Source organism: Caballeronia udeis, assembly GCF_001544555.2.
Taxonomy (GTDB): domain Bacteria; phylum Pseudomonadota; class Gammaproteobacteria; order Burkholderiales; family Burkholderiaceae; genus Caballeronia; species Caballeronia udeis.
The window spans coordinates 54,818-110,897 of sequence record NZ_FCOK02000025.1 but is presented as its reverse complement, the minus strand read 5'-3'; the positions used below and the strand labels follow the sequence as shown (position 1 = coordinate 110,897).

The 56,080-nt window shown below is 59.1% G+C and carries 52 protein-coding genes, 1 tRNA gene and 2 pseudogenes (1 of these 55 only partly in view); 20 read left to right on the top strand and 35 right to left on the bottom strand.

The features are described 5' to 3' along the window. From tnpC to AWB69_RS19325, 4 genes and pseudogenes are all read left to right on the top strand, one after another. A partial coding sequence (gene tnpC, locus AWB69_RS19340) for an IS66 family transposase (RefSeq protein ID WP_156528902.1) occupies positions 1-636 on the top strand: 636 nt, incomplete at its 5' end. 12 nt (positions 637-648) lie between these two features. Next, positions 649-1,269 carry a plasmid pRiA4b ORF-3 family protein gene (locus AWB69_RS19335; RefSeq protein WP_062087597.1) on the top strand — a complete coding sequence of 207 codons (621 nt, stop codon included), beginning with the start codon at positions 649-651 and terminating at the stop codon, positions 1,267-1,269. Positions 1,270-1,300: 31 nt separating this feature from the next. After that, positions 1,301-1,867: pseudogene (locus tag AWB69_RS19330) on the top strand (DUF308 domain-containing protein); the annotation flags it as partial. A 28-nt stretch (positions 1,868-1,895) separates the two neighbouring features. Next, positions 1,896-2,468, top strand: coding sequence for a hypothetical protein (locus AWB69_RS19325; protein ID WP_062087595.1), 573 nt, complete (start codon positions 1,896-1,898; stop codon positions 2,466-2,468). A 382-nt stretch (positions 2,469-2,850) separates the two neighbouring features. Here the strand turns inward: AWB69_RS19325 and AWB69_RS19320 are convergent, their stop codons facing one another. Next, a complete protein-coding gene (locus AWB69_RS19320; protein WP_197500275.1) occupies positions 2,851-3,219 on the bottom strand; it encodes a helix-turn-helix domain-containing protein in 369 nt (122 codons plus the stop codon). A 150-nt stretch (positions 3,220-3,369) separates the two neighbouring features. On the opposite strand from AWB69_RS19320, the gene AWB69_RS19315 reads away from it, so the two are divergent. From AWB69_RS19315 to AWB69_RS50810, 4 genes and pseudogenes are all read left to right on the top strand, one after another. Further along, positions 3,370-3,978 (top strand): outer membrane beta-barrel protein, encoded by a 609-nt coding sequence (locus AWB69_RS19315; protein WP_197500274.1) that lies wholly within the window; start codon positions 3,370-3,372, stop codon positions 3,976-3,978. Positions 3,979-4,028: 50 nt separating this feature from the next. Beyond that, positions 4,029-4,460, top strand: coding sequence for a hypothetical protein (locus tag AWB69_RS19310; RefSeq protein WP_062087591.1), 432 nt, complete (start codon positions 4,029-4,031; stop codon positions 4,458-4,460). Positions 4,461-4,903: 443 nt separating this feature from the next. Continuing rightward, positions 4,904-5,107 carry a DUF2188 domain-containing protein gene (locus AWB69_RS45895; RefSeq protein WP_075643949.1) on the top strand — a complete coding sequence of 68 codons (204 nt, stop codon included), beginning with the start codon at positions 4,904-4,906 and terminating at the stop codon, positions 5,105-5,107. 107 nt (positions 5,108-5,214) lie between these two features. Then, positions 5,215-5,298 (top strand): annotated as a pseudogene (locus AWB69_RS50810) (SEC-C metal-binding domain-containing protein); the annotation flags it as partial. Positions 5,299-6,972: 1,674 nt separating this feature from the next. Here the strand turns inward: AWB69_RS50810 and AWB69_RS19300 are convergent. The 4 genes from AWB69_RS19300 to AWB69_RS19285 form a co-directional block, all read right to left on the bottom strand. Next, positions 6,973-8,340, bottom strand: coding sequence for a relaxase/mobilization nuclease domain-containing protein (locus tag AWB69_RS19300; RefSeq protein ID WP_062087587.1), 1,368 nt, complete (start codon positions 8,338-8,340; stop codon positions 6,973-6,975). Continuing rightward, positions 8,337-8,765 (bottom strand): plasmid mobilization protein, encoded by a 429-nt coding sequence (locus AWB69_RS19295; protein WP_063977856.1) that lies wholly within the window; start codon positions 8,763-8,765, stop codon positions 8,337-8,339. The genes AWB69_RS19300 and AWB69_RS19295 overlap by 4 nt, the downstream gene beginning before the upstream one ends. Before the next feature lie 279 nt (positions 8,766-9,044). Next, a complete protein-coding gene (locus AWB69_RS19290; RefSeq protein ID WP_156528901.1) occupies positions 9,045-9,836 on the bottom strand; it encodes a hypothetical protein in 792 nt (263 codons plus the stop codon). A 42-nt stretch (positions 9,837-9,878) separates the two neighbouring features. Next, a complete protein-coding gene (locus tag AWB69_RS19285) occupies positions 9,879-10,700 on the bottom strand; it encodes a hypothetical protein (RefSeq protein WP_062087584.1) in 822 nt (273 codons plus the stop codon). Between the two features lie 95 nt (positions 10,701-10,795). Here AWB69_RS19285 and AWB69_RS19280 point away from each other — a divergent pair, with 95 nt between their 5' ends. Then, the gene (locus tag AWB69_RS19280) at positions 10,796-12,145 is read left to right on the top strand and encodes an MT-A70 family methyltransferase (protein ID WP_063977855.1); all 1,350 of its coding nucleotides are present in this window, start codon (positions 10,796-10,798) and stop codon (positions 12,143-12,145) included. 307 nt (positions 12,146-12,452) lie between these two features. On the opposite strand, the gene AWB69_RS19275 is transcribed toward AWB69_RS19280, so the two are convergent. The 9 genes from AWB69_RS19275 to AWB69_RS19235 all read right to left on the bottom strand — a co-directional run bounded on the left by AWB69_RS19275 (position 12,453) and on the right by AWB69_RS19235 (position 20,356). After that, positions 12,453-13,424 carry a replication initiation protein gene (locus AWB69_RS19275; RefSeq protein WP_062087582.1) on the bottom strand — a complete coding sequence of 324 codons (972 nt, stop codon included), beginning with the start codon at positions 13,422-13,424 and terminating at the stop codon, positions 12,453-12,455. Between the two features lie 162 nt (positions 13,425-13,586). Next, positions 13,587-14,783, bottom strand: a complete 1,197-nt coding sequence (locus AWB69_RS19270) for a Shedu immune nuclease family protein (protein ID WP_062087575.1) — start codon at positions 14,781-14,783, stop codon at positions 13,587-13,589. A 38-nt stretch (positions 14,784-14,821) separates the two neighbouring features. After that, the gene (locus AWB69_RS19265; RefSeq protein WP_062087573.1) at positions 14,822-15,421 is read right to left on the bottom strand and encodes a hypothetical protein; all 600 of its coding nucleotides are present in this window, start codon (positions 15,419-15,421) and stop codon (positions 14,822-14,824) included. Positions 15,422-15,437: 16 nt separating this feature from the next. Beyond that, positions 15,438-16,397: a hypothetical protein gene (locus AWB69_RS19260; protein ID WP_062087571.1), complete on the bottom strand. Its 960-nt coding sequence runs from the start codon at positions 16,395-16,397 to the stop codon at positions 15,438-15,440. A gap of 102 nt (positions 16,398-16,499) precedes the next feature. Continuing rightward, positions 16,500-17,849, bottom strand: a complete 1,350-nt coding sequence (locus AWB69_RS19255) for a site-specific integrase (protein WP_062087569.1) — start codon at positions 17,847-17,849, stop codon at positions 16,500-16,502. A gap of 107 nt (positions 17,850-17,956) precedes the next feature. After that, positions 17,957-18,030 (bottom strand) — tRNA-Gly (locus AWB69_RS19250). Positions 18,031-18,104: 74 nt separating this feature from the next. Further along, positions 18,105-18,677 (bottom strand): YggT family protein, encoded by a 573-nt coding sequence (locus AWB69_RS19245; protein ID WP_062087567.1) that lies wholly within the window; start codon positions 18,675-18,677, stop codon positions 18,105-18,107. Positions 18,678-18,797: 120 nt separating this feature from the next. Further along, the gene (locus AWB69_RS19240) at positions 18,798-19,121 is read right to left on the bottom strand and encodes an EthD family reductase (protein WP_062087565.1); all 324 of its coding nucleotides are present in this window, start codon (positions 19,119-19,121) and stop codon (positions 18,798-18,800) included. Positions 19,122-19,438: 317 nt separating this feature from the next. Beyond that, on the bottom strand, positions 19,439-20,356 hold the full coding sequence (locus AWB69_RS19235) for a Rossmann-like and DUF2520 domain-containing protein (RefSeq protein ID WP_062087606.1): 918 nt from the start codon (positions 20,354-20,356) through the stop codon (positions 19,439-19,441). 219 nt (positions 20,357-20,575) lie between these two features. On the opposite strand from AWB69_RS19235, the gene AWB69_RS48740 reads away from it, so the two are divergent. From AWB69_RS48740 to AWB69_RS19225, 3 genes are all read left to right on the top strand, one after another. After that, complete coding sequence (locus tag AWB69_RS48740) at positions 20,576-20,737, top strand: hypothetical protein (RefSeq protein ID WP_165087753.1); 162 nt, start codon at positions 20,576-20,578, stop codon at positions 20,735-20,737. A gap of 383 nt (positions 20,738-21,120) precedes the next feature. Next, entirely contained in the window at positions 21,121-21,435 is a 315-nt protein-coding gene (locus AWB69_RS19230; RefSeq protein WP_062087563.1) for a hypothetical protein, read from the top strand. 235 nt (positions 21,436-21,670) lie between these two features. After that, a complete protein-coding gene (locus tag AWB69_RS19225; protein ID WP_062087561.1) occupies positions 21,671-22,636 on the top strand; it encodes a threo-3-hydroxy-L-aspartate ammonia-lyase in 966 nt (321 codons plus the stop codon). 10 nt (positions 22,637-22,646) lie between these two features. Here the strand turns inward: AWB69_RS19225 and AWB69_RS19220 are convergent, their stop codons facing one another. The 4 genes from AWB69_RS19220 to AWB69_RS47825 form a co-directional block, all read right to left on the bottom strand. After that, the gene (locus tag AWB69_RS19220; protein ID WP_062087559.1) at positions 22,647-23,324 is read right to left on the bottom strand and encodes a LysE family translocator; all 678 of its coding nucleotides are present in this window, start codon (positions 23,322-23,324) and stop codon (positions 22,647-22,649) included. Between the two features lie 111 nt (positions 23,325-23,435). Next, positions 23,436-24,458, bottom strand: coding sequence for an asparaginase (locus AWB69_RS19215; RefSeq protein WP_062087557.1), 1,023 nt, complete (start codon positions 24,456-24,458; stop codon positions 23,436-23,438). Then, on the bottom strand, positions 24,455-26,062 hold the full coding sequence (locus AWB69_RS19210; protein WP_062087555.1) for a UbiD family decarboxylase: 1,608 nt from the start codon (positions 26,060-26,062) through the stop codon (positions 24,455-24,457). Before AWB69_RS19210 ends, AWB69_RS19215 begins: the two co-directional genes overlap by 4 nt. A 345-nt stretch (positions 26,063-26,407) precedes the next feature. Next, the gene (locus AWB69_RS47825) at positions 26,408-26,695 is read right to left on the bottom strand and encodes a hypothetical protein (RefSeq protein ID WP_156528900.1); all 288 of its coding nucleotides are present in this window, start codon (positions 26,693-26,695) and stop codon (positions 26,408-26,410) included. A 34-nt stretch (positions 26,696-26,729) separates the two neighbouring features. Between AWB69_RS47825 and AWB69_RS19205 the strand changes: the two genes are divergently transcribed. Beyond that, positions 26,730-27,893: a lytic transglycosylase domain-containing protein gene (locus AWB69_RS19205; RefSeq protein ID WP_062087553.1), complete on the top strand. Its 1,164-nt coding sequence runs from the start codon at positions 26,730-26,732 to the stop codon at positions 27,891-27,893. A gap of 146 nt (positions 27,894-28,039) precedes the next feature. Here the strand turns inward: AWB69_RS19205 and AWB69_RS19200 are convergent, their stop codons facing one another. From AWB69_RS19200 to AWB69_RS19165, 8 genes are all read right to left on the bottom strand, one after another. After that, entirely contained in the window at positions 28,040-29,242 is a 1,203-nt protein-coding gene (locus AWB69_RS19200) for a pyridoxal phosphate-dependent aminotransferase (protein WP_062087551.1), read from the bottom strand. 20 nt (positions 29,243-29,262) lie between these two features. Then, the gene (nusB, locus tag AWB69_RS19195; protein WP_062087549.1) at positions 29,263-29,700 is read right to left on the bottom strand and encodes a transcription antitermination factor NusB; all 438 of its coding nucleotides are present in this window, start codon (positions 29,698-29,700) and stop codon (positions 29,263-29,265) included. Beyond that, positions 29,697-30,200 (bottom strand): 6,7-dimethyl-8-ribityllumazine synthase, encoded by a 504-nt coding sequence (gene ribH / locus AWB69_RS19190; protein WP_047896193.1) that lies wholly within the window; start codon positions 30,198-30,200, stop codon positions 29,697-29,699. The genes nusB and ribH overlap by 4 nt, the downstream gene beginning before the upstream one ends. A gap of 45 nt (positions 30,201-30,245) precedes the next feature. Next, positions 30,246-31,418, bottom strand: coding sequence for a bifunctional 3,4-dihydroxy-2-butanone-4-phosphate synthase/GTP cyclohydrolase II (gene ribBA, locus AWB69_RS19185; RefSeq protein ID WP_062087547.1), 1,173 nt, complete (start codon positions 31,416-31,418; stop codon positions 30,246-30,248). A gap of 134 nt (positions 31,419-31,552) precedes the next feature. After that, complete coding sequence (locus AWB69_RS19180; RefSeq protein ID WP_062087545.1) at positions 31,553-32,314, bottom strand: ATP-binding cassette domain-containing protein; 762 nt, start codon at positions 32,312-32,314, stop codon at positions 31,553-31,555. Continuing rightward, positions 32,311-33,285: an ABC transporter permease subunit gene (locus AWB69_RS19175; RefSeq protein WP_062087543.1), complete on the bottom strand. Its 975-nt coding sequence runs from the start codon at positions 33,283-33,285 to the stop codon at positions 32,311-32,313. The genes AWB69_RS19180 and AWB69_RS19175 overlap by 4 nt, the downstream gene beginning before the upstream one ends. Positions 33,286-33,375: 90 nt before the next feature. Further along, on the bottom strand, positions 33,376-34,356 hold the full coding sequence (locus tag AWB69_RS19170) for an ABC transporter substrate-binding protein (RefSeq protein ID WP_062087541.1): 981 nt from the start codon (positions 34,354-34,356) through the stop codon (positions 33,376-33,378). A 47-nt stretch (positions 34,357-34,403) separates the two neighbouring features. Then, positions 34,404-34,745 carry a hypothetical protein gene (locus AWB69_RS19165; protein WP_062087539.1) on the bottom strand — a complete coding sequence of 114 codons (342 nt, stop codon included), beginning with the start codon at positions 34,743-34,745 and terminating at the stop codon, positions 34,404-34,406. A 350-nt stretch (positions 34,746-35,095) separates the two neighbouring features. On the opposite strand from AWB69_RS19165, the gene AWB69_RS19160 reads away from it, so the two are divergent. Beyond that, on the top strand, positions 35,096-36,532 hold the full coding sequence (locus AWB69_RS19160) for a cytochrome c peroxidase (RefSeq protein ID WP_062087537.1): 1,437 nt from the start codon (positions 35,096-35,098) through the stop codon (positions 36,530-36,532). 98 nt (positions 36,533-36,630) lie between these two features. On the opposite strand, the gene AWB69_RS19155 is transcribed toward AWB69_RS19160, so the two are convergent. The 3 genes from AWB69_RS19155 to hemL are packed head-to-tail and all read right to left on the bottom strand — an operon-like array spanning position 36,631 to position 39,741. Further along, the gene (locus AWB69_RS19155) at positions 36,631-37,272 is read right to left on the bottom strand and encodes a riboflavin synthase (protein ID WP_062087535.1); all 642 of its coding nucleotides are present in this window, start codon (positions 37,270-37,272) and stop codon (positions 36,631-36,633) included. A gap of 38 nt (positions 37,273-37,310) precedes the next feature. Continuing rightward, positions 37,311-38,447 carry a bifunctional diaminohydroxyphosphoribosylaminopyrimidine deaminase/5-amino-6-(5-phosphoribosylamino)uracil reductase RibD gene (ribD, locus tag AWB69_RS19150; protein ID WP_062087533.1) on the bottom strand — a complete coding sequence of 379 codons (1,137 nt, stop codon included), beginning with the start codon at positions 38,445-38,447 and terminating at the stop codon, positions 37,311-37,313. A gap of 10 nt (positions 38,448-38,457) precedes the next feature. Continuing rightward, positions 38,458-39,741, bottom strand: a complete 1,284-nt coding sequence (hemL, locus tag AWB69_RS19145; RefSeq protein WP_062087531.1) for a glutamate-1-semialdehyde 2,1-aminomutase — start codon at positions 39,739-39,741, stop codon at positions 38,458-38,460. 402 nt (positions 39,742-40,143) lie between these two features. On the opposite strand from hemL, the gene AWB69_RS19135 reads away from it, so the two are divergent. After that, positions 40,144-41,367, top strand: a complete 1,224-nt coding sequence (locus AWB69_RS19135; protein ID WP_062087527.1) for a Bcr/CflA family multidrug efflux MFS transporter — start codon at positions 40,144-40,146, stop codon at positions 41,365-41,367. Positions 41,368-41,439: 72 nt separating this feature from the next. Here the strand turns inward: AWB69_RS19135 and AWB69_RS19130 are convergent, their stop codons facing one another. After that, positions 41,440-43,575: a prolyl oligopeptidase family serine peptidase gene (locus AWB69_RS19130; protein WP_062087525.1), complete on the bottom strand. Its 2,136-nt coding sequence runs from the start codon at positions 43,573-43,575 to the stop codon at positions 41,440-41,442. 912 nt (positions 43,576-44,487) lie between these two features. Here AWB69_RS19130 and AWB69_RS19120 point away from each other — a divergent pair. Both AWB69_RS19120 and AWB69_RS19115 read left to right on the top strand, forming a co-directional pair. Beyond that, positions 44,488-45,528 carry a hypothetical protein gene (locus AWB69_RS19120; RefSeq protein ID WP_062087521.1) on the top strand — a complete coding sequence of 347 codons (1,041 nt, stop codon included), beginning with the start codon at positions 44,488-44,490 and terminating at the stop codon, positions 45,526-45,528. Continuing rightward, the gene (locus AWB69_RS19115; RefSeq protein ID WP_075643947.1) at positions 45,480-45,863 is read left to right on the top strand and encodes an autotransporter outer membrane beta-barrel domain-containing protein; all 384 of its coding nucleotides are present in this window, start codon (positions 45,480-45,482) and stop codon (positions 45,861-45,863) included. The genes AWB69_RS19120 and AWB69_RS19115 overlap by 49 nt, the downstream gene beginning before the upstream one ends. A 69-nt stretch (positions 45,864-45,932) precedes the next feature. On the opposite strand, the gene AWB69_RS19110 is transcribed toward AWB69_RS19115, so the two are convergent. The 4 genes from AWB69_RS19110 to AWB69_RS19095 form a co-directional block, all read right to left on the bottom strand. Beyond that, positions 45,933-47,051, bottom strand: a complete 1,119-nt coding sequence (locus AWB69_RS19110) for an ABC transporter ATP-binding protein (RefSeq protein ID WP_062087517.1) — start codon at positions 47,049-47,051, stop codon at positions 45,933-45,935. A 114-nt stretch (positions 47,052-47,165) separates the two neighbouring features. Then, positions 47,166-48,023 carry a carbohydrate ABC transporter permease gene (locus tag AWB69_RS19105; protein WP_062087516.1) on the bottom strand — a complete coding sequence of 286 codons (858 nt, stop codon included), beginning with the start codon at positions 48,021-48,023 and terminating at the stop codon, positions 47,166-47,168. Continuing rightward, entirely contained in the window at positions 48,013-48,936 is a 924-nt protein-coding gene (locus tag AWB69_RS19100; protein WP_306427183.1) for a carbohydrate ABC transporter permease, read from the bottom strand. Before AWB69_RS19100 ends, AWB69_RS19105 begins: the two co-directional genes overlap by 11 nt. A 193-nt stretch (positions 48,937-49,129) precedes the next feature. Next, a complete protein-coding gene (locus AWB69_RS19095; RefSeq protein WP_062087514.1) occupies positions 49,130-50,383 on the bottom strand; it encodes an ABC transporter substrate-binding protein in 1,254 nt (417 codons plus the stop codon). Positions 50,384-50,913: 530 nt separating this feature from the next. Here AWB69_RS19095 and zwf point away from each other — a divergent pair. The 3 genes from zwf to AWB69_RS19080 all read left to right on the top strand — a co-directional run bounded on the left by zwf (position 50,914) and on the right by AWB69_RS19080 (position 55,185). Beyond that, positions 50,914-52,374, top strand: a complete 1,461-nt coding sequence (gene zwf / locus AWB69_RS19090) for a glucose-6-phosphate dehydrogenase (protein ID WP_062087510.1) — start codon at positions 50,914-50,916, stop codon at positions 52,372-52,374. A gap of 182 nt (positions 52,375-52,556) precedes the next feature. Further along, the gene (gene pgl / locus AWB69_RS19085; protein ID WP_062087508.1) at positions 52,557-53,279 is read left to right on the top strand and encodes a 6-phosphogluconolactonase; all 723 of its coding nucleotides are present in this window, start codon (positions 52,557-52,559) and stop codon (positions 53,277-53,279) included. Next, a complete protein-coding gene (locus AWB69_RS19080) occupies positions 53,257-55,185 on the top strand; it encodes a bifunctional transcriptional regulator/glucokinase (protein WP_062087506.1) in 1,929 nt (642 codons plus the stop codon). The genes pgl and AWB69_RS19080 overlap by 23 nt, the downstream gene beginning before the upstream one ends. A 311-nt stretch (positions 55,186-55,496) precedes the next feature. Here AWB69_RS19080 and AWB69_RS19075 read toward each other — a convergent pair whose 3' ends face one another. Next, positions 55,497-56,080: the 3' portion of a porin gene (locus tag AWB69_RS19075; protein WP_062087504.1), read on the bottom strand. 523 nt of this gene lie beyond the right edge of the window; the window shows 584 of its 1,107 coding nt (coding positions 524-1,107); its start codon lies off the right edge, out of view; it ends in the stop codon at positions 55,497-55,499.

The window sequence follows — 56,080 nt, the reverse complement described above, 5'->3', positions numbered from 1 at the left end:
CTGCAAGCGGATGCCTATAGCGGGTATTCCGCGCTATATCGCGCTGGCCAGATTATCGAAGCCGCTTGCTGGGCCCACGCTCGGCGTAAGTACTATGACTTGTTCGAGTTAGACCGCTCTCCGATCGCCGAGGAGGCGCTGCTCCGGATCAGAGCCCTGTACGCAATTGAGAGGGATATCCGCGGACAAATGCCCGCCGTGCGTCAATCGGTTCGCCTGACGCGTGCGATACCGCTTCTCATAAGCCTGAAGGTCTGGCTGGAACGAACGCTCTTGCAGGTATCGGTGAAGTCCGGCATAGCCAAGGCGATCAAGTACTCGTTGACACATTGGCAGGCGCTGACACGTTACTGCGAAGATGGGCGCATCGAAGTGGACAACAACACCGCAGAACGCTCAATTCGCCCTCTAGTTCTTGGACGCCGGAATTATCTGTTCGCAGGGTCCGACGGCGGCGGTGAGAGCGCTGCGATAATCTACAGCCTGATCGGAACGGCACGCCTAAACGATGTGGAGCCATTTGCGTATTTGCGTGCTGTCTTCGAACGGATCGCCGATCATCCCATCAACCGCGTCGACGAACTGCTGCCGTGGCGCCTGATGCCCGTTGAACAGGCCACACAGCTCGCAGCTTAACGGACCATCACGATGGCTCAAGCACGCAAATCAAGCAGTCGCAAACCCACGTTGCGAATGGTCAGCTCTCCAGAGTTCGTCTATCAGTTGCGGGTTGAACTACTGGGTCTCAGACCGGCGATTTGGCGGCAGATTCTCGTTCGCGGATCCGTTGAGCTTTCCAGGCTTCACGTCATCTTGCTCATGACCATGGGGTGGGACGGTGGCCACGTGCATGAGTACGTCATTGGAGACAAAAACTATGGGGAGGTCGATCCGCTCTTCCGACCCGATGTCCCCGACGATCCACCTGTGTTAGACGAAGCCAAGGCAACCCTCGCGGTGGTACTTGGTGACCGGAAATTGTTCACCTATATCTACGACTTTGGCGACAATTGGCAACATCGCGTCAAAGTCGAAAAAATCTTGCCACCTGATCCCGACTTACGCTCGCCGATCTGCTTGGCTGGCCGCAACGCCTGTCCGCCCGAAGACGTCGGTGGTGGACCCGGGTATATCGAATTCTTAGAAGCTATAGCCGACCCGTCTCATGAAGACCATGAGCAACTGCTCGAATGGTGTGGCGGCAGTTTCGATCCCGATGCTTTTGACCTCGCTGCCGTCAACGAACGACTAGCGGAATTTGAGTTCTGAACGGTCAGCGCGGCCTCTGCATGACGCTTACCCTGAAGGCGTCTATATAAGTCTTTATCCGGGCGTCGAAATCGACCGCTCGCCAGACGAGTTCGGCCGCATCCTTCGCGCGACAAGCGACAACGATGTTCCTGGCGTGTTCCAACCCGATTACGCGACTGAATCGAAGGCGTGGTGCCCGTCAACGGTTCGCGTACGAATCCGGAACTACGACCCCGCCAAGCTGCAGGCGTTCTGGGAGAGCTTCCGCCGGGATACCACGTACAACCTGACGCATCGGAATTGCTCAAGCACTGTGTCAAATGCGCTCGAGGCAGCAATTGAGGGCGCAGTCGGCCGGTTGCGCGGAAGCCGTGCCGGCTGGGGCAGTCTTTTGCGTGTGCTTGTCACGCCGGAATTGTGGGTCGCGGCCCAGATCAGGAAGCGCGCCGTTACGATGGCGTGGACACCCGGTCTGACGCTCGACTACGCGCGCGCACTGAGCATGCTGGCGGATCCACGACCTTTTGCGTGGTGGAAAGCGGCCCGGATCGCGGTCGGTAGACTGTTTCGCCAGCGCAAGACATGGCGCAAGCAGGATGCGGATGCGGCCCGCTGATGGCCGGTAGCAATTCCTGATCGACAATATGGACGTCTATACGCATGTTCGGATTATTGTGGGGGTGGTAATCAGTCTGGGACTGACCCATCTCCTGCGTGGTTCTGCTTATCTCATCCAACACCCGAAGAAGGAACAGATCTACTGGGTTCATCTTGGCTGGGTCGCGTTCATGTTCCTGTACGTGCTGCATTTCTGGTGGTGGGAGTTCTGGCTGCGCGAACTCAAGGACTGGAACTTCGCGGTCTATCTTTTTACGATTTTATATGCAGTGCTGATTTATCTGATGTGCTCGATTTTGTATCCTGAATCAATTGCCGACTACACCGGTTACGAGGACTATTTCTATTCACGGCGCCGCTGGTTTTTCGGGCTTCTCATCATGATTTTCACACTGGACCTGGAAGACACGTTCCTGAAGGGGCGCCAATACTACTTACACCTCGGTCCCGAATATCCGATCCGGGCCGCTGTCTTCATCGTGGGATGCGCGGTGGCGATCAGGACCAGAAACAGGCGTTACCACGAGGTTTTTGTCGTAGCGAGCGTGGTCTATCAATTGACTTACATTTTCAGGCTCTACGGCCACGAGTTTCTATAACGGACTCGCAATCGCCGCGTTGTTTGCGTAAGGGCGGTGAGCGTTTGGCTGAGTCAGGTGTTTTGCAGTGGCGATGTTAGCCATGCTTGATGAACTAGCCCGTGGACCAGATTGGTCCATCGGCGGGCGGATTTCAGTGGATCTTACTGGATGAGTGCCGAGGGGAAACCCTGTATCGACAACAGCTTATGGAACTCGACGGAGTTCCATGGAAGCTAAAACTGGAGCGGGCGATGGGAAACTGCTCCATCTCATAAAAAACCGCTTTTAAATCAATTCACTACCTAGTCATCCTGCACAAAAAACAAGCAGAAAAGTGTGGGTAAGAAGCGTGGGTATTCAACCCACGGCGAATTATAGCGGGAGCGTTGCCGTCGGTCGATCACACATCGGGCTTCTTCGCCTTTTGATGGTGGTCTACGTAGTTCCGGACAAACGAGAGGACGAATTCCCTATCGCGAGCGGAGAGCCCCTTCAACTGCTCACCGAAGGAAGGGCCTTCGGTGTTTGGAACGTCCACACCGTCCGAGAAAAGCGCCCAAGCGGGAACCTGTAGTGCGCTGCAAATCTTCTCAAGCTGCGCAAATGAGGGTGCGACTGTACCCCGCTCGTAACGCGAAACGGTCTCCACTTCAACGCTAAGCGTTTGCGCGAGCTGACTTTGTGTAACACCGAGTTCCTGTCGGCGCTTCTTCACGTTCCTGCCCAGGGTCGCTGACAGCGACCCTTTGAGGACTTCAGTTTTATTCATTGCCTTGACCATAGTGCCTCCATGGTCAGTGCAGAGCCTTTAATCAGACAGGGCGTATTACGTCTATATTGACTATATACGTCTATTGATGGGAAGATCGCTGCCGTCGTTGGTCGACTTGAACCAGAACTCAACGTCATGGGACTGAAAATGAAAAAACTGGCAATTTCCGCCGTGTTTTGCGCGACGATTTCGGGGGCGGCTTCGGCAGCTGATACGGGGTTCTACATGGGGGCGTCTGTGGGGCGTAGTCAGATTCATTCTGATGACTCGCAGATCACGCTCGGCCCGGATCTGCCGTACACGAAGGACTCCGGCGACCTCGGGTACAAGCTGTTCGCTGGCTATCAGGTGTTCCAGCACTTCGGTGTCGAGGCCGAAGCCCTAAATCTTGGCAAGCAGTCGATCAAGTTCCAGACGATTGACCGGACCAACGACATGACCATGCTCGGCTTCAATTTGTCGCTGGTCGGAAGCTACGATTTCGGCAACCTCCAGGTGTTTGCAAAGGCCGGCGCATCCATGCTGGCGAACCGCTCGCATGAATACGGCGCGGATTTTGTACGCATGGAAGGCACGCCTGACGCTGATAACACCGACTGGTCCGTGCGCCCATCATTCGGTCTGGGTGCCGCGTACAACTTCAACAAGCACTTCGCTATCCGGACCGAGTGGCAACACTTCAAAGCAGCGGCCGGCGAACACACCGTGGACATGACCTCCAACCTGTTCACGGTCGGCGCGCAATATAAGTTTTGACCATGCTAGCGGGACCACCTGTCCCGCCCGATATCTTTTGGGAAATCTTCATGAAGCAATACACCGGGCAACTGAAAACGTTGGGGGCTGGTTCGTCGTCGGTCGGGCGGGGGGACCGTTACACGTATATTGAAATCGGGGATCACCGTATCAAGAATGTCCGTGTCAGCGATGCATTGGGCGGAATCCTGCAAGAAGCCCTGCACAACAGCACGCCAATTTCGATTTGGATTGTGTCGTACTTTGGCAAGAAGATTATCGCTGGCGTGTCACGGGCAGACGGCACCGTCTTCCGGGCGAAAATGACGGGGATTCTCATGGGTTCGGTAGTCGCTGTTATTGCCTGCGGCTTCCTCTATGCCGGGTTCGCTGAGCATTCACCTTTCCATGCGGTGCTTGGCTTCGCCATCGGGTCTTGGGTTCTGTACTTCGCCAATGTGAACCGGCAGTTGTTCAGCATTCCCGCCAACGACGCGCTGTAGATCGGCTCTATCGTGCCGAACGGCTTATCCACGGTTTTCGAAGTGGCCAATGTATGGGCCATGAGCGAGGAAACGGTGGGTAAGCCGTTCTGATATATCCTCCCCAGTCATAACTGCGCTCACCTCGGACGCAGCATTGCCCACCGTTACGGTTGGCCTCATTCGTAGCACAGGCTTCTTGGACAGCCGAATGAATAATGCGGTGATTGCGCTCTCTGATCGGCTGCGTCCGGCCAATATCAGAAGTTTAAGAACGACAGCGCATATCCATCCTAGAGCTATCCACTACGTAGGAGCGGTGCTCTGCATAGCTGAGCTTTGGGAGAATTGGCGGGCGTCGCGATTTTCTACCCAGACACTAGATCCGGTGGTAGTCTTTCGTCTGAAGTACTATTTCTAGTGCTTAGCCTCTGGCGGGCATATGCCAGATTCCGAGAGGCCCTATGAGCAATAACCTCTACGTGGAACGGCGCCCCGATGGCTCCTATGCGGTGACAAAGCCGGGAGCCCAACGTGCCAGCGCCGTCGAACCCACGCAACAGCAGGCGATAGAGCGTGCCCGCCAAATCAACCCCGATGCGGCAATACACGTCGAGCGTGTGCGCAATACTTCCGGCGGTAACCCTGATAAATGGCGCAAGCCATAAGTCTTTGTAGATCTCAATGCGTTGACCGCCACTATCGAAGTGCCGGTACGTGTCCGATCTGCACGGGCGCATTTGATGGCACGGTGAATAATGCCTGAGATGCAAGGGGAACACGTTTGGCGAAAGTTGGCCGCAACGACCCGTGTCCCTGTGGCAGCGGGATGAAATACAAGAAGTGTCATGGCGCCCTTGGGGACACGGAGCGTCTTGCCAAAGTCACGGCCGCGATACCGACCTTGAACGCGCGTCATATGGCGCGCGAACATCAACGTAAACAGCAACAAGGGCTCGGCCGACCAATCATTGCGGCGACACTGGATAGCGGCCACCAGGTGGTCGCAGTCAAGAATCGCATCTTGTACTCCTGTAAGTGGAAAACGTTCCATGACTTCCTCATCGACTATCTGAAAGACGCGATAGGCACGGAGTGGGGTAATGCCGAGCTTAAGAAACCCTTGGACCAGCGGCATCCCATCCTTATCTGGTATCAGAAGCTCTGCGAGCAGCAGAGAATATCTATTACGGAGCCTGGACAGGTTGTAAGTGCGAAGATGACAGGAGCAGCTTCTGCTTACATGAATCTCGCTTACGACTTGTACGCGCTTGAACACAACGCCGAACTTCGAGCTAAGCTGATAGCTCGACTGCACAACAACGAGCACTTCGCCGGTGCTCGCTATGAATTGCAGGTTGCTGCCATGCTGGTTCGCGCTGGATTCACGCTCGAATTTGAAGATGAGGACGATCGCAACACATCGCACTGTGAATTCACGGCAACCAACACGCGCACAGGAAAGAAGTTTTCGGTTGAAGCGAAAAGAGCGCAGAGCGGCCGGATCACTCGGCAACTTGTGCGCGCGCTTAACAAGGCGGCGAACCAAACCCGTATCGTCTTCATCGACCTGAACGCTCCAGACGAGGGCGTCGACGACCAGCCTCCAGCATTCGTCAAGCGTGCGTTCGATCTTTTGAGGAGGTTCGAAGTACTTGATCCTCAAGCGCAGCGTCTTCCGTCTGCCTACGTCGTTCTCACTAATTCACCTTGGGAACACCACCTCGATGAGACACGGGGACGCAGCGTCGTCTTGGCAGACGGCTTCCATATCGACGAGTTCAAGCTCGATCATGAGTTTTCGACGTTGCGCGCGGCCGTAGACGGTCGACAAGCGCATATCGAGATGCACAATTTACTTAAGTCAATACGAGCCCACTCGGAAATCCCTTCAACTTTCGATGGTGCGAATCCTGAACTCGCATTCGCAGGCACCAAGGATCAGCTGTTGATAGGTAATAGATACATCATTCCAGATGCAGATGGCAACCACGTCCCGGGCACACTCGTTTCAGCGGTTGTCGTGGAAAATGAGAAGGTCGCAATGTGCATTGCTCATACCGACAACGGCAAATCGATCACATTCCGAGCGACACTTTCGGATGCCGAACTCGCCGCTTGGAACAAGCATCCGGAGACCTTTTTCGGCGACGTTTCTTTAAACCACAAGGCGGATACGCCGGTCGACTTCTATGACTTCGTTCTGGCTAGCTACTCCCAGACATCGAAAGAGAAATTGTTGGAATTCTTGGTCGGCTCACCTGACATTCAAGAACTAGAGAAGTTAAGTCAGCCGGAGCTGGCCCGCGTCTACTGCGAGCGCATCGCTGTGAACGTCTTCGCGAAGACAGGCCCCAAACCCGTACCCCTACTGCATACAAAGTGGCGACCTAAATCGCCACGTTGACGCCACTCGTCTAACTTACGCCGACTGTCCGCTGTGCAGCAAGGTGACCATGGCCGTTGATGGGCCGCCTAGGTCGAACCCGGACTATTGATCATTGTGATCATGCCGCCACCATGGCCAACATGCTTATACCTGTTTCTTACTACCCACCTTGTTCAACTGCCGAATCTTGGTTTGAGCAAGCTGGATTTCGAGTCGCCGCTTTTGTGCCATGAGTCGAATCAACCGAAGCTCCGCGCGGCTACGCTCTTCAGGGGTCTTCGCGTGGTTGACGTCTGCTGTCGCGCCGTTGACATCGGATTGAATGTCCCCAAGCGCGCCTTCTATTTCATGAATGAGTTCCATGTCCGCATGTGTTCGGTCCTCATCTGCCTGATATGTAGCACGCTCGCGTATGCCTTGCATGCTCTTCAATACATTGGCCTTCGAGCGAACCGCTGTAGGTATCGGACAGCTGGCGCGAATTAGACCAGCCACCTGCATGGCTTCCCTGACGATCTGTTTTATCGTAGCAATTTCTGGTTTCATATCGGTCTCCTTGTGTGATGTTGTTATTGGTTTGTATTTCGTGCGGCGAACTGGTCGCGGACCGCTGGGCCGTAGCCTTCTCGGCGATAGATACGCCTGCACGTTGAACTGGCGGCGAGCCTCAACAAGCTCGTCCAGGGTCGCTCGGGCTTGTTGATATTCGGAGGGCGACAGGTAGCGGTCCTGCTTCGCCTTCCGAGCCTGCCGGAGCAATTGTCCGTAGTCGGCGTCAGCACGATAGAACGGGCCACGGAAGCGTTTGGCCCTCGCGTCGCCGGGGAATTTCACTGCAATGTAGTCCTGCCCCTGTCGGGTGATTTCGACGCCAAATTCGTCGCTGAGAACGCGGCATAGCTGATCGCGGTTCGCTACCTCACCGGAGCGGATTATTCGCGTCAGATGCTTGTGCAGAAACAGCTTGTTATCGCGGTCTCGCTGGCCGACTTCCGTCCGGCGCTCGAACCCGCCCACGGCGAGCTTCAACGGATCGGGCACGACCTGCGCATAGCCCAGGTCATGGTTCATAACCTGCGTGAAGGCCTCGTATAGTCGAATGTTCTGCGCGCCGGGTGGGTGGATGTTCATGCGCTTGCCTCTGCCCGAAGCCAGTTCGATCATGGGCACAACGAAATGCACCTCGGTATTGCCCTTGTCCTCGTGCAACACAAACAGGCTGTTGAACTGGTCGCCTGAGAGGCCTGGGCAGAACGTTTCCTTGAATGTTCGAATGACGCGATGTAATTGCTCGCGTGTGAGTCGTTCCGTGTCGCGAAACGCAATCGCACCAGACACATACCTGTGCTTGCGTTGAATGCTGTTGATTACGGCTATGGTGGTGTCCGGGCTGCCCGACAGAACAACCGGCATGAAGGCGCGCTGCTCGCCAGTGTGATCACGTTCGCCCAGCAGGTAGTTGACCGGAGATTCCCCTTTGGAAATCCCCGCATTGAAGATCCGGACAATCATGCATGGTCCGTTTTCTTCGCGGACTTCGCCTCCTGCCATACCTGTTCGGCCAGTTCCTGAATCTGCAGCAGGACGACCAGCGTTTCTTCGTCCGGTTCACGACCACCGCGCAGCTTCGCCGATATCTCCTCAACGTGGGTGCCGATACGGTTGATTTCCTGCAACCATTTCAACTGGTCGTGGTAAGCATTGCTTGGGATCGTGCCACTGCCCGCGCTCAAGGCCGCTTCTCGCGCATATTGGGCGAGAGAGTTGCACCCGTTGGCGAGCGCCATCGCACGCAATTGCGCATGCTCAATGGCGGTGACACGGAACTCAACGCGCTTGTCTCTGACGTGCTGGTTTCCGTCGCAACCGGATTGCCCGGCCTGCTTCTTGAATTGTGAGGCGTCGGCCTCGATAATGCTACGTGCTCCATTGTCCATATCGGCTCCTTGTTGTTATGGTTGTTGGGCCGCTCGTGCGCTGCTGCGTCCTGTCGTGCTGGTGTTGCAGTTCAGGGGACTGGGGGAACCCCAGAATATCGTTTATCACGTAATACCGTGATAAAGGTTGACCTTGCTTGCTTCGTTCGGCTTCCTCTACCTATACGAAATTTTTAGTAGAAAGCAAGTGTCACCCGACGAACGGCAAGCCGGGTTCATCAAGACAAACCCAAGTCGACACGAAAAAATCGAAGCATCAACTTAGGTAGGATTGCAAATCTATTTCTTCCGTTCGTTCAGAATTTCCTTTCCCGGCGGTAGTACGTCTATAGCATGGTCGAAGGTCATGTAGCTTTTGGGGAATGGTGGACGCGGTTGTGACGCCTGATCGCTTGGTGTGGCGCCGGTGCTTGATTGTTGTGACTGCGCCGTCGGCGTTGGCACGGGAGCTGGGTTAGTTTGATTGCCCTGCTTTTTTTCATCGTTCATCAGATTTTCCTCAGTAACACGGATTGGCTCAACTATCCTAACCGATTGCGGTTCGGATTTTGCTTGAAGAAAGACATATACGAAACGCGGCAGTGATACGGAAAGTACAAGCAGCGACGCGACAGCAAGACGTTGTGCGAACAAAAGCTTGCGTGACCGATTCTGGTTCTGTTTGAAGTTGTGTTCGATTGACCCAGCATATTCCTGAATCAGGTTCAATTGTGCCTCCTCCAGTGCCTTGTCGGGCTCAGGGTGTTGCTGCAGGTATGGGATGAGATGGGCGGGTCGCGGGACGTTCGAGTATTGAAAACCTCGAACGAGTGCATACGCCACATATCCGGCCGACACCACCAGAAGCAACACCGCAACAAGTGTCGGCAGAGAAAAAAATAGTAGATTCTCTCGCTGAAAAAGATTGCCCTTGAACTTGCTTACCAAATAAACGGCGATGCCAGCGAATGGGGTGATTGCAACGCTGAGAATGAAGCTGATGCGATCCTTGACCTTGTCCGTAGCCTTCAACTCGGTTTCGTAAGCGGAAACTGAGTGCTCTAGCAACCATTTGATAGTATCTGGATTCATTGTCTCGGTTGGTCGTTTCGGGGTTACCTGGTTACCTACCGCTCAAGCGGTAGGCTCATCATCTGCCTGAAACCGAATATCATTTCCGCCGTTCGAGTCTTTCAACAGATCCAGGCCGCGCGCCATCGCTTCCCGCTGACCATCCCGGATAATTTCGAGGTAGACCTTGACGTGACGGGCAATGCCCCACGGATCGAACAGGTCATACACCGCCTTGTGAAGCAATCCCGTCATCACGAAGTCCATCATGGGATAGGCGATGCCTGAGAGGATGCTGAGCCGGAACAGCGCCACAAGTACAGTGAAGCGCTCCATGGTGATCGTCACCAATCCCTCGTTGACGGCAAAAGCGAGCGGGTTGCGGTTTACCTCGAAATTCCACTTCGGAAAATACTCAAAAAAAACATGGCGAGGGAGAATCGGATCCGTGACCGAAAACATTAGCTGCTCGAAGGGCACGCCTGAGAGCTGCGCGCGCCACAGTATGTCGTCGTACCAGTTGATGACCGAGCGCATAGCGTCAGTCGGCCCGGCCAAAGCCACCCACAGGGGAGCGACACCGGTATCGCATTTCGGCCCGGTTATGAAAGTATCTTTCGTGGTCGGCAGGACAAGCTCGACCCGATCCAGTGTGTCCACCGTCGGCGTCACGTCTCCGTCGACATAGCGGTGGAACTGGATTTCCGGCCAATCCTCCGAATCAGGTACGTATTCCATCCGCAACTCTTCGAAGCGAAGCGCAACGGCGTTTTTTGTTGGCTCGCATTCGGCTTCCGTGGCGACGCCGTGGAACCACGCCAGTACGCGGATGTTCTCGATTAGGTCTCGCTGCCATATTTTTTCGATCTTGTCAAAGCGCGCCAACCATCCGGCGCGCTTTCAGGAAAACCACGCTGTCTTCGTAAGCTGTCTCCTGTTGCAAGGCATTTCGCCGACAACATCACTTCAAGGAGAAGCTTATGAACGAACACGATGACAATACTGTGCTGGATTTTAAGGGTTTTACCGATGGTGAGTATGGAATCCATGAGGCCGCCGCGCTGTTTCCTGGCATGCGCTTGCGCGAATATCGCGAGCTGAAACGCGACATTCACGCGAACGGGCAGCGGGTGCCGATCAGTGTGTTTCGCAATCAGGTGGTTGACGGCCGTCACCGGTTGCGGGCGTGCCGTGAACTCGGCATCGATCCTCTGTTTGAGTCGGTGAATGAAATCAAGGGTTCGGTGGGTGCCTATGTCGTGAGCATGAACCTGCATCGCCGTCACCTGACCGACAGCCAGCGGGGCATGATTGCAGCCAGCCTTGCGAGCCTGAAGTTGGGCGCCAACCAGCATACCGCTCACGCGGTATCCCAGGCTCAGGCCGCAAAGGCGTTGAACGTGTCGGTCGACACGCTCCAGCGGGCAAAGAAGGTGCGGGATTCGGGTCATCGGGGGCTGATCGACGCCGTCGAGACCGGGGACGTCGATGTCAGCAACGCCGCAGCGCTGATTACGCTCAGTCGCGAAGAGTTGGACAAGCTTGTCGAAAGCCGGTCGGGAGTGCGGGCGAAGGAAATGAGCGAAAAGGCTCGCGAGCTGAAAAAGCAGGCCCGTGAAGCAGCGCGCGAGACGCGTCTGCATTCCTGTGGCGCCCTCCGGGCGAAGAGCCAGCCGCTTGATCCGTCGATCGGGCCGTTCAACCTGATCTATGCTGATCCGCCTTGGGACTACATCGATGAGGCCGTGCTCGGGTATCCGACGATGAGCGTCGAACAGATTTGCGAGATGCCGGTCAAGGACGTGGCGAACACCGATGCTGTTCTGTTCCTGTGGGTGCCCGCCTCGCTGATTAGGCAAGGCCTGAAGGTGATCGAGGCGTGGGGGTTCCGGTACATCACGCAGGCCATCTGGGCGAAAGACGGGTCGGGCCAAGGCCAGTATTTCCGTGTGAATCACGAAGTGCTGCTGCTGGCGACGCGCGGATACTCGCTGCCGGAAGTTCCTCCTTCGGCACGGCTGCCTTCGGTGTTCAGCTACCCCCGTCGCGAACACAGCCAGAAGCCGGATGAGTTCTACGACGTGATCGAGCGGATGTACCCTGAACTGCCGAAGCTCGAATTGTTTCATCGTGGCGTGACCCGCGCGGGCTGGTACATGTGGGGTAATGAAGTGCAGCACGGCCCCGCGCAGATCGAGCGCAGCACAGCTGGACGGTCAATGGCTGACGAAATCAACGAAACGATGGGCCGGCTCGTATGGGGCGTGGAGTCTGCCAATGACGGACAAGTCACTTTTGGGCTCGATTTGGCGACTAGACAGGCCGCGTAGCAGTACCGTACTGATCCCTCGGTGATCGGGGCAAGCGAGTGACGACAATCCATGTAGTGCAGAAAAATGGTCGAAATGCGGTTCGGCCATTTTTTATTTCTCTTCTCTATTTGCTGGTTTCTCCCCAGATTTGAGGCGGGCTGATGCCCTAGTCAGTTACCGTCTGGCCGTGCCCGGCTATCTTCCCGCGCTCGTGATCTGGTTTATGGCTGTAATCTCGTGCGCTATCGCGTATCCAGCATCGGGGCTAATTACCTGATAGGGGCCGTACCGGTCAACAACTTCGGTCGCCGAAGTCAACCGCATCCTACGACGCTGCTTTCATCACTTCGGGAAAGTACTTCCTGACGGTTTTTATGTTCATGCGGGTGTTTGCCACGAGCATGCTCACGCTGATCTTGTTGCCATAGATGCGCTGCAAATCTGCCACGGCTTGCCGAAGCGTTTGCAGCGATTTCTCGCGACGCACGGCGTTGGTGTATTCAGCGCCTTTGCTCATGCGTTGCCCGGCTGTTTCGTCGGCGAATGTCAGCACCTTGGGACGGGTCTTGCCGAGCTTGTGCTGCTCCTTCCATACCCATCTGGCTACCGACTTCGCCGTGGCTTTTACCTCCGCGAATGGTAAGGGGCACGCAAAGCACGCATTGATCTCTGTCGCTTTCGCGAACGCGACAGCCTGCCATTGATCTTCGTCGGTAACGGTGTGCACGGCGCCATACGACCAAATCCGCAGCCCATGGAACAATTCATCGTTTCGCCCGCGTGGCTGAATATGATCCGGCAGTACGATGCGTGATGACCGCCTAGGAAGATCGATGTACTCAAGGAAATCCGATAGGTCGTAGCTCACCGGATACGTCATGACCTTCCAGCGCGGGTGACGCGGGTTCTTGGTAAGCGTGTGGTTGAAAGCCTGGTCCGCCTGAAGCCGGACCTCCATTTCGTCCTGAATGGCATCGAAGAAATCCTGCGGCGCGCTACGGCCGTGCTTCGTGCAAATCACCGGTGTGTTCAACCGGTAAAGCATGTGGCAGTGCGCATTCTCAGGGTTGATCGTGACGATCGTAGGCGGAGGGACGTTGGCGTCTTCGAAACGGAACGCCGACCCCGGGGTGTCGAGGTCGAAGCTGAGGTAGCTCCGGTACATCTGATTCAGGCCGCAGTAGGCGAACTGATCGACCTTCTCGCGTTTGCGGAAGCGGGTGCCTTCTGTGAAATCGTTCGTGGTTACGACAGCTTCGTTCAGGTGAGTGAAAAATTCTTCTAGTTGTTGATTCATCTATTTTGTTTGTTGTTCTACTATGCAACAAACAAAATTTTTCGACAGATGTCAACGAATTATTGTGAAAAAGTTCTAAATTTAATTTGAATTCCTAAGCATTGAACAGCATCATGAGAACAACCAAAGGTGCTGCGATAGGCATCGATGCCGCCGTACAGCTCATTCTAGGTCGGGTGAGGCAAAGGTGCTTGTTCCGGCGCTGCCCGGGATCGACTCAACGATAAATCTGCTGCGCTCATACAATTCATCAAAAGTGAGTATCTCGATACCCGTTATGCTGTTCCGAAAAAGTTCGAATGATCGCACTTTGTCGCTGTTGACCCCGTGTTCAGACGCAAACTCATCGAGGCTTCCGATCACAAGAAATGCCCGAGGTTTAAAATTGAAAACCTCTTCGCCCGTGGGATCGCCGGTTTCGTCTTTGGGCCGGAGCAGATTACCAAGGTTCTGTATAGCAACGGATACGGTTCCTTGCACTTGAGCTATGGCACCGGATAGTTCCTTTGACGGTGCCCAGCATCCCGGTCGGTAGGCAGCATTGTCGAGAAGAGGGGTCTCGTGAGTCTTGATTTCCACAAAGCACAGTGAGTTTACGATACCCCTGGTTTTCATGAGCCCATCTACTCGCTTGCCACGATTCAAGATATCGTGTCCTTCGACCACCTGCTCCAGTTTGCGGTGATCGAAGCCCGTCACGAAGAAGTAGCTGAGTCCGTATCCGAAGATCCACTGGTTCTTCTCGAAGAAGAGTTGCCAGAGGGCCTCGTTACCTCTTACGTCTTTTGACCGTTTGGCCTGCTCAAAAAAGGTAGGGTCATGCAGGAGTCTATGGAAGGCAGCTACCTGTTTCTTACGATATCCAAGAGCGACTACGTCTTCTCTAGTTAGCGCAGAGCGTGCTATCTCGGCGAACAGCTCTTGATTGTCGTGTACTAGGCCCGAGGCCTGTTCCTTCGATAGCCTTAATTTTCTGAGTTCGCTGTCGGTGATGTTGACGCGCTCGCTGTCCTTGAACTCCACGACGGCAATGTTTTCGAAGAACGTCAGCAGCTTCGGGATTTCGGAGCTAATAAAGGAGAAGTAAGTCTTATGTGGTGTTCCGGTTTCTCCGTTGAATGCCTGAATGGTGACGACTGACAGTTCGCGTTCATCTTCAAGAAACTTGGCGATGATTTCGGTTCGCCCCTTGGGCGTGCGCCGAAGGACAACTTCGCTCTTAACTTTTGCGTACTGAAGCCCCTCCGAATCGAGCACTTTTGAGGCGATGCGAAGCTTTCCCTCCATCGTTTCTATCGTTGGGCTAATGTAGGTCTTGTTCGTCTGCTTATTTCTGTGGATCTCTGCTTCGTCTGTCATGATCTTCCGTCGGTCTAAAGGGGAACATCACTGGCGTGTCAGACGTTGGGCCAGAGCGCGGCGACGTACGCAAGCTCAGCGTCAATGATGGCTTTTTGGGCCGTGGCGTTCGTGCTCAATACGTATAGTTTCGATCCCCTGACGTCCAAGACACTCATGATCGTGCCTTGTTTTGATTTTTCTCGGAGGCAGTGCTCCATAAGCGACGTTATTAGATCCATCTTCGCTTTGTTTACCTCGTCGTCCTTTAAATATAGTTTGATGAGGTGGTCGACACCATTGAAGGAGAGGCCCAGCTCGGGGTTGACGGACACATCAAGGCCAGCGTGGGAGTAGATGGTCGTTGGTGGAGAGAACCATCCAAATTTTTTCGTTCCCCACCACTTGCGATACCCTTCGACGAGGATCGCGTACGTCTTGATTTTCTTCAGGTCAGTTATGCCGTCAAGGATCGTCGGCAGATCGCTCTTTGACTGATCGGCCTGATGAATCGAAACCAGTTTTTCCCTCAGGGGCTTATAGAAATCGGTGGCAGGGCTATAGTCTTGCCGATTCTTGATCTGTTTCACCTTCGTTGCTTTCGGTGAGCCAGCCTTCGACACGACGTCTACGAGATCGGTTAGGGATAGCCTCGGCATCTGTTTTTCCTCGCGCCTACAGATCAAAAAGATCTCGGGTTTGGCCCGTGATCGGCTCCAAGCTACTGAAGATAAGTTTCGGTCTCTTTGCTCCTATTCGTCCCTTCTCGTCGATGCGATCCACCACCCCTACAAGGCGACACGTCTCGAATAGCATAGGTTTGTAAGGCACGATATTACGCGTCTCGGGATAGGCGGTAAGAATATGCCCTTGATATTTGAAACCCATCGATTGGGAAGTCTTGTTCTCGCGGGTGACTTCCCCAGTGAGAACAACGGGAGCACCGTGAACAAGTTCCGGGAACAGCAGCTCGTCTGTTAGCTCTTCTTCGTCTTCAGCGAAAATTGACTTGTCACGTTCGGTGATAGTTTCCTGGTCAATCGCGCCATCTGCGACGACGCCAATTGACAGAATGGTTTCGGCGTCGACGTTCGTGACTAGCTTTTCCAGTATCTTCGGGTTGCAGTTTGCGTAGAGTTCTAGATACTTGACTGGCAAATAGAGGTAGTCGCCCGTATCATTTGGGATGCCAATTAATTCATTGTCTTCCGTGAATTTCACATTTTCGAAGCGCCGCTGGTCTAAGCCTCCTAGGTGCTTGCCGATCCGGGCCACCCATTTGATTGCTTCCAGGGATGTCTTAAAGATGTCCTTGAAGCCGACGCCATCGAAATCCTTCTCGGCCATCTTCTTTGCAGCGTTGGTAACATAGGCCGTAGCGGCGATACCAAGCCCCAATTCAAACAGCGTCGAAATGTCGGACGGGATTGTTGCAATCCACGATCCCTTCTCGATCCGCACCGGGATCTCAAATTCAGTATCTCTCAGACCCGGCGCTTGGATGAGGATGAAGTAGCGAAGCGCTTCATCGAACCCGACAAGCGCTCTGGCGGATTTTCGAGCATCGAAGGCCCCCGACTCCAACCGCTTGCCCTCGTATTTTACAAAGCCGAGAAATTCTTTTTCTGTGTTCATAAACGCTGCTATAAAGGTTGGATTCCTTTGGAAGAGCGGGTTCTGTTTTTTCTCAGATCGGAATGTTTCGAACCGTAGGGCTTCGACGGGAACTTGTTGGCTTCAGAATTGCGTGTACGCCATAAGATGATTGAACTCGCTGAGATCGAGCATTTTATGAAAATCCAGTGCTTCGACGGCATCCCTCAGGCTTTGCATGGGTAGGTCGTGCAAGTAGTCGAAGTGCGCCGAGTTTTCGCCTTTGTGTCCGGTAAGTTGGTAGATCGTACTGGTGTTGACCTTGCGAGCGACGAGCCGAGTGATTGTGGTGTGGCGCAGCGAGTGAAAGCAGTTGCTGTCTTCCTTAACTCCAATTTTGACGAGATACTCGGAGAATCGTCGAGACAAATTCTTTTTTGTCCCGTTATGGCCGTCCTTCAAATACCAGAACAAGCGGTCGTCCGGGCTACGAGCTACCTTGACCTTGGCGTAAAACTTGAGGAAACCGAGTTCGATCAGCATTGAGTGAATGGGAACTCGACGGACACCCGAGCGGGTCTTGGCGTCGCGGATATTGAAAAAATGAACACCGTCCTCGATCTTCACACTCTTCAATTCCAGTGACGTAACCTCCTCGATTCGCATGCCGGAAAAGAGGCAAATCAACGGGCCCCAAAAGTAGTCCGGTTTGATCGCCAGCTTTCGGTAGTGCGCCCATTGGAAGATTACTTTCAGGTCGTCTTCGAAGAACTGGTCGCGCGGGTTAACGACCCTCTTGGCACCCTTGATAAACAAGTCTTCGACGGGATTTATCTGATTGTCGCTGTAGCCGTTGTTAGTCGCGAAGGTGAAAAAGGTCCGCAGGTGCGACAGATACTGGTTGATCGTATGGCCGACCTTCCCTTCGTTCAACAACTTGGTTTTGAACGCTTTGACGTCTTCCTTCAGATACCTGTTGACTGGGAGGTCGCCGATATGCTCGCTGAATATTTTGAATGTCTGTTGGTGCTTGTACAGTGTCGCTGGTTTTAGCGTAACGCCTGCTTCCTTTAGATACAGCGCCACGATAGCAGTGAAGTTTTGAGCGGGTCGCTTGCTCTCCGAAGGGGAGGGGGCTGCGTCGCTGACTGCGGCGAGAGGGGCGCCGGTCTGCCCCTGAAGCCGTTCCATCTTTTCGAGGATCTTGAATCCCCGTTCTTGCTCTTCTGGCGTGTCGGCTTCGAAAACCCCGCGCGACAGGTCGATTTTCAGTAAGTCCCGGACCTTGCTCAGGTCGATTATCGGCTTGCTCATTTCTACCCGTAGATTTAGCAGCACGGCCTTGGCACGCGCCTGTTTGTATTCTCTGGTCTGAAGAGAAGTATATAGGCTTGTTTGGCCTGTGGCGTGGGCCAGCGCTTTCGGCAGTGTCAGGCGGAAATGATAGATCCCGGTCTTGCCGTCACGGACGAGGCGAGGGATTTTGATAGGCATCGCAGGGGCTCCTGCTGCCTATTTTTTGAGCAAACTGTGGGTGTCAGGTGTGGGTAGATTTTCCAATACTACCCTCAGAGCCTTATCTGGCGGGCCTGAGAGCGGTTTGGAGCGGGCGATGGGAATCGAACCCACGGCTCTAGCTTGGGAAGCTAGGGTATTACCATTATACGACGCCCGCAGAGACCGCGATTTTACGCGGAATACCCTGTCTACCGCAACTTTACCCGGATCAACGGGGATGGGAGCCCGAAATCACACCCCGAACATGGTCATGGTCACGGCCAGCCTCGTGACGACCATCAGCAGTACCTGAACGATCACGAACAGCAGGATAGGCGATAAGTCGATACCGCCCATGCGTGGCAACACGCGCCGCAGCGGTTCCAGGAATGGCGCCGTGAGCTGATACAGCAGCGGCATGGCCGGGGATTGCGGGTTCAGCCACGACAGCAACGCCATCAGGATCGTCATCCAGATGATGAGATTCAGCGCCCACTTAATCACGGTGATCACCGCGACCGCCAGCAGCGTGGGCAGCATGACCGCGAGTCCGGCGGGATCGACGCCCGCGAGCAGAACCAGCAGGATCACGAACACCAGCGCCGCGAGGAACGCCGCGACAATGCTCGCCCAGTCGATGGTCTTCGCCGTCGGCAGGATCTTGCGCAGCGGCAGGACGAGCCAGTTCGTGGCTTGCATCACCGCGTTCGACACGGGGTTGTACGGGGGCATGCGGACGACCTGCATCCAGGCGCGCAGCAGCAGCGCGGCGCCGAACAGCGTGAAGATTGTGTTGAGTAGAAAACGGGCGATCTCGCCGAACATCTCAAATCCTTTTCAAGGCAAAAGCGCGGCGCTCATGGCCGCGCGGAGTGACACGAGGGCAGTAAAGCCGCAACGGCAAACCGCCCGGCTTCGCCAGCTTCGTCAATTCGTTGCTGCCGGTCAGCTACTGGCGCGAACGTCGCTGATCTGTACGACCGGCGGAACACCATCAGGGTAGTAGTTAACTATGTCCGCGGAGAAGGCTTTTGCATGCGGCGAGACCGCGGCGGCGAAGGCATCGACGGAATCGAACAGCAGGTGGCACGCCGCAATGTACGTGGGCGAAGAACCCGGCGCGCCGCCCGCGAGGCCTGCGTCCGCCGACCAGCCCTTCAATGCGCTGCCGAGCAAGCCGGCCACCCACGGCATATGGCTCGTACAGTAGTAGTCGATGTCGAAGGGCGCATTCTCGCGATACGGATAAAAAAAGCTCACCTTGATCATTGTTCGTTCTCGTAGCTGGAATGGGTTGGCGTCGAGGGTGGCGGGCGAAGCCGCAACTTTGCTGGGCTCAGCGCACGGGTCCAGGTCCTGAACCAGGCCCCAAACCGTGGTTCGGAGCGCCTGTTGCTCACTTGTTGCCCGCTTGTTGCCCAGTTTCCTGCCAGCGTCCGGCGCGCTGGCCGAACCCCTCGGCGGCTTTGCCACGCTGGCGCGCCGGGCATCACGATAGCATGGCTTGATGACGCCTTGTGCCGCTTGGCGTACACGGGCACACGGGTGCCCTCGCACGGCTGGCCGCGGGCGTCGGATCCGGGCAATCAATCGTCGCGCGGCGCGGTCCCGTTCAGCACGAGTTCGATGGCATGCGACATCGCGTCGAGCGCTTGCGCGGGCGGTGGCGACGCGCGCCGTTTCGCCAGCGCGACCGCACGCCGCGACAGCAGCGCATAAAGCGTGGCGTGATCGCCGCCGAGGTTTTGCAGCAGCGCCAGTTGTTTCACGACAATGCTCGCATCGCCGCGCGATACCGGGCCGGCAAGCGCGCCCGGCAAACCCTTTTCACGCGCTGTTTCGATGGTGCCGGCGAGCATCGGCAGGACCGCGCGCAAAGCGTCGTCTTCGTCGAAACCCAGTTCCTTCCACAGCGTCACGGTCTCCGAAAGGGAGCACAGCGCGAAGCTGGCCGCGTAGTGCGCGGCGGCGTGGTACAGCAGCCGGCCGCCCGGAGGGATGGATAGCGGATGGCAGCCGAGCGCCCGGACCAGCGCCGTCAGTGTGCCGTGCAAGGGGCCGCTGGCTTCGATCGTGACCGAACAGCCCGCAATGCGCGTCTGGTCACTTGCCAGGCCGCCGAACAGGAACAACGGATGGAATCCGCCGATGTCCGCACCCTGCGCCTGAGCGGGGGCGAGGACATCGACGGGCGTGGCGCCGCTGCAATGCACGACCGCCTGCGTGCCGGCGCGAGCCTGATCCAGTTGCAAAGCGTTCGCCGTCGCACCAATGGCGTCGTCAGGAACGGTTAAAAATACGATATCGGCATGGCGCGCAACGGCGCTGGCGTCGTCGGCGATCAGGCAGCCCGGCAATTCGCCCGCAAATTCGTACGCCGATGCCGCCGATCGGCTCGCTATTGCGGTGACCGGATAGCCCGCGCGGGACCAGATGGCCGCCAGACAACGCGCGAGACGCCCCGCGCCGACGAAGCCCAAGCGAGGCGTCGTTGAAAAAGGCATGGTTGTTGCTCCACAGGATATGTTGCGCTGCGCGGTTTCGCGTTTGCGGCGCAAGATGAAGTATCGCGCAACGGCGTGGGCGCCATAAAAACGGCGCGCAGCGCCGCCGCCAGCGGTTTTGCGAGGCTCGAGCAAATTTGCATTGCGGGCCTGAACAGTCGGGGTTGGTCTTTTGGCCGATGTACGCCAGTGCTTGTTTTGCAACGTTTGGGGGTCGCCATGAGTATTTTTGCGTATCGGAAACACCTGCGTTTTCTCAGCCAGACGCATCGGCGCCAGTGGTGGGATCAGCGCAAACGTCTCACGCCGCGGGTCAGGATCAGCGGGGCTTATGTGCCACCCAGCGTCACCCGCGAGTTCGCCTATGTGAAGGTCGGCTGAGCGCTGTTTGACTAAAAAAGCAGCACCGTTTGACCATGCCCCGCTCGACGCTTCCCGGTCGGCGGGGTTTTCGTTTTTCGCGGCGCCTAAAGCAAAGTGTAATGAATCATTACTTTCGTGACATTCGGAATAACGTCGCAGACGGCGGCAGCGGCCGGCAGCTTTCTCAGCAAGCCCTTAATCTGTCTCGTTAATCCCTTGTGCCAAGCCCGGTGGGGCTGTCCGGCTGCTTGAAATTCGGCAGACAAAACCCACTTTCAGGACTGTAGATATTGCAATTTGCAACAAATGCTTAAGGTGGGATTCAGGGTTTTTAGCTACATTGAATGCATGTCGTTGCGGTAACCGGTCATGTGTACAGGACCGCGGCGCGGAGAACAAAAGTGAAAAAGATCATCCAGATTCTGGCTGCCGCAGCACTTGGCGCAGGCCTTGTGAGCGCCGCCCAAGCGCACGTTTCGGTGGGTATCGGCATTGGGGTGCCTGCTTATCCCGTCTACGCGGCACCGCCGCCGCCCGTTTATTACGCGCCGGGCCCGGTTGTGTATGCGCCGCCGCCCGTTTATTACGGGCCGCCGGCCGTTGTGGTTGGCGGGTATTACGGTCACCCTTATTACCGTGGCGGCTATTACCGTGGCGGGTACGGTTACCACCGCGGCTACGGATACCGCGGCGGCTACGGTGGCTGGCGTCATTAAAGTCCGGGAGTTCACGGGGTAGCATCCTGGCTGCCGAGTCCTGAGAATGCAAACAGCGCAACGTCGGCGTCGAGCCGGGTTGCGCTGTCTTATTTTGTGCGCGGGTTGTTCGCGCGGGTTTAAGCGGACGCTCGATCTGGCCGCGCTTTTAGCCACCTGGCCATTTGGCCAGCTTTCCAAACGCTCCACGATGCGGGGACAATAGCAGTTCCTCAACTGCCGCCCTTGAGTTCCGATGTCAACTCTTCCCGCACCCACCTACGCCGACGTTGCCGACGCCGCAGAACATATCGCCGGCGCTGCGCATCGCACGCCTGTGATGACCTCCCGCACTGCGGACGCGCTCACCGGCGCGAGTCTGTTCTTCAAGTGCGAGAACTTCCAGCGCATGGGCGCATTCAAGTTTCGGGGTGCGTTCAACGCGATCTCCCATTTCACCGAGTCCCAGCGCCAGGCCGGCGTGCTGACGTTTTCATCGGGCAATCACGCGCAGGCCATTGCGCTGTCGGCGCGCATTGCCGGTATCAAGGCGACGATCATCATGCCGGAGGATGCGCCGGCCGCGAAAATGGAAGCCACGCGGGGTTATGGCGGCGAAGTGATCACCTACGACCGGTACACCGGGAATCGCGAGGAGATTGCCGCCCGGCTCGCGCAAGAGCGCGACATGACGCTGATTCCGCCCTACGACCATCCGCATGTGATCGCGGGGCAGGGGACGTCGGCGAAGGAACTCATCGAAGAAACCGGGCCGCTGGATTATCTGTTCGTGTGCCTGGGCGGCGGAGGTTTGCTCGCCGGGTGTGCGCTGGCGGCGGCCGAGCTGAGCCCGTCATGTACCGTGATCGGCGTGGAGCCGGAGGCGGGCAACGACGCCCAGCAATCCCTCGAACGCGGCGAGATCGTTCATATAGAGGTGCCGCGCACAATCGCCGACGGCGCGGCGTCCACGCATGTGGGCGAATACAACTTCCCGATCCTGAAGCGCTATGTGGACCGCGTCGTCACCGTCAGCGACGACCAGCTCGTGCAGACCATGAAGTTCTTCGCGCAGCGCATGAAGATGGTGGTCGAGCCCACGGGTTGTCTGGCGGCGGCCGCTGTGCTGCAGAACATCTTGCCGGTGAAGGGCAAGCGCGTGGGCATAATCGTCAGCGGCGGCAACGTCGACCTGGCGCGGCTCGCTCAATTCCTCGCATGATCGCGTGGCGTCATAGCTTCTGCGCGCCGTTCAGGATCAGGTCGTGATAACCGTTGACGATCACGCTGTACGCGAAATACGCGAACAGCACCGCCGATAAAACGTGACAAGCGCGCAGCAAAGTCGTCCCGGCGCGTTTGCGGCCGTGGCTGGCGAGCGTGCAGATGAAGAGTGTCCAGCCGAGCCCGCCGCAAAAGAAGCCGATCAGAAACACTGAAGCGCTCGCCGGGCCCGTTGCGCCGGCTTTCGCGATCAGTGCGCCGCCTACGGCGGCAAACCAGAGGATCGCGCTTGGTGAAGACACAGCAAGCAGGGTGCCGCGCATGAAGCTGCGCAGGTGAGAGGGCCGCGGTGTGGCGATGAGGTCCGGCTCGCCCTCCACCGGCGGGGCGGACGCCGGAAGCAGCGCTTCACGCGCCATTTTGAAGGTCAGGAACAGCAGCACGATCGCGCCGCCTATCCAGACGACCCAGCGCACGGCATCGAACTGGAGCAGCGCCGCCATGCCTGCAAGCGCGAGCGCCGCGTAGACGAGATCGCCGAAACAGGTGCCCAGGCCGAGCATCATGCCCGGCTTGAAGCCGTGGGAAAGTGTTAGTGAGATGATCGCGACGTTTGCGATACCAATATCCAGGCACAGCGACAACGACAGAAAAAATCCATCAGACAGCAATGGCAACACGTGCATCCCGACTTTCCTTTTTAATCTTTTTGTATTGAGCGAAGCGGGGAGCCCGGCTTCTCGTTTTGGACCTGCTGCTGCGGCGCGCGCGGCAGCAGCAGGTCGAACGCTAGCGTGCTAAATGCGTTCGAGCGGCACGGTCACCGCCAGTCGTCCCGTCTCGATACCCATCGTGTTGCGCATTGGCGGGTTTCCATAAGCGGCGAGTTTTGCGCGCTGCGCTTCGCGGCCGATGTCGAGTTGCCCAAGTACATTGGCCACGATGGCGTAAAGCACGGTTGTATTGCCGTCTTCCACCTTGACGGCGATGCCCAGCGGCCCGCGCGTGCCGGTAGCGCGAACACCGATCGCGTAACTCGCGTCGGCGCCTACTTTAGCGACCAGATCGCCGTCGAAGGCTTGCATCAATGCGGTACAGAACCGGCCGTCGCCGGCGACGAGTTCGGGATACGTTGTCATCGCGCGATAGATCCGGGCAAGCGCCTGCGAACGCGGTGTAGTCTCAACCTCGGTATCGGCATTCGCCATCTTCATGAACAGCCGGGCGAGCCGATCCAGCGGGAACGCCGGAGTAGGTAGATTGCAACCATCAATAGCCCATTGCACGCCGTCTTCCGGCAGATCGCAGAGTTCGGCTACGGTCCGCTTCACCCGAACCTGCAGCGCATGCTCAGGCAGGTGATAGTCGGCAACAGCCGCGCCCAGCGCCTGCGCACCCGCCAGCATGCCCGCATGTTTGCCGGAGCAATTGCTGCACACGCCAGTTGGCGTGAAACCACGCCTGAGCCACTCTTTCCAGACCGCGTCCGACAAAGGCGTGTGGCCGCCGCATCGAAGGTCGGCTTCGGTGACCTGCGCCTTGGCCAGCATGGCGCGCGTGCGCTCGATGTGACGCGGCTCGCTGTTGTGCGATGCGCACATCAACGCGAGATCGGCGTCGTCGAAACCGAAACGCGCAAGCGCGCCTGTTTCCAGCACCGCAAGCGCCTGCGCCGGTTTCGCCGCTGAACGCGCAAGCGTCATGCGTGACGGATCGCCGAAAGCGTAGATCAACCGGCCTTCGGCGTCGACAACCGCCACATGCGCGGCATGCGTGTTTTCAACCAGGTCCCCTCGATAAACCGTCGCCGCAACCTTCATGAACGTTTCCCTCCCGAAAAACCGATTTCGTCCCACAACGCGTCGACGCGCCGTTTCACTGCATCGTCCATCGTAATTGGCCGGCCCCATTCGCGGTCCGTTTCGCCGGGCCATTTGTTGGTGGCGTCGAGTCCCATCTTCGATCCCAACCCCGCTTTCGGCGATGCGAAATCGAGATAGTCGATCGGGGTGTTATCGACCAGCACCGTATCGCGGGATGGATCAATGCGCGTGGTGATCGCCCAGATCACCTCCTTCCAGTCGCGGATGTTCACGTCGTCGTCCACCACCACGATGAACTTCGTATACATGAACTGACGCAGGAAACTCCAGACGCCGAACATCACGCGCTTCGCATGACCCGGATAGCTCTTCTTGATCTGCACGATCGCCATTCGATAACTGCAGCCTTCGGGTGGCAGATAGAAGTCGGTGATTTCCGTGAACTGCTTTTGCAGCAGCGGCACGAACACTTCGTTAAGCGCGACGCCGAGCACGGCCGGTTCGTCGGGTGGTTTGCCTGTATACGTGGAGTGATAGAGCGCGTCGCGGCGCATGGTGATCTTCTCTACGGTGAAGACCGGGAACCACTCTTGTTCGTTGTAATAGCCGGTGTGGTCGCCGTACGGGCCTTCGAGCGCGTGTTCGTATTTCGACGACGCACTAGCCGATGGCCGCGGCGGCGCGCCGGCGGGCAGCGGCGCGACAGGACCGTCTTGCGGATAGATGAACCCTTCGAGCACGATCTCCGCACGCGCCGGAACCTGCAATGTATCGACGCCCGGCGTGAGACATTTCGCCAACTCGGTCCTTGCACCGCGTAACAACCCGGCGAACTGATATTCGGAAAGCGAGTCCGGCACCGGCGTGACGGCGCCGAGAATGGTGGCCGGATCGGCGCCAAGCACGACCGCCACCGGATACGGCTTGCCCGGATTGGCGAGCGCGAACTCCCGGAAATCCAGCGCGCCGCCCCGGTGCGCGAGCCAGCGCATGATCAATTTGTTGCGCCCGATCAGTTGCTGCCGATAGATACCCAGGTTTTGCCGCGTCTTGTTCGGGCCGCGCGTGACCGTGAGTCCCCACGTGATGAGCGGACCGGCGTCGCCGGGCCAGCATGTCTGAATGGGCAGGCGCGCCAGATCGACATCCTGTCCTTCCCACACGATTTCCTGGCAGGGTGATGAGCTGACCGTTTTCGGCGCCATGTCCCAGACGGCCTTCGCCAGCGACAGCAATTTGCCCGCGTCCTTCAGGCCCTTGGGCGGCTCGGGCTCCTTGAGTGCCGACAACAGCCGGCCGACGTCACGCAGCGACTCGAGCGCGGCTTTATCGCTCAGAAGACTGGGGTCGGCCGCCGCTTGAGCTTCCGTCTCGATACCCATGCCGAGCGCCACGCGCCTCGGCGTACCGAACAGGTTGGCCAGCACGGGCATGGAGTGCCCCGTCGGCGCCTGGAACAGCAAGGCCGGTCCGCCCGAGCGCAGAACGCGGTCCGAGAGCTCGGTCATTTCAAGAACGGGCGAAACAGGCTGGCTGATACGACGCAACTCGCCGAGTGTTTCGAGGCGGGCGGTGAAGTCGCGCAGGTCTTTGTATTTCATCGGCTAAAGGGAAGGGGGCCTGCGGGAAAAGCGGTCTGCGCAAAAGGGGGCGGCAGAGGCTGAAATAGTTGGCTCAAGCAGTGGTCCAAGCAGCGGCTCAAGCACCTGGTGAGGAACTTTCGCGCGCGGGCGATTGTCGATTTTACCTGTGTTGATGTCGGTACGTCAGAGCACACAATGGCGGAACCAGGGCGATTCCGCTGGAAAGTGGCTTGGCAGGCCGTTCTCGCCGCTCTGAACGGTGTTCATCATTACTGAAAGTAATAGCTTTTACATTTACCAGCATTGACGGATCATTTGAGCCTGCTAGAATCCTTTGGCATTGACAACACCAATTGAAACTTTTTACCAATGCCCCAGGTCTTTTGAAACGACGCGACGCGTCACCTGTGCCGGAATAGTCCGGTGAATCGAGGCTTTGGTTTTCTTGCCGGCGCTCTTCTTCGCCGGTTTTTCGCGTGGTGACCTGTGTGCGCGCCCCGGCATGTCCTTCGTGCTGCGCGCACCCGGAAAACGTAATGTTCCGGTCAGGTTTCCCCAACGGTCTGTGCCGTTTTCCCGATACCGCTTGTGGCTAACCCAGGGCTGGCGGTGTCGATTTCTGCGTGGTGGACCAGTTTTTAGGTTTTTCATCTGCAGAAATCATGCAATTTGGGAGATCCATCCAATGAATGCTTGGTTGTCGTGGCGTCCCGACGCTCGCCTGGCGCTTCATCTACGCGCCATGCTGCGTCGCGCCAAACGTATGAGTCTTACAGTTTTCAGCCTGGTCGGTTGTGCTGCGGTCGTGACCGCGCTGGCACTCTGGCTGCTTCCAGCCTGGCGCGGCTCCTTCGCCGCCAAACTCATGCCCCTCGTCTCGGCCGCGGTACAAGCCGGTCCAGCGCGGTTGCTCTCCGGACAACCTTTCCCGCCCTTCGCGATCGGTCATCAGCGCGAAGAGGACCTGCGCAACGGCGAGCCGACGCCGACATCGCTTGGCTCAGCAGCCAGTGACGACGACAGCACCCGCAAGCTCACCGGCGGCCTGAGTCTCGCCGTGTCGCCAAATGGGCTCGATCCCCGCACGTTGCCGACCGTTTCGACGCTCGCCAGCGCGATTTCCTCGCAGCGAGTGGTGGCCGATGCCCGTGACGACCGTGTGCTCGTGTCGGATCGTGAGCAGAACCTGGTGGCGAACTTCATTGCGCGGCGTTACCACGTGGCGCAGGAGCCGGTCAGCGAACTCGTGAAAGCGGCCTTCGATACCGGCCGTGAAGTTGGCCTCGATCCGCTGTTGCTGCTGTCCGTCATGGCGATCGAATCGGGTTTCAATCCGTATGCTGAAAGTGGGGTTGGCGCGCAAGGGTTGATGCAGGTGATGTCGAAGGTCCACTCGGATAAATTCCAGTATTTCGGTGGTTCGCACGCGGCGCTTGAACCGCTCGCGAACATCAAGGTCGGGGCGCTGGTTCTGAAGGATTGCATCGCGCGTGGCGGTTCGGTGGCGGGTGGATTGCGCTTCTACGTGGGTTCGACGGCACAGGACGACGGTGGTTACGGCGCGAAGGTGCTGGCCGAACGTGCACGCCTGCGTGATGTAGCGCGTGGCCGCAATGTGCCGATCAACACGCCGCAAGCGCCGGCGCAGCCCGCGCCGAAGCAGGTCGTGGCGTCGGTTTCGCCGTCAACCTCGGGAACAGGCGAAAAGCGCGTGCACGTGACGCTTGACGGTGCTCCGGCAATCACGGCGCCCGCCAAGTCGTCCGCTCCGCAAGTCAGCGACCACAACGAGACAGACGACGCAGGCACGCAAACGAAGCACGTGGCTTCGGCGGAGTTCGGCGCTTAAAGGCGTTGGGTTAGAAGTAAAAGCAGGGCGGCCCGGGTTGTTGATCACCAGCCGGGTAAGACAAAAAAGCCGTTCCAACGCGAGTTGGAACGGCTTTTTTTTGCTTCTGCTTTCCTGAAGTGCGCGGGGTTGCCCGAACCGGTGCATCAAACCCGAAACAGCGCTCCCAGCCGTTGCACGGCCTCTTCAAGCTGTGAGTAGGCGGTCGCATAAGACAGCCGGATATAGTCCTGCGGCGCATGGAAGCCGAAATCGGTACCCGGCACCAGCACGACACCTGCGTCGTGCAGCATGGCACGCGTCAATGCGTTGCTGTCGCCGGCAGCGGGATGCGCGACGTGCCGCGTATCGGCATAAACGTAGAACGCGCCGTCCGGTACGACGGGCACTTCAAAACCGAGCGAACGCAATGCCGGCACGATGAAATCCCGCCTGCGCCCGAATTCCAGGCGCCGCGACTCGTAAATTGCCAGCGTTGCCGGCTCAAAACATGCCAGCGCCGCATGCTGCGCGATTGCCGACGCGCAGATGAACAGGTTCTGCGAGAGCTTCTCCAGCGTGGGGACCATCGCCGGCGGCGCGACGAGCCAGCCGAGCCGCCAGCCGGTCATGTTGAAGTACTTCGAAAAGCTGTTCACCGTGACCACGTCGTCGCCGAGCGAAAGTGCCGACACGGGTTTCGCGTCATAGCTCAGGCCCTGATAGATCTCATCGACGATCGTAAAACCGCCGTGCGCGCGCACCACGTCTACAATTTTCGCCAGTTCGTCCGGTTCAATGGACGTGCCCGTTGGATTCGACGGCGAAGCGAGCAGCACGCCACGCGTAGCGGGCGTCCAATGCGCCTCGACTTGAGCGGCCGTCAACTGGAACCGCTCGGCCGGACCGCTAGGGATCAGGACCGGACGGCCTTCGGTGGCAGCCACGAAATGGCGATTGCAGGGGTAGCACGGGTCGGGCATCAGGACTTCGTCGTCGCGATCGACCAGCGCGGTGCACGCCAGCAGCAACGCGGCGGACGCACCCGCCGTCACCACAATCCGCGCCGGATCGATATCAAGGCCGAACGTGTCGCGATAATGACCGGAAATTGCCTCGCGCAACGAAGCCAGTCCGAGCGCATTCGTGTATTGCGTGACACCGCGACGCAAGGCGTCGGAGGCGGCCGCGATCACCGGTTCCGGCGCCGTGAAATCCGGTTCGCCGATACCCATGTGAATGATGTTGCGGCCCGCGCGTTCCAGCGCCTGCGCTTCTTTCGCCAGTTCCATTACATAGAACGGCTCGATGGCGTCGACGCGGGCGGCGTACCGGATAGCGCCGTTCAACGGTTCTTTTGCGAAGTTCATAAGTTGAAAAGAGCGTCCGCTCAGCTGCGCTGTCCGCGGCCTTGCGCTTCTGTCGGCCGCAACTGAACGGCCAGTTTATCCAGCACGCCGTTTACGTATTTATAGCCGTCGGAGCCGCCGAACGTCTTCGTCAGTTCAACCGCTTCGTTGATTACAACGCGATACGGAATGTCCAGGTGATGCTTGAATTCGAATGCAGCGACCATCAGCACCGCGCGTTCGACCGGCGAAAGCTGTTCGAGCGGACGGTCGAGGCACGGCTGCAATTCGGCGGAAATGGTGTCCGCTTCCTTGATCACCCCGTGCAGGATGGCGTCCAGATGCTCCTGGTCGGCTTTATCGAAGCCTTGCGCACCGCGCAACTGCGCGTCAATCTCGCCACCGGGTGAGCCCGACAGCAACCATTGGTAAAGCCCTTGTGTCGCGAGTTCGCGCGAGCGTCGTCGAGCGCTTTTCATGCACGGTCCTCGTCGTCTTCGTCTTCATCGTCACCGCCGAGTTGTTCCAGTGCGACCGACAAATTCGCCATTTCCACTGCCACGCGGGCAGCGTCGCGGCCTTTTTCCGTCATGCGGGCCACGGCTTGCTCGTCGTTTTCGGTCGTCAGGACTGCGTTCGCGACCGGCGTGCCGAAGTCGAGTGCGATCCGGGAAATGCCCGCGCCGCTTTCATTCGATACCAGCTCGAAATGGTACGTTTCGCCGCGGATCACCGCACCGAGAGCGATCAATGCATCGAATTGACCCGATTCAGCCAGTTTTTGCAGCGCCAGCGGAATTTCGAGTGCGCCCGGCACGGTGACGAGCAGCACGTCTTCACCGATCACGCCGAGTCGTTCGAGTTCTTCCGTGCAGGCGTCCACGAGGCCGTTGCAGACGGGTTCGTTGAAACGCGATTGCACGATGCCGATACGCAATCCGTCGCCGTCGAGGTTCGGTTGATATTGTCCGATTTCCATTATTTATCCGTTTTCAGTGTGATGCAGTGTGGTGGTTGGCGCCCGTCAGACCGAGCGCAAATGGGCGATGGAAGCGGGATCAGCCGATTCCGCAGAACTCGTGGCAGGGCAGCCCGGCATGGGGATGAAGCCGGTTACTTCGAGGCCGTAACCCGACATGCTGCCGAGCTTTCGCGGGTTCGACAGCACTTGCATCTTGCCCACGCCCAGTTCGCGCAAAATCTGCGCGCCGATGCCGTAGGTCTTGAAATCGACCGGCCGGCGTTTCAGTTCGGCTGCCTTGTCCTCGCGCTCGAACGCCTGGAATACATCGACAAGATGTTCCTTCGTGTCACCGCAATTGAGCAGCACGATAGCGCCCAGGTCGCGGGCGGCGATTTCCTTCATCGCGGCGTCCAGCGTCCAGGAGTGCGTGGACAAGTCCACTTCGAGCAGATCCAGCACCGACAGCGGTTCATGCACGCGCACCGGCGTTTCCCGATCCGGCGACGGCCGGCCGCGCACCAGCGCGATATGCGGCGAGCCGCTGGGCTGGTCGCGATACAGCACCGCGCGAAACGCGCCATGCGCCGTCTGCATGGTGCGTTCGGCCACGCGCTCCACGATTGATTCCGTGCGCGAGCGGTAGTGAATCAGGTCGGCGATCGTGCCAACACGAATGCCATGCAGTTCGGCGAATTCGATCAGGTCGGGCAACCGGGCCATTTCGCCGTCGTCACGGATCACTTCGCAGATCACCGATGCCGGCGTCAGGCCCGCCATGGCCGTCAGGTCGCAGCCCGCTTCCGTATGCCCCGCGCGGACCAGCACGCCGCCCGGTTGCGCCATGATTGGAAACACGTGACCCGGCTGGACGATATGCTCGGCTTTCGCGTCGTGCGCCACCGCTGCCTGGATGGTGCGCGCACGGTCCGCCGCCGAGATGCCGGTAGTCACGCCTTCTGCCGCCTCGATGCTGACCGTGAACGCCGTCCCGTACTGGGTGCCGTTTCGCTGCGTCATCAGCGGCAGGTTCAGCTGACGGCAGCGGTCCTGCGTAAGTGTCAGGCAGATCAGTCCACGGCCGTAGCGCGCCATGAAATTGATCGCTTCCGGCGTCACGAAATCGGCGGCGATGACGAGATCGCCTTCGTTTTCGCGGTCTTCTTCGTCAACGAGGATCACCATCCGGCCAGCCTTCAGCTCGGCGATGATCTCTGGAGTGGAGGCGAGCGTCATTGCGGTAGTCGTCCGGTGCGAGAAAGGGCGTATTTTACGCCACCGCCGATGCCAACGCCCGGGATTTGCCCGTTTTGGGCTGGCGTTGGCCATCCGGCCGGTTATTCGCCGGATCGACGGGCGCTCGAGCGCGCCTAACCGGGGCTCACGTAGGTATCGCCGACCATCAGGTGCACGATTTCATCGCCATTGGTTTGCTGGACCTGCCGCTCGCCGGCCACCTCGCCCCGCCGCAGCACGACAATGCGATCGGCGATTGCGAAGATGTCATGCAGATTGTGTGAGATCAGGAGCACGGAGACGCCCTGGGCCTTCAACGCGGCAATCAACTCCATTACCTTGCGCTGCTCGGGCACGCCCAGCGCGGCGGTGGGTTCGTCCATGATGAGCACCCGGGCGTTCCAGTAAATGGCCCGGCCAATCGCAATGGCCTGTCGCTGTCCGCCTGAGAGCATCTTCACCGGACCGCCGAGCTTGCGCTCGGGAATCACGATGTCGAGGCGCTCCAGCACCTCGCGCGCGACCTGCGCCATGCGCGGCCGGTCGATGACCTGGAAGCCCAGTTGCCGGCGTAGCGGTTCGCGTCCCAGGAAGATATTGCTGCCGACGTCCAGGTTGTCGGCCAGCGCAAGGTCCTGGTAGATCGTCTCGATCCCGCGGGCTCGGGCGTCCTGCGGATCGCGCAATTGCAACGGCGCGCCGTCGAACAGCAGTTCGCCCTGGTCGGCCCGGTAGACGCCTGAAATGATCTTGATCAACGTCGACTTGCCCGCACCGTTGTCGCCGGCCAGCGCCAGCACTTCGCCCGGCAGCAACTGCAATGAAACGTGCTTGAGCGCCTCCACGCCGCCAAAGCGGATCGAGACGTCGCGTACCTCAAGGATGGGCGTGCTCATTGGGCGCCTCCGAGACGGTCCTTGTATTGATCGATCAGTACCGACAGGATAATGACGATGCCCACTACGATGAATTGCCAGAATGCGTTGACGTCGACGAACACCAGTCCGAACTGGATCACGGCGATGATCAGCGCGCCGATCAGCGTCCCGATCACGTTGCCGGTCCCGCCGAACAGGCTCGCGCCACCGATCACCACGGCGGCGATCGAATCGAGCAACATGGGCTCACCGGCGTTGGCGGCGCCAGCGGCAAAGCGTGCGGTATAGATGATCCCGCCGACCGCGGCGAACGCGGCGGCGATCAGGTACACCACCAGCAGGTGGCGTTTGACGTTGATGCCGGCGCGCACCGCGGACTGCGGGTTGCCGCCGATTGCATAGGTGTACTGGCCGAAACGCGTCTTCGAGAGCAACAGATGCATGATCACCAGCAGCACCCCGGTCAGCACCACCGGCGTCCAACCGGCGCCGAGCCAGGCAAGACCGGCGTTGTCCACCGAGACAGTCATGCCGCTGCCGGCCGCGAGAAACCCTGCACCCCGCGCAACACCGTACATGCCGAGCGTGCCGATAAAGGCTGGCACGCCAAGCCATGCGATCAGCACGCCGTTGACTAACCCGGGAATCAGGCAGACCACGATGGTGAGCGGGATGGACACGATCAGGATCCACGGAGAGCCGCTGCCGAACAGCGTGAACTGCGCGACGCAGACGGCCGCCAGTCCCATCACGAAGCCCGCGGACAGGTCGATGCCGGCCGTGATGATCACGAAGGTCTGGCCGATGGCCAGCAGCAGCGGAGCCGCGGCGGCAAGACCGATCGATTGGAGGTTGTAGGCGTTAAAAAGAAACGACCGATGAGCCGAGATCTGCGCACACACCTCGAAAAAGGCGAGCAGGGCGGCCAGGAACAGCCACGGCCATAGCTTGGTAATCAGCGCGATCTTGTCGAGACGCGAGTTATCCATGGAGTTATCCGCGTTGTCATGAGCAGGAACCCGCGTGCGCGGCCGCGCACGCGGTGGGGCCGGTCTATGACTTCAGCCGGCCTGCTTCAGCTAGTTCGAATAGATGTATTGCTGCATGTCGGGCTTGTCGATATTGGTTTTATCGAGAACCTCGAAACCCGTGCTCTTGAGGGTGGGAATTTTCTTGCCGTGAATGACGTCGGCGGCGAACTTGACGCCGTAGTAGCCGATTTCGTCCGGGCGCTGTGCAATAGCGATATCGACCAGGCCGCTCTTGATTTGCTTGTCGATACCAGGCACCGCATCGAATACGACCACCTTGACGACGCCCTGTTTACCCGCCGCCTTGACGCCTTGCGCCGCGCCGCTGCCGGAGAAGGTGTTGGCGCCGAACACGCCGGCGAGATCCGGATTGCGCGCCAATACTGCAGCTACGTGAGCAGCGGCCTGGTTGGCGTCGTCCTCGTTGTACAGCGTTTGCAGCACGGTGATGTTCGGGTGCTTCTTCATCTCCTCCGCGAAACCTTCAGCACGCGCGTCCGTGCTCGAAATACCCGGCTTGTTGTTCTCGCAATAGACCGTGCCCTTGTCGCCGATAGCTTTGGCAAGCGCGCGTGCTGCGACCCGGCCGCCTTCGAGATTGTCCGAAGCAATATACGAAAGCGGGAAATCCGCATCGCCCTTGCCGGTCTGATAATGTCCATCGCCGATGTAGGTGTCGACGGTAATGACCTTGATGCCGGCGTCGGCGGCTTCCTTCAGCGGTCCAATCAACTGTTGCTTGTCGACTGGCGAAATCAGCAGTACGTCAGGATGTTTGGCGATAAACGCCTTGAGGATCGGCACTTGCTCACTGGTGTTCCACGCTTTGGGAACCTGGAACAGCAACTCGACGTTCTCTTCCTTGGCGGCCCGTTGCGCGCCGCGATGCATTGTGAAGTAGAACGGATCAACCACACCGGGCAGGAGTGCCACCACCGGATGGGCAGCATCCGCCCGCGCAAGTCCCGACAGCGAAAAAACGATGATTGTTGAGACAGCAACCATACAGCGGGAAACGAATCGCTTCATTTTGTCTTCCTCCAGTTTTGAGTCCGACTTGCGACGCCCGACTTGTTCTAACGCTCCATGGCGACTGCAATCGGCTGTTGGGCAGTATAGGCGTGCGCGGTGTCAGTGACCATTGGAATGACAACGCTAGTGGCGGTGCAACCGATAACACGTCGACGGGGTATGGTGTTTAGTGATTTCGCGAAAATTACGGCTATGCCTGCGGCGATCATCGCCACCAGGTTCTTGCTCGACGCGATGAACTGCATAAGGTGATGGCGTATCACGACGGTCACGTGCCTGATCTCGCCATTGCGGCACATGGAGCCGGTGGACACCCGGGCGAGCGTCCCGGCGGCACGCAGATGAACCACGCTGCGCTCGCGCGTGTTCGGGTGTCGGAGCCCCAAAATTCGATCCTGTCTGATACATAAAAATATCGTACGAACCTATTTGCCGACGTGAACCCTTTCACCTGATCGCCGCGAATAGTGTGTAGCAATTTGATAATTGTCAAATGCGTAATCGGGGGCTTGCATGATATTACGCAGTCTTAAAGTAATCATCTGCATGACGAATGAAACTCACTATCTCCGAGTGAATGACAATGGCACCGGTCTCGCGCCTGCAAGATTCTTCGCTTGTTTGGTTGAGGGGTCTTTCGTTGCAATGCGGATGACAGTTGCGCGCTGCGGTTAGCCATCTGCATGATGATCCCGTGGCTATCAAGCCCGAAGAAGTTAATGAAAGGTGACGTGAAATGATCAGGAAGTTGCTCATTGCCGGCGGCAGTTGCGTGGTCCTCGGGTATTTAGTCCTGTCTGCCTATGCGAATTACCACGACAGGAACTATGCCAAGCAGTCCGCGTCCCTGGCGGCCCATTCGGTGGAGAGCGGTCGGATTCGCGTGTTGCTGGATGAGAAAGCCTGTTATTACTGCCACTCCACCCAGGCCACGCTGCCGGGTTACTCACGTTTGCCCGGCATGAAGCAATTGTCCAGTTACGACGTCAGCACCGGGCAGAAGAATTTCCGGATCGATGCCCTGTTCGCGGCACTTCGGGACGGGACGCCCGTGCCCGAAGCGGATCTCGCGAAGCTCGAAGCGGTCGCGAAAGAAGGCACCATGCCACCCAGACTCTTCCGCGCGGTGCACTGGAGTGCGGGCCTCTCCGACGCTGACCGGCAAGTCCTGCTGGACTGGATTGCGAAGGAACGCGGGATGTACTACGCCACTTCCGGTGTTGCACCCGAGTTCCAGAACGAGCCCGTGCAGCCGCTACCAACGTCCATTCCGGTCGATTCCCGCAAAGTGGAGTTGGGCATGCAACTGTTCCATGATCCCAGGCTGTCCGCGGACAACTCTATCTCTTGCGCAAGCTGTCATTCGTTGTCGGCGGGTGGAGTCGATGGCCGTAAAACGTCGCTCGGCGTGGGCGGGAAGGTGGGGCCAATCAACGCGCCGACCGTTTTCAATGCCGTGCTGAATCACACGCAGTTTTGGGACGGTCGCGCCGCCACGTTGCAGGATCAGGCCGGCGGTCCGCCGCTTAACCCGGGTGAGATGGCGTCGACGTCCTGGGAGCAAATCATCGGCAAGCTGCAAAAGGACTCCTCCTTCACCGAGGCGTTCAGCAAGGTGTATCCAGAGGGTTACTCAGGCGCCAACATTACCGATTCAATTGCCGAATTCGAAAAAACCCTGCTGACCCCGAGCCGTTTCGATGCTTACCTGAGGGGAGACAAAACGGCATTGACCAGCAAGGAGCTCCATGGTTACAACCTGTTCAAGGCAAACCGCTGCTTTACCTGTCACGTCGGCCAGAATCTCGGTGGTCAGTCGTTCGAGCGGATGGGATTGAAGGGCGATTATTTTGGAGACCGCGGTGACAGCATGACCGCAGCGGACGATGGTCGCGTGAACGTCACCGGAGACGAGCATGACCGTTATCGATTCAAGGTGCCGACCCTGCGCAATACCGAACTGACCGCACCGTATTTCCACGATGGCGGTACCGCCGATCTCCATCAGGCGGTTCGTACCATGCTGAAGTATCAGGTCGGCAAGGAACTGCCCGACGCCGATGTCGACGCGCTCGTCGCCTTCCTGAAATCGCTGACCGGGACTTACACACCGTTGAGTAGCAGCGAGAAGGGGGATGTGGCAGCGCGCGCGCAACCCGTCGTAAGCGATTGAACCGCTGCCTGCGAAAGCAGCGTTATCCTGGCTGTCTTCATTCGCAGGCGCCTGGCGGAGGAGCAGAAGCTGGCTGTCGCCACCGCCGGAAAAACCAACTATTGCAGCGGCTTGTGAGCGTCCGTTGACGTCGTTAGAATCCGCTCCACATACCGCGCGATCAGATCGATCTCCAGATTGACCTTCGCGCCAGCCTTCAGGTGCCGCAACGTCGTCACTTCCACCGTATGCGGAATCAGGTTGATCGAAAACTCGCAGCCATCGGGCCGGTCGTTCACGGTATTCACGGTCAGGCTCACGCCGTTCACTGTCACGGAACCCTTATAAGCCAGATACTTGCCGATATCGCGTGACGCGAGAATCCGCAGCTCATGCGACTCTCCAACAGGGGCGAAATGCGTCACTTCACCAAGACCATCGACGTGTCCCGACACCAGATGCCCGCCCAGCCGGTCATGCGCACGCAGCGCCTTTTCCAGGTTCACATCGCCGGGTTCGGACAAGCCTGCCGTCTTGCTCAGGCTTTCGCGCGATACATCGACGGCAAAAGACCCGGCGGACTTCTCGATCACCGTCATGCACGCGCCCTGGATGGAGATGCTGTCACCAAGCTCCACGTCCGCGAGATCGAGCCCGCCGGACGCCACCGTGAGACGAACACCGGTATCGGTATCGGTGGCTGAACCCAACGGCGTAACGGCTTCAATGCGGCCGACCGCCGCGACAATTCCTGTGAACATCGTCGAGCTTCCTTAGGTTGTGCGTGTTGTGTTGTGCGTCAGATGATCGGTTTCGCGTCCGTGGGCACATCGGTCTTCACCACCGCGAAGCGCGCCAGGATGCGCAGGTCATCACCCAGCCGGTCAATGCGGTGAAACCGCAGATGCGGCCGGGCATCGAGTGTATCGGGCGGCGTGAAGTCGAACATGCCCGGCGCACTGCCCAGCAAACTCGGCGCGAGGTAGACCAGCAATTCGTCGACACACCCCTCGCGCAGCAGCGAACCATTGAGCTTGTGGCCCGCTTCCACGTGCAACTCGTTGATGCCGCGATCGGCGAGGATACCGAGCATGGCAGGCAGATCGACCTTGCCTTGCTCGTTCGTCAACGGCGTGAATTCGATACCGCGTTCTCGCAGCGCATCAACTTTCGCGGGGTCGGGCTCAGCGCCGCAAAACACCCACGGCGGCGCGCCTTCCAGGATCCGGGCGGTGAGCGGCACGTCCAGGCGGCTGTCGATCAGCACGCGTTGCGGCTGACGTGGTGTTTCCACTGCGCGCACGGTGAGTTGCGGATCGTCCTCCCGCACCGTGCCAATGCCCGTCAGGATCGCGCAAGCGCGCGCACGCCAAGCGTGCCCATCGGCTCGCGCCGCTTCGCCGGTGATCCACTGGCTTTCGCCGCTCGGCAAACCGGTGCGGCCGTCCAGCGTGGCCGCGACTTTCATGCGTACCCACGGACGGCGGCGCGTCATGCGCGACACGAAGCCGATGTTCATCTCGTACGCTTCATTGGCCAGCAGGCCGCAACGCACATCAATACCCGCGTCGCGGAGAATCGCCAGCCCGCGCCCGGACACCGCCGGATTCGGATCTTCCATTGCTGCAATCACCTTGGCGACCCGCGCGTCGATCAGCGCGTGCACGCACGGCGGCGTACGGCCGAAATGGCTGCACGGTTCGAGCGTGACGTAGGCGGTGGCACCCCGCGGATCGTGGCCGCGCGCCCGCGCGTCTTTCAACGCGCGAATCTCGGCGTGGTCCTGACCGGCCGGCTGCGTAAAACCTTCGCCGATCACGTCGCCGTCTTTCACCAGCACGCAGCCGACGCGCGGATTCGGCGTCGTCGTGTACATGCCGCGGGCGGCCAGCGCCAGCGCGCGCTCCATGTGCGAGAAATCGGTCTGCGAGAACATGGCGGCGCCTCTAGGCGGCAACGCGGGCAAACGCGCCGCGGGCGGCGTCGAGCGTCGCGTCGATGACGGCGTCGTCGTGGGCGATCGATACAAACCCCGCCTCATACGCCGATGGCGCGAAGTACACGCCGGCATCGAGCATCTCGTGGAAGAATGCGTTGAAGCGCTTCGTGTCGCCCTGCGTGACTTCAGCGAAACTCCCCGGCACACTCGCGGCGAAATACAAGCCGAACATGCCGCCGATAGCATCCGCCGAGAACGGCACCCTGGCTTCTTTGGCGGCGACCGCGAGGCCGTCGGCGAGACGGCGCGTTTGCCTGGTGAGTGTCTCGTAGAAACCCGGCGCCTGGATCAGTTGCAGCGTTTTCAACCCGGCCGCGACCGCGATCGGATTGCCCGACAACGTGCCGGCCTGGTACACGCCGCCAAGCGGCGCGAGATGCGCCATGATGTCCCGGCGTCCGCCGAACGCGGCCGCCGGCATGCCGCCGCCGATTACCTTGCCCAGGCACGTCAGGTCCGGCTTGATGCCGTAGACCTGCTGCGCACCGCCGAGCGCCACGCGAAAGCCGCACATCACCTCATCGAAAATCAGCACCGAGCTGTACTCGTCGCAATGTGCACGCAGCGCTTGCAGGAATTCAGGCGTGGCTTTCACGAGATTCATGTTGCCGGCCACCGGCTCCACGATCACTGACGCGATTTCCGCACCGAACGCGGCAAAGGCTTCGTCAAGCTGCTCGACGTTGTTGTATTCGAGCACGGTGGTGTGTTTGGCGATATCGGCGGGAACGCCTGCCGACGTGGGGTTGCCGAACGTCAGCAGACCGGAACCCGCCTTCACCAGCAGGCTGTCGGCGTGACCGTGATAGCAACCCTCGAACTTTATGATCCGGTCCCGCTTCGTGAAGCCGCGCGCGAGGCGCAGCGCGCTCATGGTCGCTTCCGTGCCACTGGACACCATGCGGACCTGTTCTATCGACGGCACCAGCTTGCAGATCTCTTCCGCGATCTCGATCTCGGATTCGGTCGGTGCCCCGAACGAAAACCCGTTCGCGAGCACACGCTGCACGGCTTCAAGCACCTCGGGATGAACGTGGCCGAGGATCATCGGCCCCCAGGAACCGATGTAGTCGATGTATTGCTTGCCGTCGGCGTCCCAGAAATACGGACCTGACGCGCGTTCGATGAACCGCGGCGTCCCGCCGACCGAGCGAAACGCGCGCACCGGCGAGTTCACGCCGCCGGGAATGGTTTTCTGGGCGCGTTCGAAGAGAGCTTCATTTCTGGACATGACAGGGCCTGCGCTGAATGACGGGTTCGGCTGGAGAGGGCTGCAGCCGCTGGCAACGATCAAGCCTGGATCAGCGCCGGGATCGGATTCGGCGGGGTCCGGAGGTCGCTCGCGGCTGCAGGAAATCAAGATGAAATTGTACCGGAGTCGCCTGGCTTCAGCCCGCGACGCTCCGTCCCGGCGCCGCGTACGAAAGGACAGCCGCGAGGCTTGTGAAAGCGGGGCGCGTACAATGCACACTGTTTTAAGGCTTTGTTTAAGCCGTTCGCCTGCACGCCGGACGTGGCCGTTGCGAGGTTTTTCGCATTCGCATGCGTGTTCGTTTCGCTATTCGTCGCTTGCCGGTCCTCGGCCGCCAGTCCCGGAAACCGCGCTATTTCCTCAAGCTTCCTTTCGTCTCTCATGCCCGAAATCATCAAGCGCCGTGCCGACCGCCGACTGATCCTGTTGCTCGGCGCGCTGGCGGCGTGCGGCCCGCTTTCCATCGACATGTATCTGCCGAGCCTCCCGGCGCTCGCCGTGTCGTTCGGCACGACCGCCGCCGCCGCGCAGATCACGTTGACAAGTTTCATGCTGGGCTTTTCGCTCGGCATGCTGGTGTACGGTCCGCTCTCCGACGCCTACGGCCGCCGGCCAGTGCTGCTCGGCGGCATTGTGCTGTACACGCTCGCGAGCGTGGGCTGCGCGCTGTCGTTTTCCATCGATTCGCTGGTTATCCTGCGCTTCCTGCAGGCGCTCGGCGCGGGCTCGGCGTCGGTGCTGGCGCGGGCGATCGCACGCGACGCCCACGCACCATCGGACGCAGCCCGCGTGCTCTCGATGCTTGCCATTGTCACGTCGATCGGGCCGTTGCTCGCTCCGTTGATTGGCGGGCAGTTGCTGCTGCTCGGGGGCTGGCGCGCGGTGTTCGTCACGTTGACGCTGTTCGGTACGGCCTGCGCGGTGACCACGTATTTGCGGGTGCCGGAGACCTGGCCGCGTGAAAAACGGGCGACGTCAGCGCTCGGGCGATCCTTCGCCGCGTACGGGCGTCTTCTCACCGATCCCGTCACGTGGGGCCACACGCTCTGCGGCGGCATGGCGTTCGCGTCGATGTTCGCGTACATCACCGCGACCCCGTTTGTGTATATCGACTACTTTCATGTGAAGCCGCAGCATTACGGGTTTTTCTTCGGGCTGAACATTATCGGGATCATCGGCTGGAACGTCGCGAACACGCGGCTGGTCGGGCCGCTGGGATCGCTGAAACTGATTTCGATTGCATCGTTTGTCAGCGTGATCGCTGCGCTCGCAACGGCGTTCGTGTGCATCACCGGTTTTGGGGGCTTGTGGTCGATCGTCGGCTGTTTGTTCTTCGTGGTCGGCGTAGTGGGTTTGTTGTCGGCGAACTGCACGACCGACCTCATGCATCGATACCCGCACAACGCAGGCGCCGCCGCCGCCGTGTTCGGCGCGGTGCAGCTGGCGCTCGGCGCGCTGGCGAGCGTCGCGGTCGGGATGTTCCACGACGGCACGCCGCAAGGGATGGGGATCGTGATCGGGGTGACGGGCGTGCTGACTTTCGTCGGCCGCACGCTGGTGCTGCGCTGGCACGGCACGCCGGTGCGGGCGAGCAGGGCGGGGTGATTGACCGGCGCACTCCCGTGAACAGGGCTCGTTCAGGGGAACCGGGCGCGTTGCCGCCCGCTCAGCCGCGCGTCACTTGTCTCCCACCATCTGATGCAAGAACGTGAACGCGGTCGCTTCCACTCGGGCAATGCTTTCTGCTTCCACGCCCGCCCCGTGACCGCCGTCGCGGTTCTCCAGATACCACACGCGTTCATACCCCAGCGCCTGCATCCGCGCGGCCATCTTGCGAGCGTGGCCGGGATGCACGCGGTCATCAGTCGCCGACGACGTGAACAGCGCCGGCGGATAAGCCGTATCGGCCTTGACGTTTTGATACGGCGAGTACGACATCAGGAAGCGCAGGTCCTGGGCATCGGCGGGGTCGCCGTATTCATCGATCCACGACGCGCCCTGCAGCAGTAAATGAAAGCGCGCCATGTCGAGCAATGGCACTTCGGACAGCACCGCGCCGAACAGCTCCGGGCGCTGGACCAGCATCACGCCGGTCAGCAAGCCGCCATTGCTGCCGCCTCGAATGGCGAGTTGTTTCGATGTCGTCACGCCCGACGCCACTAGCGCTTGTGCAACCGCGATGAAGTCATCGAAGGCGACCTGGCGTTTCTCGCGCTGCGCCGCCTGATGCCACTCCGGCCCGAATTCGCCGCCGCCACGAATGTTCGCGACGGCGTACAACCCGCCGCTTTCGAGCCACGCGATGCCCGTGGTCGCGTCGTAATGCGGGTCGAGCGCGACTTCGAAGCCGCCATAGCCGTAGAGCAGGCAGGGCGCGGTTTCATGACCCTTGACGTTCGCTTCACGACCGATCAGCCAATAGGGAATGGCGACGCCATCGGTTGATATCGCGTGACGACGCTCGGCTATAAGGCCGGTGGCGTCGAATTGAGCCGGAAGGCGGGCGAGCAGTTGCCATTCGTTTTCCGGTTGCGCGAAATCGGCGTAGTACAGCGACGGCGGCGTGAGGAAATGTTCGACGTGAACGAGCACGGTGTCGTCGCGTTCGCTGTCGATGGAATCCACATACGACTGGCTGGCAGCCGGCAGCGGGAACTGACGGCGGGTCCATTCGCCTTCGAAGCCGGCCGGCGGGGCGAGCAGCTCCACGCGCGGTGAACCATCGTCCATCTGCGACACCACCAGCCAGTGCTTCGTGAAGTCGATATCGGCGAGAACGGTCCGGCCTGACGGCGTGAACAGCACGGTGAAATTGCGCGCGCCTTTCAGGAAGGCGTCGCGACGGATGACGAGCAGCGAACCGCTCGCGTAGGTTGCATCGCCGGCTTCGTAGGATTCCCGCGGCGTGACAAACAGCCAGCCGTTCCAATGCTCCAGTTCCGCGTGCAGCGGCACGTCGTATTGCTGCCATTCGCCGGTGCTTTCATCCAGCCAGTATTGCAGCGTCTCGAAGAACGAGGTCGCGCGTGAAGCAAGATGCAGCTTTTCGAGCTGATCGTAGTCCACGCCCGCTGAGACATCGCGACGCTTGCCTTCGAAGACCACGGGGGCGTCGGCCAGCTTCGTGCCGCGCTTCCATTTGCGCGCCTGGCGCGGAAAACCGGACGTGGTCAGCGCGGGCTTCTTGCTGTGCGCGCTGTCGTCCCAGCCGACATACACCGTGTCGCGATCGATCCACGAGATGCCGTGCTTGCCGACATCGGGCAGCGTGAAACCGTCTTCAACAAATCGCTGTGTTTCGATGTCGAACTCGCGGACCATGCATGCGTCCGAGCCGCCCGGCGACAAGCTCACCAACGCCCGGTCCCAGGTCGGGTAGAGCATGTCGAAGTCATGCAGCGCCCAGCGGATACCGTCTTTGGCGGCGCTCGTGTTCAAGTCGATCTGGTCGACGTCCAGGATGGTTTGCCACTCGGGCGTGCCGGCGAGCCATCTTTGCCAGGGTGTGCGCCTGACGATTCCGAGCGGATGTGTCTCGTCCTGCCACGTGTTGTACCCCCAGTCGCCATAGCGCGAGCAGGACACGATGCGCTCCTGCGAGGTGTAAGCGGTTTTCAGGCGCGCGGTCAGCGCATCGGTTTGCGGTGTTTTACCGAAAGCTGTCGTCGTCCGGGCGTTTTGCGCATCGACCCATTGGTCGACGCGAGCGTCGTCGAGTGCTTCCAGTTCAATAAACGCATCCTCGGGGCTGGACTTTTTCGGCGCGGAGGTCCACGCAAGGTCGGGGTGTTTGGCGAGGAAGCTTTGGGTCATGTCGGGAGAGTGTGCGCGGCGGCCGCCCCAAAGGCGCCGCCGCCGATATTGTCGGTGAACAGGGATTGTGCCTGTTCGACGCGCGGGACGTGCATTAATGCCGGGGATCCGGGGCAGTAACGGGGCCGCAAGGCAACTTCGATCACATCAGTTTTCAGATTCGCCGCGTGCCGGTTCGTGCGTGCGCAATCGCGCGGGGCAAGCAATTCTTATTCGATAGCCGTAAAGAGGTACGACGATACGGAGGTTCCCGGTTCCACGACATCTGATCGATTCCGGTTGCAAGAATCAGTTTGAACACGCACTTCATTGAGAGTTTCTGAATAAAAAATACAGGCTGACCACCTGGTCGTTGCAGTTCATGGACCCGCAACGCGTGAATTGAACTCGAATCGGTATTCCAATAAAACGCGTGGTACGTAAAACGAATCAAACTAGACGCAAAGCAAACAAAATCGCTTCTTTGAGATAAGATGATTTTGAGACTAATGGTTTTATTCGGAATGCGAATGTATTTTATATCTGCAAGTCATTTTGTCAGGGATGGCGAGTTGCTTATCAATTGCACGGAGCGTTGCTCTTTACAGCAGTCCGATCTCTGGCGTCGCGCGCTTGATTCAAACAGCTGCTCGCAGCCGCTCTTACCTTGTCAATGCGTTGTTTCATTGCCGTGACGTGATATCCGCGAAAAGCGAACCAATGCCGTGTGGCCCTGTGATCGCCTGTCGTAATCACAATCGTTCGTCCGTATGCAATTCAATCCGGGATGACATTGAATTTCGTTGAATGCCGATATCGACGTTGCGACGAATCGTAAATTCTAAATGCCATTGAGGCCGCTTGATGAAATGGTGTGATCGTGAGTTGAACGCTGTTGCGCGTAACAAAACAGAATCCATAGCGAGGCGGTAAATGAACCGAATTCGTCATGCCGCGCCGGATTGGGCGCTTGATTCCATGCAAATGGCCGCAGTGTTTGCCCAATTGCATCTGGGTTATAGAAATCGACGAACCGTGAGCGGCGGTCCTTGCAGCTGCCTGACACCCATTAGCGCCGGCATTCTATTGATCAGCATTGCCGCGATTGTTAGTCAGGCTCACGCGCAAACCATTGCACTCCCCAGCGGTACAAGCACGGTTACTCTGCAAACCTTGAGTCCGGGTTCGACCACTTTCGATGCGTCGGCGGGCACGGTGATCAATGCGTCGACGGGCGATGGTGTCGACGGCAACAACGCGCAGAACTGGGTTTTCACCAACCACGGTTCGATAACGGGTACGTCGTGGGGTGTCTCGTTGTCTTCGGCCACGCTCAACGGCGTCACCTTCGACAATTTTTCCTCCATCCAGGGCAAAACCGCGCAGGGTGTCCTGCAGACGAACGGCGGTCAACTGACCAATCATGCGGGTGCCACCATTGCTGGCGCACAAGATGGCGTTTCGATGACCGGTGCCGGATCTTCGGTCATCAACGATGGTTCGATCACAACTGGCAGCAACGCTTACTCCGGGGTGTACTTCGCTGCGGGCGGCAGCTTTAACCAAAGTGCAACTGGCACCGTTGGCACGAATGGCGGCACTGGCTACGGAGTTGTCTTCAATACCGGTGGTGTCGCCGGTACCAACGCCGGCATGGTTTATGGCGCATCGGCCACCTATGCATTCTGGGCTCGGGGTGCTGCAACGGGCACTTTCAGCAACAGCGGCACGTTCAGCGCGGGTACGGGCGCCGTGCTCGCAAGCAACGGCGTTGCCCTGACCAACACCGGCACCATCACCGGTACGGGCGGCACAGCGGTTTCTCTCACGGGTAGTGGTAACACGCTGATACTTGGAACAGGATCGGTGCTCAACGGCAGTGTCGCCAGTACCGGCACAAACAACGTGCTGACGTTGCAAGGATCGTGCAGCGCGGACAACTGCTCTACGTGGACTATCACCAGAATTCGCTGACCGAACCGAACGGCACGCAGGTGGATGGCGCCAGTTCCAGCGGCGCCATCGCTCGGTTGGGGCTACGCCTGCAACGCACCTTCGAGCGTAGCGCCGGCAAGAAGATGCAGTTTTACGCAACGGCCAACTGGTGGCATACGAGCACGGGCAGCACCATCTCGTTTGATCAAGTCCAGGTCAGCAGTTTGTACCCCGCCAATCGATATGAAGCGAAGCTGGGACTGAATGGTGATCTCGGAAAGAACTGGAGCGCCTGGAGCAACGTCAGCGGTGCATGGGGTGCGCAGAGCTATCACGCCTATGTCGTGCGTCTGGGGCTCAAGTACGGGTGGTGATGGGTCGAGCTGAACGAACGAAGGGCCGCTGTTCGCGGCCCTCGGATCATTCACCGGGCAGGAGACCCCTCAAGCCAGCCGTTCTTCCGTCTTCGAATCGAACAGCACGGCCTTCGACACATCGAACAACAGCGTCATGTTCGTGAGCGGCTGTGGGTTGCTCGCCGGGTGCACGCGGCTCACCACGCGCTTGCCGTTCACCTGCGTGAACACCAGCGTATCCGGACCCGTAGGTTCGATCACATCGATCTTCACTTCAATCGGCTGCAACCGCGCGTCTTCCACGTTATGCGCGCTGCGTGCATCGGTGATCCGCTCCGGCCGCAGTCCAAGAATCACGTTCTGGCCGACTTTGCCGCGCACTGAAGCCGCATCGAACGGCAGGTTCAACACGGTACGCGACACGCCCGTATCAATCTCGAGCCCGATACCCGAGCCGGCCTCGACCAGCTTTCCATCGATGAAATTCATCGGCGGCGCGCCAATGAACCCCGCCACGAACAAGTTCGCCGGCGAGTCATAGATATCCTGCGGCGCGCCGAACTGCTGCACCACGCCGTCCTTCATCACCGCGATCCGGTCGCCCAGCGTCATGGCTTCAATCTGGTCGTGCGTCACATACACAATCGTCGTGCCCAGGCGCTGATGCAGCAGCTTGATCTCCGAGCGCATTTCGATCCGCAGCTTCGCATCCAGGTTGGACAACGGCTCGTCGAACAGGAACATCACCGGGTCGCGAGCGAGCGCACGGCCCATGGCCACGCGCTGACGCTGACCGCCCGACAACTGACCAGGCTTCCGGTCCAGCAAATGCTGGATCTGCAATGTGTCCGACACGCGCGTGACGATCGCCTTCTGCTCGTCCTTCGGCACCTTGCGGATGTTCAGGCCGAACGAGATGTTCTCGCGCACCGTCATGGACGGATACAGCGCGTACGACTGGAACACCATCGCAATGTCGCGATCCTTCGGCGAGAGGTTGTTCACCGTCTTGCCGTCGATCATGATGTCGCCCTTGGTGACCGTTTCCAGCCCGGCGATCATATTGAGCAAGGTCGATTTGCCGCAGCCCGAACCACCCACGAGGATCAGGAACTGACCGTCCTCGATGTCGATGTTCACGCCCTTCAGAACGGGAACGCCGTTCGCATAAGTCTTGTATACGTCACGGATTGAAAGGCTTGCCATGCTATGAATCCTTTAATGTCTCTGCGCTGAATTTCATCGCGCACATCAGTTGATCTTCTACCGCGAGCGCCATTCAGCAACTGAAGGCGCCGCGCAGGAATTCAGCCCCGGACTTCAGCCCTTCACCGCGCCTGCAGTCAGGCCGCGCACGAAGAACCGGCCGGCGACCATGTAGACGAGCAGGGTGGGCAGGGCGGCAATGATTGCGGCAGCCATGTCGACGTTGTATTCCTTCACGCCCGTCGATGTATTGACCAGGTTGTTCAGGGCGACGGTGATCGGCATTGAATCGACGCCGGAGAACACGATACCGAACAGGAAGTCGTTCCAGATCTGCGTGAATTGCCAGATCAGGCACACCATGAAAATAGGGAGGGACACCGGCAGCAGAATCTTCGTGAAGATGGTGAAGAAACCCGCACCGTCAATACGCGCCGCCTTCACCAGTTCCGCCGGAATGCTCACATAGAAGTTGCGGAAGAACATGGTGGTGAACGCAATACCGTAGACCACGTGCACGAGCACAAGACCGGTCGTGGTGTTGGCGAGTCCCAGCATGCCTTGCAAGCGCGCCATCGGCAGAAGGATGGCCTGGAAGGGAATGAAGCAGCCGACCAGCAACATGGTGAACACGGCGTCGGCGCCGCGAAAGCGCCAGTGCGTGAGCACATAGCCGTTGAATGCGCCGATTATCGACGAGAGCAGCACCGCCGGGATCACCATGCGCACGGAGTTCATGAAGAACGGTTCCATGCCGTCGCAGCGCACGCCGGTACATGACTGCGACCACGCCTTGACCCAGGGCGCAAACGTGAAGTGCGTCGGAGGAGTGAGCAGGTTGCCGGTGCGCAACTGGTCGAGGTCCTTGAACGACGTCGAGAGCATCACGTAGATCGGGAACAGGAAATACAGGGCAAACAGGATCAGCGCCGCATAGATGACGGCGCGGCTGATCGTCATCTTAGATTCCATTGCGCGTGCTCCTCGATTCCAGATACATGAGCGGCACCAGCACGGCGACGACGGTGGCGAGCATCATCATCGACGAAGCGGCGCCCAGGCCCAGTTGTCCGCGATTGAACGAAAACGTGTACATGAACATGGCCGGCAGCGACGACGACGTGCCCGGACCACCCGCGGTCAACGCAACCACGAGGTCGAAGGTCTTGATGGTGATGTGGCAGAGGATCAGCAGCACGGAGAAGAACACCGGCCGCATGCTCGGGATCACGATACTGCGATAGATCCTGGGCAAGGATGCGCCGTCCATCTGCGCGGCCTTGAAGATTTCCGCGTCCACGCCGCGCAAACCGGCGAGGAACAGGGCCATCACGAAGCCGGTGGATTGCCATACGGCCGCGATCACGACGCAGAAGATTGCCTTGTCCGGGTTACCGAGCCAGTCGAACGAAAAGCTTGTCCAGCCCCAGTCGTGGAAGATCTTTTCCAGCCCGAGGCCCGGATTCAGGATCCATTGCCACGCAGTACCCGTCACGATGAACGACAGCGCCATCGGATACAGGAAAATCGCGCGCAATGCACCTTCGTTGCGGATCTTTTGGTCGAGCAGGATGGCGAGGAACAGCCCGAGCCCAACGCAGATCGCGATGAACGGGATGCCGAACCAGCCAAGGTTCGCCGCGGACGTCCACCAGACATCGTTTGAGAACAGCTCGGTGTAGCGCTGGAAGCCGGTGAATTCATAGCGCGGCATCAATCGCGAATTCGTCAGCGAAAGCCAGCCGGTGATCAGGATAAAGCCGTACACGAACACCAGTGCAATCAGCACGCTTGGCGCGAGTACGAGCTTCGGAATGTATGTATCGGCAAGCGCCGCCAGAGGCGACGTGCGGCGGGGCGGGGTGCGCGACGTCTTGCTCGCGATACCGCTAGGGGAGGCAGCCACTTCTCGACTCCTGAAAATTTGCCGGCAAGAGTCTCAGGCCGGAACAGGTATGCAGCAGTTTTTACGCCAACTCATGCTTGGGGTTTGCCCGGGCGCGCGGCCGGTTGAAAAAACCGCGCGCCCGGTGTTGCCGAATCAAACGCTTACTTCGCGTTTATTTCGCTCACTTCGCTCATTTCGTCTTGGCGGCGTTCGCGAGCGCTTGCACTGCGCTCTTCGAATCCTGCGTCGAGTTCATGAACTTCGTCACGACGTCGGTAATTGCGCCTGCCGTTGCGTCGCCTTGTGCCATGCCGTGAGCCAGCGACGGCACATAACCGCCTGCCTTGATGGCGGTCTGTTCATCAGCGTACGACTGTTTGCCGCACGCGTCGAACTTGGCCATCGAGACACCCAGGCGAACCGGGATCGAGCCCTTGTACAGGCTGAACTGCTCCTGGAACGCAGGCGACATGATGGTCTTGGCGAGCGCCAGTTGTCCCGGCGACGCTTCCTTCGAGCCCTTCTGCTGGAAGAACACGAACGAGTCGACGTTGAACGTGTACTGCTTGGCGGTGCCCGGCACCGGTGCGCAGACATAGTCCGTGCCGGCGGTCTTGTTCGCGCCTGCGAACTCGCCCTTGGCCCAGTCGCCCATGAACTGCATGCCGGCCTTGCCGTTGATGACCATGGCGGTAGCCAGGTTCCAGTCGCGGCCGGTGCGGCCGTTATCGAAGTACGTCTCGATCTTGCGCACCGTGTCGAACACGCCAACCATCTGGTCCGACGTCAGCGTCTTCTGGTCCAGGTCGACAATCGCCTTCTTGTAGAAGTCCGCGCCTTGCGACAGCACGACGTCTTCCCACAAGGTCAGGTCTTGCCACGGCTGGCCGCCTGCTGCCACCGGAATGATGCCCTGGGCCTTCATCTTGTCAGCCAGGTCGAAGAATTCCGGCCACGTGGTCGGAACCTTGCCGCCAGCCTTGTCCAGTGCTGCCTTGTTGATCCACAGCCAGTTCACGCGGTGCACCGAGAACGGTGCGGCAACATAGTGGCCATCGGCGTGCATGATCTTGTCGATTTCGGGCGGCAGGTTCTTCTTCCAGTCGCCGGCAACCGAATCGATCGGCACGAGTACGCCTTGTTCAGCCCATTCCTGGATCAGCGGACCCTTGATCTGTGCAGCCGACGGGGCGTTGCCCGAGATGACCTGGGTCTTGAGCGCCGTCATGGCCGCCGCGCCCGCACCGCCTGCAACGGCGAAGTCCTTCCAGGTGTAGCCCTGCTTGGTCATGTCGTCTTTCAACACGCCAACGGCCTTCGACTCACCACCGGAAGTCCACCAGTGCAGTACTGACAGGGATTCAGCAGCCTGAACCGCCTGTGCCGACACACCGCACAACAGACCTGCGGCGCCGAGCGCGCCGATGAGCTTGCGAAATTTCATTGTTTATCTCCTCCGAACACCTGAACAAAAAACGATTGGCCCCTGATGCCGCCAGGAAGCGATGGCTGGAACATGAACAAACAGAAGTGGCCGGTATCGGCGGTGTCGGCGAGATAAGGCTGGCGTTGTCCAGGGCAAGAAACCCTGGGCGCGCCAGCTTGGCCGGCAGACCGAACCACGGCCGCACGGCTCTCAAGAGATGAGTGTGTCGAATCGCAACTTGTGTCTCCTCTTTTGATTTTTGCCCGTTCACACTGGCGTTCGGCCAGCGCGGCGTGCGTCCGGGGTTTTGCATCAACGCAGCTCTTTTCCCTTGCCGCGCCGTTGCCTATCTGGCAAAAGCGTCTTCGGCGCAGGTCAATTACCATGCAACTAGACGAGAATCTCCGGGAAAACACGCATGTTCTGGTTGACTAAGTGTTTTTTTCCGGGATCACGTTACCCCTTGATTTGAATTGTAGTTAAACTACAATTCAGTGTCAAAAAAAATTTTATTGGACTACGGTCCTACTGAACCCCAGCGGAGACACATGCAAAACGACTCGAATTTCACCTTTGTTCTGTTCGGCGGAACAGGCGATCTTTCGATGCGCAAGATCCTGCCGGCGCTGTTCGAGGCGCACCGTGGCGGAATGCTCGCTGAAGGCGGCAAGATCGTCGCGGTGGCGCGCGCCGCCGAAGATCGCGACGCGTATTTGAAATGGGTCGATGAACACGTCAAGCCGCACGTGTCGAAGAATGGCGTCGACGAAAGCGTGTGGAAGGGTTTCCTGGCGCGCTTCGTCTACGTTCGCCTCGACCTCGGCAAGCCGGAAGATTTCAAGCTGCTGCGCGACGCGGTGAACGAACTCGGCGGCACGCGCGTGTTTTACCTGGCTACGGGTCCGTCGCTGTTCGTGCCCATTTGCCGTGCGCTCGCCGATGTCGGCCTGAACGAAAACGCGCGGATCGTGCTGGAAAAGCCGCTGGGCTACGACCTGAAGTCGTCGCAGGCGATTAATGACGCGGTTGGCGAAATCTTCGCGGAAGAGCAGATCTACCGGATCGACCACTATCTGGGTAAGGAGCCGGTGCAGAACCTGCTCGCGCTGCGCTTCGGCAATGCGTTGTTCGAACCGCTGTGGCGCCGCGAATGGGTGGAGAGCATCCAGATCACGATTGCGGAAGAGCTCGGCGTGGAAGCGCGCGGCGATTTCTACGACAACACCGGCGCCTTGCGCGACATGGTGCAGAACCACTTGCTGCAACTGCTTTCCATCGTGACGATGGAACCGCCGCATTCGATGGATTCCGATTCCGTGCGCGACGAAAAGCTGCGGGTGCTGCGCGCGCTCAAGCCCGTCGATCCGCGCGACATCAGCAAGGTCGCGGTGCGTGGGCAATATCATGCGGGTGTGATCAAGGGAACGTCGGTGCCGGCGTACGCTACCGAAAAGGGCGTGCGCCCGGATAGCCATACAGAGACCTTCGTTGCATTGAAGGTGGAAATCGAAAACTGGCGCTGGGCCGGTGTGCCGTTTTTCCTGCGCACAGGCAAGCGGCTGGCGGACCGGACGGCGGAGATCGTCGTGAACTTCCGCCCCGTGCCGCATTCGGCGCTCGGCGCGAACGCGTTGCGCGCGGGAGCGAACCGGCTGGTGATCCGTTTGCAGCCGAACGAAACCATCCGCTTGTATTGCCTTGCGAAACAGCCCGGCGAGGGCATGAACCTCGCGAGCGTCCACCTGGATCTCGCCTTCGACAAGTTTTTCAAGGAAGGGCAGATGGAGGCGTATCAGCGCCTGCTGCTCGACGTGATCAATGGGCGGCTTGCGTTGTTCGTGCGGCGTGACGAGCAGGAAGCGGCGTGGCGTTATGTGGAACCGATCCTGGACGAATGGGCGGCGTCGCCGAAGCCGCCGAAGCCTTATGCTTCGGGCACCTGGGGACCGGCGGCTGCAAGCGCGATGCTGGCGCAGCACGGAACGTGCTGGCTGGAAGAAGAGAATTGAAACTGGTATTGAGACCGTTGTAATGGGTCGGTGGGACGTGTTCAGGACGTACGTGCTGTAGACATGTTGCAATTAAAGCCGAGACAAATCCTGTTGCGCGACGCGAGAACGGGTTCAAGCAGTGGTTCGAGCGTTGTCGCAACGGGCGAAATGAAACCAAAACAAGGCAGCATGGAGGAGCAGTGATCGAGCTTCATACTTTTGATGAGCCAGGCGCCCAATCCGACGCATTGGCAGAAGCGGTAGGCGACGCGCTTACTGCAACGCTCGCGGCTCGCGGAGCGGCGTCGGCTGACGCCGCTGTGGCTGGAAATCCCACCCAACACGCAACGCTTGCCGTATCCGGCGGCACGAGCCCGAAGCCGTTCTTGCAAACCCTGTCGACCCGTGCGCTTGACTGGGCGCATATCGACGTCACCCTGGTCGATGACCGCTGGGTGGCGGAGACGGACGGCGCAAGCAATGCGCGCCTGGTGCGCGAAACGCTGCTGCAGAACGCAGCGAGCGGCGCGTATTTCCTGCCGCTGGTGGACATCGCGCGGCCGCTGGACGCACACATTGCGGACCTGAACGCCGATGCACAGCGCCGGGTACCCGATGTTGCCGTGCTCGGCATGGGTGAGGACGGCCATACGGCGTCCATTTTCGCCGATGCGCCCGAGTGGGCGTTTGCCATATCGACGGCTGACCGGTTCATCTCGGTTCATCCGGGCAGCGCGCCGCACGCGCGTGTTTCGTTGTCCATGTCAGCGCTCAAGGGCGTCAAGCAGCTCTATCTGTTCATTAGCGGGCAGAAGAAGCTGGACGTACTCAATGCTGCGCTTGCCGCACCGCAAAAAAACGCCATCTCGACGTTGGCTAATGCTCAGGGAGTCAGGCTCGATGTCTACTGGTGTGCAAAGTAAGGCCGTAACGGTAGCGGCCGGAAGTCAGCACGCCGACGGACCAAGGCTTTTGGCCGATGTTGGCGGCACGAACGCGCGATTTGCGCTCGAGACGGCGCCGGGCGTGATTGGCGAAATACGCGTGTATCCGGGCCGTGACTATCCGGGCATTGCCGAGGCAATGCAGCAGTATCTGAAGGACATCAAGGTGAGCCGCGTCAACCACGCGGCCGTGGCGATTGCGAATCCGGTGGACGGCGATCACGTCTCCATGACGAACCACGACTGGAGCTTTTCGATCGAGGCCACGCGCCGCGCGCTGGGCTTCGACACGCTTCTGGTCGTGAATGACTTCACCGCGCTCGCAATGGCGTTGCCCGGCCTGACCGATGCCCAGCGAGTGCAGGTGGGCGGTGGTTCGCGCCGGCAGAACAGCGTGATTGGCTTGCTCGGGCCGGGTACGGGCCTGGGCGTGTCCGGCCTGATTCCCGCCGACGACCGCTGGATTGCGCTTGGCAGTGAAGGCGGCCATGCGAGTTTCGCGCCGTCGAACGAGCGTGAAGACCTGGTCATGCGTTTTGCGCGCACAAAGTTCTCTCATGTGTCGTTCGAACGTGTGGCAGCGGGACCGGGTTTGTTGCTGATTTATCAAGCGCTTGCCGAGCGCGATGGCGTGAGCGTGCCGGACGATCTCGAGTCGGCCGGCATTACGGAGCGCGCACACGATGGCGAGGCGCTTGCGCTTGAGGCAGTGAACTGTTTCTGCGGCATTCTTGGTACGTTCGCCGGGAATATTGCGGTGACGCTGGGCGCGCTGGGCGGGATTTTTATCGGCGGCGGAGTGGTGCTGAAGTTGGGCGAGTTGTTCACGAAGTCGCCGTTTCGCGAGCGGTTCGAAGCGAAGGGGCGGTTTCAGCAGTATTTGTCGAGCGTGCCCACGTTCATCATCACGGCGGAATATCCGGCGTTTCTCGGGGTATCGGCGATTTTGTCGGAGCAGTTGTCGAATCGCGCGAATGGCGGGTCGTCCGCGGTGTTCGAGCGGATTCGCCAGATGCGCGATGCATTGACGCCTGCTGAGCGCCGTGTGGCTGATCTTGCGCTGAACCATCCGCGTTCGATCATCAATGATCCGATCATCGACATTGCGCGCAAGGCCGACGTGAGCCAGCCGACGGTGATTCGCTTCTGCCGGTCGCTGGGTTGCCAGGGGTTGTCCGATTTCAAGCTGAAACTGGCGACGGGGTTGACCGGTACGATTCCCGTGAGTCACAGCCAGGTTCATCTGGGCGACACCGCCACGGATTTTGGCGCGAAGGTGCTGGACAACACCGTGTCGGCGATCCTGCAATTGCGCGAGCATTTGAATTTCGACCATGTGGAACGCGCCATTGACATTCTCAACGGTGCGCGACGGATCGAGTTCTACGGGCTGGGCAATTCGAATATCGTGGCGCAGGACGCGCACTACAAGTTCTTCCGTTTCGGCATCCCGACCATTGCTTATGGCGACCTGTACATGCAGGCGGCGTCGGCGGCGTTGTTGGGCAAGGGCGATGTGATCGTAGCGGTGTCGAAGTCGGGGCGTGCGCCTGAGTTGTTGCGTGTGCTTGAGATTGCGATGCAGCAGGGCGCGACCGTGGTGGCCATTACGTCGAGCAATACGCCGTTGGCCAAGCGGGCGACGGTGGCGCTGGAGACGGATCACATTGAGATTCGCGAATCGCAGATGTCGATGATTTCGCGCATTTTGCATCTTGTGATGATCGACATTCTTGCGGTTGGCGTGGCCATTCGCCGTGCGGTGCCGGATGCGGGTGCCGACGTGAGTGAAGCGATGACGAAGGTCAGGGAAGCGGGCGACGACGAGACAGGCGCGGTGCTTGACTGGCTGAGCCATGGCGCGGCGGGCATAGCACGCGATTAAAGGTGCTTGTGACGTGACGCGCCAGATTGAGCGCTGTAGTTAAAAGTTAAAAGCCGCCGATGCGAGGTTCGCATCGGCGGCTTTTTGCATTGGAGGGGGCACGGTGTGAAGACAACGATAACCTGTTCAAAGGAGAACTGATAAAAATCCAGCAACAAAATCACCAGCCAAAACCCGTCCGCCGGTGCCAAAAAACAATAAAAAACGGTGCGATGCCCTTTCGGACACCGCACCGATACGCGCCTCTCGCAGCAGCGTGAAAACCTTATGACTCTCTCTCTGTCGTACTTGCTCCGGCTGATTCGTTCGGCTTAGAACGAGTGCTGGATGCCTGCGTACACGCCCGACTGGCTATGACCCGGCAACGGGTTGTCGGTCGAAACCGTGTCACCCGCGTTGTTCGCATTCAGGCCGAAATTAGCCGCCTTGCTGTTGCGTGCCGTTGCGATCTGGATGTCGAGCAGCGTGCGCTTTGACAGGTTGTACGAACCACCGATCGTGTAGATGTTGCCGTTGCCACCACCGTTGTTCGCATTGACGTGATAGACCGCTGCGATCAATGCTGCAGCCGGCGTAGCTTGCCACGTCACGCCACCCCATTCCTGATCGGTCGTCGTTGGCGTGCCCGCCGGCGTGTTCGTCATGCCCGACGTGCGCGAAGCCTGATAGACGGCCTGGAGCTTGAACTGACCAAGGAAGACGTTGACACCGGCGAAGTACTCACGTGAAGCCGTGAACGGGTTGTCCAGCTGCCCGTTGGCTGCATCGCGAATTTCGTCGTACAAGCCGCGCACCTGGAACAGCGACGTGGTGTAGGTGACCTGCAGACCGCCTTCACGGCCTTGCGACGCACCAGGACCGCCGTTGAAGTGGGTCGAGTTCGAGAACGCGTACT

Coding starts and splice junctions, on each gene's coding strand:
- AWB69_RS19335 (WP_062087597.1), top strand. CDS start 649: ATGGCTCAAGCACGCAAATCAAGCAGTCGCAAACCCACGTTGCGAATG.
- AWB69_RS19325 (WP_062087595.1), top strand. CDS start 1,896: ATGGACGTCTATACGCATGTTCGGATTATTGTGGGGGTGGTAATCAGT.
- AWB69_RS19320 (WP_197500275.1), bottom strand. CDS start 3,219: ATGAATAAAACTGAAGTCCTCAAAGGGTCGCTGTCAGCGACCCTGGGC.
- AWB69_RS19315 (WP_197500274.1), top strand. CDS start 3,370: ATGAAAAAACTGGCAATTTCCGCCGTGTTTTGCGCGACGATTTCGGGG.
- AWB69_RS19310 (WP_062087591.1), top strand. CDS start 4,029: ATGAAGCAATACACCGGGCAACTGAAAACGTTGGGGGCTGGTTCGTCG.
- AWB69_RS45895 (WP_075643949.1), top strand. CDS start 4,904: ATGAGCAATAACCTCTACGTGGAACGGCGCCCCGATGGCTCCTATGCG.
- AWB69_RS19300 (WP_062087587.1), bottom strand. CDS start 8,340: ATGATTGTCCGGATCTTCAATGCGGGGATTTCCAAAGGGGAATCTCCG.
- AWB69_RS19295 (WP_063977856.1), bottom strand. CDS start 8,765: ATGGACAATGGAGCACGTAGCATTATCGAGGCCGACGCCTCACAATTC.
- AWB69_RS19290 (WP_156528901.1), bottom strand. CDS start 9,836: ATGAATCCAGATACTATCAAATGGTTGCTAGAGCACTCAGTTTCCGCT.
- AWB69_RS19280 (WP_063977855.1), top strand. CDS start 10,796: ATGAACGAACACGATGACAATACTGTGCTGGATTTTAAGGGTTTTACC.
- AWB69_RS19275 (WP_062087582.1), bottom strand. CDS start 13,424: ATGAATCAACAACTAGAAGAATTTTTCACTCACCTGAACGAAGCTGTC.
- AWB69_RS19270 (WP_062087575.1), bottom strand. CDS start 14,783: ATGACAGACGAAGCAGAGATCCACAGAAATAAGCAGACGAACAAGACC.
- AWB69_RS19265 (WP_062087573.1), bottom strand. CDS start 15,421: ATGCCGAGGCTATCCCTAACCGATCTCGTAGACGTCGTGTCGAAGGCT.
- AWB69_RS19260 (WP_062087571.1), bottom strand. CDS start 16,397: ATGAACACAGAAAAAGAATTTCTCGGCTTTGTAAAATACGAGGGCAAG.
- AWB69_RS19255 (WP_062087569.1), bottom strand. CDS start 17,849: ATGCCTATCAAAATCCCTCGCCTCGTCCGTGACGGCAAGACCGGGATC.
- AWB69_RS19245 (WP_062087567.1), bottom strand. CDS start 18,677: ATGTTCGGCGAGATCGCCCGTTTTCTACTCAACACAATCTTCACGCTG.
- AWB69_RS19240 (WP_062087565.1), bottom strand. CDS start 19,121: ATGATCAAGGTGAGCTTTTTTTATCCGTATCGCGAGAATGCGCCCTTC.
- AWB69_RS19235 (WP_062087606.1), bottom strand. CDS start 20,356: ATGCCTTTTTCAACGACGCCTCGCTTGGGCTTCGTCGGCGCGGGGCGT.
- AWB69_RS48740 (WP_165087753.1), top strand. CDS start 20,576: ATGAGTATTTTTGCGTATCGGAAACACCTGCGTTTTCTCAGCCAGACG.
- AWB69_RS19225 (WP_062087561.1), top strand. CDS start 21,671: ATGTCAACTCTTCCCGCACCCACCTACGCCGACGTTGCCGACGCCGCA.
- AWB69_RS19220 (WP_062087559.1), bottom strand. CDS start 23,324: ATGCACGTGTTGCCATTGCTGTCTGATGGATTTTTTCTGTCGTTGTCG.
- AWB69_RS19215 (WP_062087557.1), bottom strand. CDS start 24,458: ATGAAGGTTGCGGCGACGGTTTATCGAGGGGACCTGGTTGAAAACACG.
- AWB69_RS19210 (WP_062087555.1), bottom strand. CDS start 26,062: ATGAAATACAAAGACCTGCGCGACTTCACCGCCCGCCTCGAAACACTC.
- AWB69_RS47825 (WP_156528900.1), bottom strand. CDS start 26,695: ATGAAAAACCTAAAAACTGGTCCACCACGCAGAAATCGACACCGCCAG.
- AWB69_RS19205 (WP_062087553.1), top strand. CDS start 26,730: ATGAATGCTTGGTTGTCGTGGCGTCCCGACGCTCGCCTGGCGCTTCAT.
- AWB69_RS19200 (WP_062087551.1), bottom strand. CDS start 29,242: ATGAACTTCGCAAAAGAACCGTTGAACGGCGCTATCCGGTACGCCGCC.
- nusB (WP_062087549.1), bottom strand. CDS start 29,700: ATGAAAAGCGCTCGACGACGCTCGCGCGAACTCGCGACACAAGGGCTT.
- ribH (WP_047896193.1), bottom strand. CDS start 30,200: ATGGAAATCGGACAATATCAACCGAACCTCGACGGCGACGGATTGCGT.
- ribBA (WP_062087547.1), bottom strand. CDS start 31,418: ATGACGCTCGCCTCCACTCCAGAGATCATCGCCGAGCTGAAGGCTGGC.
- AWB69_RS19180 (WP_062087545.1), bottom strand. CDS start 32,314: ATGAGCACGCCCATCCTTGAGGTACGCGACGTCTCGATCCGCTTTGGC.
- AWB69_RS19175 (WP_062087543.1), bottom strand. CDS start 33,285: ATGGATAACTCGCGTCTCGACAAGATCGCGCTGATTACCAAGCTATGG.
- AWB69_RS19170 (WP_062087541.1), bottom strand. CDS start 34,356: ATGAAGCGATTCGTTTCCCGCTGTATGGTTGCTGTCTCAACAATCATC.
- AWB69_RS19160 (WP_062087537.1), top strand. CDS start 35,096: ATGATCAGGAAGTTGCTCATTGCCGGCGGCAGTTGCGTGGTCCTCGGG.
- AWB69_RS19155 (WP_062087535.1), bottom strand. CDS start 37,272: ATGTTCACAGGAATTGTCGCGGCGGTCGGCCGCATTGAAGCCGTTACG.
- ribD (WP_062087533.1), bottom strand. CDS start 38,447: ATGTTCTCGCAGACCGATTTCTCGCACATGGAGCGCGCGCTGGCGCTG.
- hemL (WP_062087531.1), bottom strand. CDS start 39,741: ATGTCCAGAAATGAAGCTCTCTTCGAACGCGCCCAGAAAACCATTCCC.
- AWB69_RS19135 (WP_062087527.1), top strand. CDS start 40,144: ATGCCCGAAATCATCAAGCGCCGTGCCGACCGCCGACTGATCCTGTTG.
- AWB69_RS19130 (WP_062087525.1), bottom strand. CDS start 43,575: ATGACCCAAAGCTTCCTCGCCAAACACCCCGACCTTGCGTGGACCTCC.
- AWB69_RS19120 (WP_062087521.1), top strand. CDS start 44,488: ATGAACCGAATTCGTCATGCCGCGCCGGATTGGGCGCTTGATTCCATG.
- AWB69_RS19110 (WP_062087517.1), bottom strand. CDS start 47,051: ATGGCAAGCCTTTCAATCCGTGACGTATACAAGACTTATGCGAACGGC.
- AWB69_RS19105 (WP_062087516.1), bottom strand. CDS start 48,023: ATGGAATCTAAGATGACGATCAGCCGCGCCGTCATCTATGCGGCGCTG.
- AWB69_RS19095 (WP_062087514.1), bottom strand. CDS start 50,383: ATGAAATTTCGCAAGCTCATCGGCGCGCTCGGCGCCGCAGGTCTGTTG.
- zwf (WP_062087510.1), top strand. CDS start 50,914: ATGCAAAACGACTCGAATTTCACCTTTGTTCTGTTCGGCGGAACAGGC.
- AWB69_RS19080 (WP_062087506.1), top strand. CDS start 53,257: ATGTCTACTGGTGTGCAAAGTAAGGCCGTAACGGTAGCGGCCGGAAGT.